Below are 57,671 nucleotides of genomic sequence, written 5' to 3' on the forward strand. Positions count from 1 at the left end.
GTGAATCAATGAATAAATTTATAAAAGCTAAAATACATTGCCCCAAAACAAAATAGTACAGTCCATATTTTAAACTAATAATAAGACACAATAATCCTAATGGAATCTTTATCAATTCAACTTTCAATGCAACATCAGAACGACCTGCGGCCAATGCACAATTCAAATTTATTATTCCATTACTTTGGAACAGTCTAATTAAACAGTATATTTGAATTATTGGAACACATGGTAACCACTTATCAGTTAATAATATAACTACCAAAGGTTTTGATAAAAGAGCTAATAAAAACATCATAGGTAAAGTTACGGTCATCACTAATTTTATAAAATTTCTTGCCTGTGATGTGAATTCAAACATATCATTTTTTCTCTCCGCTAAAAGGGGTAAAGATACATTTGAAAAAATAGAAGAAAGTGCTCCTTGAATAAAAGAAGGGAACTGCTGCCCTCGTGTATAATACCCTAAACTCGAAACCGACAGTTGTTTTGCTATAAAAATATTATTTATATTGCTAACAATCTGATTGACAAATGTACCCAAAAAGATCTTACTACTATAAGAATACAATTCCTTGAAAGATGACTTTGAAAAAACAATTTTTGGTACCCACCTAGTTGAAAACCAAACAACAAAAAATAAAATCAGACTTCTAAATAAATACTGGCAGACTAATGCCCAAACTCCCATTCGATTCAGAGCCAGTACAATAGCTAATACACCACTTAAAAAAGTAGAAAGGAAGTTAGCTTTTGCCAACGATCTAAAAGAAAAAGAAGCTATCAAATGGCTCATCTGAACAACAGAAAGTGCATTTAGTAATAGAGTGAACGATGAGACTCTTAACAATAAAACCAAATTCTGATTTTCATAAAAATCAGCAATAAACGGAGCTGTAACCCATAATATTGTCATGCAACACAAACTCACAACAATATTAAAAAAAAATACAGTTGAAGAATCAATATCTGTTCTATCAGTTTTCTGAATCAATCCTTTACCAAAACCACTATCAACAAAAATATCACAAAAGGTAAAAAAAACCATTATAATGCCAATAATACCATAATCATTAGGAGATAATAGCCTAGAAAGAACAATCCCTATTAAAAATTGAATACCTTGTACAGAAAAACGGTCAATAAATTGCCAAAATAAGCTTATAGTAGTCCTATTCATAAACTATATTTCCCATCCCCAATATTTGAGAATACGAGTTCTAACTCTTGTTTCAAAAGTTCTATAAAGTGGCTGTATCGTACATTCAGTTTTCACTTCTTTTTTGGACATTATTTCGTTTTTCGACACATAAGTCGACATCATAGCAAACAAATTATACTTATCTAATACATCTCTTTTAGCAGAAAGGATATGATTCTTTCTACTAGAAAAGAGGTCATTTCTTATTGCATCTTCTATTTTTACAGCCATTTTATCTACATCTTCCAAATTCAATACTTCAAAAGCATTCTTATCAAAATATGAATCAAGATTAGGGCATCCCGAATAAAAAGGAAATGTTAAACTGAGATATGCATCAGCTAATTTCTCAGTCCAATAATCCCAATATCTGCAATTTTCCATTACCAACGAATACTTATACATAGATAATATATCATATTTATCATCCACTTTATTAAAACCAGCTCCATAAACATCCATTAGTTCAGGAATCCGCTCTTTTAAACCAAGAACCAAATCTAACCTTTGTCTATGTCCTTTAGTCATAGCTTTATTAGAGGTAATAACTACAATCTTATCTTTCTTATCCAATGCATGTTCTTCACAGAAAAAACTATAATCCAAATAATTATTCATATCCCATTCTGCAGGTAAAGACTTTAACTTCGCACCCACCATCCAAGGTAACGCAGGATTCGAACAACATGCTTTTTCCCTCTTTAACAAATTCTTCTGACACGTCAAAACATGTGAAAATTGATCTACATATTTATGAGGATACAATTTTACATAGGGAGGTTCTCCAGTTATTAGAATAAGATTTTCCGAAGGACAAATAGTTTTCTCCGTATCATTTAGTTCATCAAGAACAAACCAATAATCACATTCTGCTACATCTGTATTTATATAAAAACAACAATCACCCCATTTTGCAGAAGAGTTGGGCGTTTGCCTAATAATAGGAGGAGCAGAGTCAGGTATTGAAACTTTAATATTAATCATAAACAATCAATATCACATCATTAATACTTTTTTTGCAATAAATCGAACGAATAACTTAAATGGAGAATAATAAAGAAATATCCTCATATATCTATAAAATGCCTTCCCTTTAATACTCTTGATTCCTTTGCTTGATAGTTCACCATATAAATTTTGTATTCTGAAATTTAAAACGATAGAATCTCTCCGTCTAAAATTGGAATGATTAATTAAAAACCGAATCTGATCGTTTTTTTGCCAATATTCCCAAACTGCACTATCCTGTCCAGAATGCTCATAATAATCCATTAATGGCTCCGATATCCAATAAACCGTACCCCAATTTAATAATTTTATAATAAAAGTAGAATCGCAATACTTTCCCCCTTCGCTTATTTCAAAACTGACTTTCTTAGCAATACAGCTTCTATACATATAAGATGGAAAAGGTAAAATATCATTTGTAATATACCTAACACACATATCATGCTCTGTTAATATACATACATCTCGTTTCAGTTTGTTGAAAATTCTCCTTTTTCCCTTACGTAAATTTATAATATATGCATTACTTGCCACCGCTACATAAGATTCACTTTCCCGTATTTTATTATAAAGAGATTCAATCATATTCATATGCATCACATCATCATCATGAAATATCATGAAGAAGTCCGATGTAACCTCAGATAAAATTAGATTTAAATGCTCAATTCCTCCCACTGGTGGTTCACGTTTTATATAAATAAAATCAGGAAATATATATGTTTTTCTTATTAATTCTTCCGTTAAACTATTTGTCGAATTATCCGAAACAATTAAAGTAAAATTAGTAAAAGATTGTTTCCGTACAGACTCTATTGCATTAATTACACAATCAGGTCTATTATAAGTCATTATATATATCTGCATTTCTTCCAGTAAACATTTAAAACATACTATACATTTCCAAAAATGGACATCTACTATCACGCTTCACTATAAGCAGAATATTTTTTACTATCATTCACAAATAATCTATTAAAATTCAATATAAAACACTCCATAAAATAAGCAAAATAAATATATCAAAAAAAATCCATTGAAGCCACTCTTAAGATTTTGTTAGGAAAATACTTTTTTTAAAAAAATGCTAATATTTTTTATATACAAATAAAGACAAAAATGAAATAAATCAAGATACTATTTTTTAATGTCTACTGTCATTACTCCAAATGCCTACATTGCCCTAACTCAATTTGATTGGATTATATTAATATCATACAACTCACAGATAAAGTATACAATCAAACCTCTGATAGCATATTCTCCTTATATTCTTCTTCTGGCAATAAAGGTAAAGGCTTGGAAATAGGCTTATCATATTCCAATTTCGGAGAAACACTAGTCAAGCCTTCTACCACACATTCAATAATACAGTTGTGGGCTGCCTGCATCTCTTCCCGCAAATCAGGATCATCCAACCGATCAACAGTCAATCTAAAATAAGGTAAGCCATAAGCCATAGAGAGAGATTTAATATCCGGCACTCTGTAGCCTCCATTCAAAGTAGTTCCACACATTCGATCATCAAAATACAAATGTTGAAATTGAGTAATCATACCTAAAGAAGTATTATTCAATATTATTACCTTAATAGGAAGATTATATTGAGAAATAAGCATCAAAGACTGGATAGCCATATGAAAACCTCCATCACCATTTATGGAAAAAACTTTTTTATTTGGATTGGCAAACGAACACCCGATGGCTACCGGTAATGAAAAGCCCATTGGGGCAAGTCCGCCACTTGTTACAAATTTTTGCCCGGATTTTAACCGTAAGGTTTGAGCCGCCCACATTTGATTCTGACCTATATCCGCACATATAACATCGTCGGTTTGAGTCAAAGAATCAAAATACTGCATGAAGCGATATGGAGATTTGTTTTCAACAAAACGCTCTATTTCTTCATCCTGACCATATCGTTGCTTGAGCCCATGCAGGAAAAAATTCCACTCTGAAATATCCCCTAAAGAAACCGGCATTTCTTTTTCCTTCTGTAGAAAGCAATCAATGGTACAATTCACTTTTTTACGATTCAACAAACGATGATATTCCAGTTCGTTATCATCAATATCAACATGAATGATGTGCCCATTTGATAAAAATTGATCCAACCGGGCACCAGTTTGTCGAGTATCCAATCTGGTTCCTAATGCAATCAGCAAATCGGCATTGGCAACGCCCATGTTAGCACAACGGTTGCCATAACTGCCTATCATCCCAATATAATTATCGTATGTTTCATCAATAGCCCCTCTACCCATTAAAGAAGTAATAACTGGGAAATGGTGCCGTCTTATGAAATCATTCAGCAAAAACATATCCGAATTGCAACATCCTGCCCCTAAAAGCAACATGGGACGATGGGACGACTCCATTAATAACCTGATTTCCTCCCAGGCTATCAAAGGATTATTTAAAATACTCTCACCGAAATATCCGATCAATGTTTCCGGATTAATTTCCTCCCGTTGGATATCCATTGGCAGATCCAGCAGTACAGGCCCTTTTCTACCCGACAAAGCAATATATAAGGCTTTATCCAGTTCATATTTAATATCTTCAGCCTTATCTATCAATTTGGCATATTTAGTGACCGGCTTAACCATACTTACAATATCCGTCTCCTGAAAACCTTGCTGACGGACAGGCTTATCATATTTGTATTCATATGTATTCACCTGCCCCGTTATATAAAGAACCGGAATAGAGTCAAAATATGCGTCAGCAATACCCGTCATCATATTAGTAGCTCCAGGACCACTGGTCGAAATAGCAACTCCAAAAAGTCCGGATTCTTTTGCAAAGCCTTCTGCAGCGATAGCAGCGGTCTGTTCGTGGTAAGTTTGAATAAATTGCATATTCGGATTCTGAGAAACAGAATCGACCAGATGGGTGATCATTCCACCTATATATCCGAATATGACATGTACTCCCCGGGACTCGATATACGATATTATATAGTCAGATACTTTCATGTTGTTTTTTATAATAAGTGATAGTATACTCCAAACCGGTATTTAACGGTGTATTCTCAAATCCTCCAAACGACTTTACAAATTTCGACACATCACCTTGCACCAACATTGGTTGATCGGCACGATAGGGTAACGCACCAAAACGCAACTCAAAAGCCGGATTTAATCTATCTCTCAAATGTTCAAGAAGTACTCTTAATTCGATCGCAGTAGAAGATGATAAATTATAGACACCGCAGGGAGCTTTCCCTGAACATACTTTCATTACGGCATTGGCAAAGTCCTTCACATATAAATAAGCGTAGCGTTGTTGCCCTAAAGTCAGATCCATACCAGCCATATTGTCAAGCATATTAGTCAAAAGACCGGGGATCAGCCATTGGTTTGACTCCCGCTCTCCGTATACGGAAAAAACTCTTAACCAGTACCAATCAATTCCACGTAAATCACAGAAAGAACCAACCATCCAGGAAACCATGGACTTCACGTATCCATAGCTATTAACTGGAAACAAGCCGTCATCTTCAGTGACTATCCCATCAAAATCCCCATATTCGGCCTGACTACCCAAAGCTATAAATTTAGAAACATTACTTTTCTCTGCTATATAAAGCAAAGAATTCATAAAGTCAATGTTAGACAGTTGGACCGGCCAATCGTCTCTATTGCCAGACAGGACTCCCGTCCAGGCTGAATGAATAATAATATCAGGGCTAAAAGAGCAAGCTTGCGATATCCAGATAGGGTTATCCGAGTTTATGACTTGTACATGATCAATGAAAGAGACGCAATTGTTCAACGAAGACATTGACCGTTTGGTTATCATCAAGTTAACACCGTTTGCCAGCAAGGCTTCTGCAATATGCGATCCTAAAAAGCCAGTCGCCCCCGTCAATAATATCTTCATTTCAATAAATAATCTTTTATCTGGTCAACACAAACATCATACACCGCCTCTTCCCGGTATCTCTTATACCAGTCCACCGTCAATCCGACCGTCTGCCCGATATTCATCCTAGGCTCCCAGCCCAGACGAAACCGAGCCTTGGAGATATCCAACATCAAAAGACGGGCTTCATGCAATGCATCCGGAGTAGAGAGATCACGCAATTCACCCCGCCCATACTCGGACACAACCCGGGTGGCCACATCCCAAACTGTCGAGATGGACTCGGAACGGGGACCGAAGTTCCAGCCCTCACAATAGTCCGTAGGGGCGGCCCACATCTTTTGTGCGAGCAGCATATAACCGCTCAACGGTTCAAGCACATGTTGCCAGGGACGGACAGCCTTCGGGCTGCGGATATCGATCGTCCGTCCCGATTCCAATGCACGGATACAGTCCGGAATGATACGGTCCAAGGCCCAGTCGCCACCGCCGATCACATTACCAGCACGTACACTGGCTATGCTTTTGCCGTGTCGGGCATACTCCGAGGGGTTGAAGAAAGAACGCCGCCACGAAGCAATCGCGATCTCAGCCGCCCCCTTACTGCTGGAATAAGGATCGTAACCGCCCATAGCCTCGTTTTCACGGTAACCCCAGATTTGTTCCTTATTCTCGTAGCACTTGTCCGTGGTGATCATCACACCCACCTTCACACTGTCAGTAGAACGGATCGCCTCGAGCACACGGATCGTACCCATCACGTTCGTTTCGTATGTATCCACAGGGATATCGTAGCTCAGACGGACCAGGGGCTGGGCGGCAAGATGAAAAACAATCTCAGGTTGACATTCCTGAAAGATAGCCTTTATACGCTCACCATCGCGGATATCGGCACGAAGGTCGGCCTTAATTTTCTCGCCGATACCGGAAAGTACGAAATTGTCTCGAGCCGTAAAAAGGTCTTGGGCCACACCAATCACCTCGGCCCCCAATTCATGGAGCCAGATAGAGAGCCAGCTGCCTTTAAAACCGGTATGACCAGTGACAAGGACGCGTTTGCCCCGATAAAAATTATCAAATATATCAATTCCCATACGGCTTACCACACTTTCCAGGGAGCGACTCCCTGATCCCACATTTCATTCAATTCTGTATTGTCTCTCAGAGTATCCATCGGTTTCCAGAAACCCGTATGACGGAAAGCGTGCATCCGGCCCGCCTTGGCTATAGACTCGAGGGGCTGACGCTCAAAGATGGTGGAGTCACCCTCAGGGATATAATCAAACACTTCGGGTTCACACACAAAATAGCCCGCATTGATCCAATTACGGTCACCGTCGGGCTTCTCCTGGAAAGAGAGGACCTTGTCCGTATCGAGATCGAGCTGCAGGGCGCCGAACTTACCACCGGGTTTGTAGGCCGTAAGGGAAAGGAGGCAGCCCGAAGACTCGTGAGCCTTCAGGGTATCACCGATGTTCAGGTCGGTGACACCGTCACCATAGGTCAGCAGGAAACGTTCGTTCCCGAGATATTTCTGTACACGCCGGATACGTCCGCCCGTTTGGGTATTCAGCCCGGTATCGACCATCGTGACTTTCCAGTTCTCGGAATGGTTATCCAGAATGGTGGTCGTATTGTTGGAAAGGTCCACGGTCATATCGCTGTTATGACGGAAATAGTTGGCGAAATACTCCTTGATGATATATTGTTTATAACCGCAGCAGATCACGAAATCGTTGATGCCGTAATGGCTGTAGGTTTTCATGATATGCCAGAGGATGGGTTTACCACCGATCTCCACCATAGGTTTGGGGATCAGGTTAGTGGCTTCGCTCAGGCGGGTGCCGAAGCCACCGGCTAAAATGACGGCTTTCATTATGCTTGACAGATTACTGAAGGTTAATAACCGGAAATTACTTGCGGGAAGAGACAAAGTCACGGATCGTACCGATCATGTGGTCGAGCATGACACGGGTCATGCCCGGATAGACACCGATCCAGAGGGTATGATTCATAACGTAATCAGTACCTTCCAGATTGCCGATTACGCGGTAGCCCTCACCCGTGGAGCGCATTTCATCAAAGGCGGGATGCTTCAGAAGGTTGCCCGCAAACAGGTTGCGTGTCTGGATCTTCCTACTCTCCAGGTGTTGGGAAAGGTCGTTACGGGTGAAGCCCGCATCTTCCTTCACCGAAATAAGGAAACCGAACCAGCTCGGGTCGGAGTTCTTCTGCACTTCGGGAAGGATTAGGCCGGATGTACCCGCAAGGCCTTCTTTCAGGTAGGCGAAGTTCGACCGCCGGGCTTCGACAATGGAGTCCAGTTTCTCAAGCTGGGCACAGCCGATGGCAGCCTGCATATCGGTCACTTTCAGGTTATACCCGAAATGGGAATAGACATATTTATGGTCGTAACCTACCGGGAGGTCGCCAAACTGTTTGCTGAAACGGTATTTACACGTATTGTCAACGCCCCCGATACACCAGCAGTCACGGCCCCAATCGCGGAAAGAGTTGACCAGTTTGTGCAGCAGAGGATCATCGGTATAGACAGCGCCCCCCTCTCCCATCGTCATGTGGTGCGGAGGATAGAAACTGCTCGTGCCGATATGGCCGATCGTACCTGTTTTCTTTTCCACACCGTCGATTGTATAAGTAGAGCCAAGGGCATCGCAATTATCCTCTACCAACCAGAGGTTATGTTTATCACAGAAATCTTTGACAGCCTGCAAATCAAACGGGTTACCCAAAGAGTGGGCAATCATTACCGCTTTAGTTTTGGGAGATAATGCGGCTTCCAGTTGAGTCACGTCGATATTGTACTCGGGGATGGTGACATCCACAAAAACAGGGACCGCACCATACTGGATGCAGGGGGTCACCGTTGTGGGAAAGCCGCAGGCTACCGTGATCACTTCATCACCCCGCCTGATTCTGCGCTCACCCAACTGTGGTGAGGTCAGGGCCATAAAGGCGAGAAGGTTGGCCGAAGAGCCCGAATTAGTCAGGGAGCAATACTTCACACCCAGCCATTCGGCAAAACGGATTTCAAACTTCCGGGCCCAGGGACCGGCAGTCAGCCAGAAGTCAAGGGACGAGTCAACCAGGTTCACCAATTCGCGGTCATCGAAATAGCGGCCGCCGTAGTTGACAAAACTCTTACCAGGTTCGAAAGAGCGGGAGGAACCGTGAACCTCTTTGTAGTATTCCCGGGTTAAATCGAGAATTTGTTGCTTGAGTGTTTCTTTCTTACTCATTATAATATATCGTTTATATCAAATACTCCTCAACACTAATTAATCTAAGTATAGATATCAAGTAAAATATCATTAACAAAGCAAGGAAATAGTATATACCAATTCCTCATTCTAAAAATACACGTCTTTTCATTTTGAATAATAAAGAAGATATTTTTATATTAAAAAAATATTAATCAATATAATTATTTGGATACTGATTTTCCTCTATCATCTTCAGCATATCTACAGTCTCCTGTTCATCTATCGATAAAGTTTTATTATCCCAGTAATCTATAATTGCATGAGCTTCCTTTGCCAACTCTTCCTCAAAAACTTCTCCATAACAATATGTCAAAAGCTGACACTTGAGCAAAGAAGACGGGAGAGACTCTAACACAAGCAAGGAACGATCCAGAATAACCTGTTTCTTAGATTCCTTATCGCCATAATCATAGATTGTTGCATTGTAGCCCATCAAGAGAGCCAGGCAAAGTCGTGCTTCTTCTTCCGGATTTTCTCCTTTCAAAGCAAACAAAGCATCAGATTTTTGAAGCACTTCAGTGTTTAATTGACGGAAACTGTCGGCATAGATAGGAGAACCGTCAGCGCCCAAATACAATAATTCGTGAGCCACATGTTGCAGCTCATGAATCTGGGTCATAAGAGTATTCATTTTATATGATAAAATATTACTGATTACGGTGCGAGAATGCGAAGGTAGCTTTTAGGAACCTTGACACTGGCAGATAAAACGCCACGAATACGGATAGTGACATAAGTACGATTAGAAAGACTGGCCAGTTCACCTTCAACTCCACAAAAATCTCCCTTGATAACTTGTACTTTGGTGCCAACTGCGAAACAATCATCGTTGAGGATAACAGCAGCAGGGTCGAGATTCATGACAAACATAAAATCTTTCATCTGCTTATCGGGAACAATAAGCATACTCTTAGTGTCAAAATCACGCATATAGAAAAGACGAACCCCGTATTCGTTGGCAATAGCACAAGCAAACTCTTTGGTAGCATGTACAAATATAAGATTACGAATGACAGGAACTTCTACACGACGCCGGCGATATTTCAATTGACGAATGACAAATTGGGTCGGCAAAAAGTACTCGACACCTATTTTCTCTAATGCGTCACGAGTAGTAAGCTCCTGATCCTTACGGGTACGGGCAGCGAACCAATATTCTTGTTGTTGAGACATTTAGAAGGATATATTCCTGAGTGATTTACTTAAGTCCGGGTATGCTTCGCAGTTGGGTGAGACTCTTTTTCTCAGCCAAACTGCAAGATTTTTTATGACTTATTTTAGGTGGAAACGAACGGATTCGATCAATTGATGTTTCAAAAGACGTTCGTTTAATAGCACAAAGGTATAAACTAAATTTTGATGTACAAAATATTTTTAGATGAAAAAGTAAATATACTTCTTTATGTGCTGATTATCAGATAATAATCTGGTAATAAAAACAGCTTTTTACTTATTTTGCATGTGGTCTTTTATCTCCATAATTGATGTTTCAAAAGACGAACGTCTTTTGAAACACATTCACTACTGAATATCAGTTAATTACCAAAGAATTTACTCTTTTTGTTCTTTCTACGTTTACCACATAATATACTGATAATAAACAAATTACCCAACAAAATAAAATCTTCATTATTCTATCTATAAAGGTTTAGAAACTATATACTCCCAAAAGCATTCTGTCACATTGTATTTTGAGTAGTTTCAGGAATCCCTTATTTACGGACCACTGACTAAGTTGTTATAAAAAACACCGGGATTCTATTTTCACCAAAATCATATCTCCACCAAATAAATCAAATCACCAGTCAAAAGATCGACAAACATGCACTAATTTCAATCAGTAAGCAACGGAAAAGGCATCCTATACCTCCAAAATAACATTCAGGAATGATTCATATTGACCTATGCTACAGAAAAGAATTCTATAGTTTTTGTTCAATAAATGAAATCGTGAGGCAAAAAGTAGGAGGATTTTCAATGAAAATGAATTTCGTAACTATACGAAGTTAACTTCGTATTTTCTTATAACTAACTTCTTCTTCACAAGAAGTTAATGTTTTGCAAAGACGAAGTTAACTTCGTATGAAGAGTACACGTATGAAGAAACGAATTAAAGGCAAGTTAATGCTCCATCACTTGCTATTTCATCACTTTCTCAAGACAACAGAGTTTTTAAAACAAGAAAAAAGCAGACTTAAAGATATCAGAATCTCTATTTTACTATCAGAATAACAGAAGAGGCAAACTTAATGAGGAATAGAATAGGAAGTCGACAAGAGATAAAGTATTTACCTCCCGTCGACTAATAATGATTTTATGATCGTGATACTTGGAATCCCTTATCCGACAGCGTCATTTCAACGAAGCGTGCACGAGGATTCGGAGCGTTTTCTGTCAGTATCTTACGAATACGAACAGCAGCTTGCGGATCTTTCGCTACCATATATAGGTACCCGCCACCACCGGCTCCCGGCAATTTATATCCCAAAGTATAATCTTTTATCAGATCGATAATTGCCTCCACAGCCGGCGGATTCGTTCCGCTATCCAATGCTTTGTTTTGTTCCCAGGTTTTTCCTACCAAACGGCCAAACTCAACAAAACTTCCACGCTGTATAGCTTCATTCATATCCAATGCATGTGCCTTCATTTCCGAGAGCAAATTGAGATGCAACGATGAATTGAGGAACATGGAACTGACTATTTCTGCCAAGATTCCTTTTGCCGTACGAGTTATACCGGTATAATAAAGCAAGTGACAGTCTTTATATTCAGGATGCGTAAATAAATGATCGGGTAGCCAACGCACCAATGGGCTTTGAGCAAAACCCGCCTCGGTCTGAAGAAGCTTCACACCCTGCAACACACCTCCATACTGATCCTGCCATCCACCACCGGTAGTCAACAATTGTTCAAGAACAAGGGTGCGTTGACAAATCTCATTCTTATCCCAGGCTAAACCACAGAAATCGTTAATGGCACCAAGTACGGTAGAAGCTAAAATAGAACTTGTACCCAAGCCGGAACCTGCCGGAATAGCCGCCAATAAAGTCACTTCAATACCTGCACCGAAATCTTTAAGCTGTTCCTCCAATGAAGCATAAGATACAGCAGAAAACGCAGGTGCAAAGCCTGCCAACGATAGAGCGGCTTTCGGTATAGAAAATGGTGAACCGATCTTCTTATAATCCTGCAATTCATCAAACGTAGATACTATTTCCATGGCACCCATATCGATAGAACGCAGGACGATATGGAAGTCTTTGCACGGCTTCACATAAACCTGTAAGGGAGGTTGTCCGTTCAACTCAATGGCCAGATTCACAACGTTTCCTCCCGAATAAAGTGAATAAGGAGGAGTGTCGGTCCACCCTCCTGCCATATCGATACGTACAGGACTGCGTCCCCAAACAATCTGATCGGAATATACATCCAGTTTTGGTTCACTCTTGCGGTTGCTGATCTCGCCTAACAATCCATCGCGCAGCAGATCAAAAGCAGCCTGTTCTTCCGAACGATAGTCTTTCCCGTCTAATTTCAAAATACGCGCACGCAACATCCGGTTATGGATTCGTGACATCTGCAGAGCATCCTCAGGCAATAACTCAGGCATATCCAAACCAAGACGTACAAAATCTTCGGCCGCATCGGCCAGATCGAGTTGATAGAAAACACTTTTTTCATGATTAACGGCCAATGCTTTCCAGTTTCCTTTTCTGAACTCTTCACGCTGTGCATACAAACGTTTCAGATTGGCACCTGCCGAAATCTCGTCTGCAGAGAAACGTTCGGAACGTAACCAAATGCTCTTTCCCTCTTCCAACTCAGGTTCGGCCAACATCCACCTCAACACCAATCCCAATTCTTCAGCAGAGTTAACCAAAGGAAATACAGAAGCAGCCTGCAAGTCGTCCGTACGTCCTTTCAAATCTGTATATGAAAGACCACGTTTCGCCATCCATTCACCAAAAGGAATACCCGTCAAGGTTGTTTTAGAATCTCTCAAATCTCCTTTGAAAACATCGTCCAGACCGTATGGACGGGCAACAAAGCCCTTATCTCCCATCGGAACCACATCTACACACACTCCGGCAGGAACAGTCAATGTCCAGTCATTTTCCGGTACACCGGTTATGATATGTCGTGAAGCTATCTTCCACTGAGCCCCTATATGGCTGTTTTCAATCCATAAATCAGCATTCTCTGCACAGAGAGGTATCTGCACTACAGCATTTTGGACAAACATAGCCGGATTGGGTTTTACTTTACGATGCATGATACGACGCTGATCGTACACTTTATTCTGCACAGAAAGAGTGGAAGAAATCAGCTCTTTACTGGTACCATAATGATAAAACTCTCCCCCGGGCAAAGGTAAAATAGCAACCGACAAAGTATTCACCTCTTCATCTTCAATGCACGGGTGTGCGCCAAGAGCCAATCCAAAATCGGAATAAAGATCGTAATATCTCAGTTCCTCAGAATTCTCTTTATAGGAACGCTTCATCAACACCTCCACAGCACGGTCACTCAAAAGCCAGATGCCAATATCCATCAGAAAAAGATGAGTCTTTGACAATGACTCCAGTTCATCCAAAGAAGGTTTTTGGAGCATGAAGTCAAGTTTTTCAGGATGTTTCCGGTCGGAAGCAAATACACCATGATGAGTGGCCAATGAAGGATCAACCCATAGTCCATAGCAAACTACATCTGCAGACGGAATGGTTTGTAAAGGCTTCTCCGAACGAATATATACGTCACCGCTCGCAATCAATGTATGCAGATTTTCCGGAGCTAAAGACATGATCTTTTCATACAGAGGCAACTGTAAGGAAAGCAAGTTCTGCCCAAGGTGTTGTCCCCTCTCCCATCGGAACACAGGAACCGGTGTCAGTATCTTGCCCGATGGTGCGTAACCGGGCAGACGACGGCTTTGTCCGCCTGCATGCAACAGAATTCTTTTCTCTTTTCCCAGCCACCCGGAAAAAGAGGTCCCGTCAGCAAATTCGTTATAACATTCTTTCAGTAACCAAGCTGTTCCACCTCCGGAACCAAGTTTTTTGCCTACCGGATCGGAAGTACAAAACCAATCGGTACGGTTTACCCGCTCTAATTCATGAAAGGACTGAACCAGATTAGGAGGCAAAGATAGTAGTTTTTGCATATCGTCAGAGTTTAAATATACGTTCCATCATTTTCCATTTCTCGTGTGATGCTTGTCCTGGCAACGAACGCTGGAAGCGGGACATATAAGCTTCCCATTCAGCCTGCCGAGGCAGTTTAGCCAGACGTTCGTTATCTTTTATCCAATCGAATTCATCTACCGTATCGACAATCATAAAGAGAGTATGTTCGTGGATATAAATCTGCATATCGAGTATCCCGACTTCACGGATACCTGCTTTAATTTCCGGCCACACATGCTGATGTTCTGCAACATAAGCACGAATCAATTCCGAATCGTCGTACAATTCGAGTGTTTGGCAATATCTTTTCATGGTATTATAAATTAAATAAATATCTTATTTCTAAAAAGGCAAAGGTCCGTCATTGCTTCCTCCGAACGGATTACCTCCCTGAGGGGCAAATTCAGCTGGAGGCGGAGGTACACTCCCGGTATTATTCATGCGCGACCCCAACATAGCTCCTGCATCAGGCAATGGAATCACCATATCGTCATCCGGATTCTGGAAACGGGTATATTCACCTTTGAATCGCAACAGAACATCGCCAACTGCACCATTACGATGTTTAGCGATAATAATTTCGGCCATTCCACGGAGATCGTTTCCTTTATCATCCTGAAATATCTTGTAATATTCGGGACGGTGAATGAAGCACACCATATCGGCATCCTGCTCAATGGCACCGGATTCACGAAGGTCACTCAACTGAGGACGCTTTCCTTCAAGTCCTTCACGACTCTCGACACCACGGTTCAACTGTGACAGAGCAATAATCGGGATATTCAACTCCTTGGCAAGTCCCTTCAATGAACGTGAAATGGTACTGACCTCTTCCTGGCGGCTGCCGAATGCCATACCGCTGGCGTTCATCAACTGCAAGTAGTCAATGATGATAATTCTCACTCCATGCTCACGTACTAACCGACGCGCCTTGGTACGAAGTTCAAATACGGAAAGTGAAGGTGTATCGTCCACATAAAGCGGTGCATCCAGCAAATCCTTTAGTTTATAATCGAGCTGTTGCCATTCATAAGCTGCCAATTGTCCGCTCTTGATTTTTTCACTCGGAATTTCACAAACGTTCGAGATCAGACGATTGACCAACTGAACGTTACTCATTTCAAGAGAAAACAAGGCTACCGGATTCCTAAAATTCACGGCAATATTCTTAGCCATTGAAAGTACAAAAGCCGTTTTACCCATGGCCGGACGGGCTGCAATAATTATCAAGTCGGATTTCTGCCATCCGGAAGTCATCTTATCCAGTTTGGTATATCCACTCTCCAATCCGCTCAGACCATCGGTACGTGCGGCGGCTTTCTGAATCTGTTCGTAAGCTTCCGCTATGATCGGATTGATCTGCGTATAGTCTTTCTTCATGTTCCGCTGCGAAATCTCAAAGAGTTTTCCTTCAGCTTCTTGCATAAGATCATCTACATCAAGAGTCTCGTCAAACGCCTTACTCTGAATATTACTTGTAAAAGTTATAAGTTCTCTTGCCAGATATTTTTGTGCTATGATACGAGCATGATATTCAATGTGAGCAGAAGATGCCACTTTACTGCTCAATTGAGTAATATAAAATGGTCCTCCGACTTCTTCCAACTCGCCACGCTTACTGAGTTGCTCTTTTACTGTCAGAATATCTACCGGTTTTTGATTAACGGCAAGGTCGGTAATAGCAGCATAAATCAACTGATGCCGATGTTCATAAAACGATTCCGGACGGAGAATCTCACTCACCAGCGAATAAGCATCTTTTTCAATCATCAAGGCCCCGAGCACAGCTTCTTCCAGTTCCGGCGCTTGCGGCTGGATACGCCCATAATCATTTACGGGTTGAACCTTGGACTTAGTGGTACTACGGGTATTTCTTCTTTGTTCGGCCATCTGTATTTTTATTGAAATATAGAAAATGAATAGTGGATTAAGTTGTATACATCCACAAAATGTAGGCAAAGATAATTCTCTATTATCAATTTTCCATTATCAAATCTGAATTATTTATTTAACTTTGCGTCCATTAGATAGCATTAATCATTAACCACGAATCATTAATAGTCCAAAGACATGATTACATTTCCGAATGCCAAAATAAACCTGGGGCTGAACATTACTGAAAAACGTCCGGACGGATACCATAACCTGGAAACAGTGTTCTATCCTGTACCTCTGGAAGATGCTCTGGAAATTACAATATTGAATGACTCTAAACAGAAATTTGCTTTGCATCAATCCGGTCTTGAAATCAGTGGAGAACCCGAAAACAATCTGGTAGTAAAAGCTTATCTTTTACTTGATCGGGAATTTCAATTACCCCCGATAGATATATACTTGTACAAACATATTCCTTCGGGTGCCGGATTAGGAGGTGGCTCTGCAGATGCTGCTTTCATGCTGAAGCTGCTAAATGAAAAATTTTACCTGCATCTGACAGACGAGAAACTGGAAGAATATGCTGCCATGTTAGGAGCAGACTGCGCTTTTTTTATAAAAAACAAACCAACTTTCGCAGAAGGTATCGGAAATGTCTTTTCCCCTGTCGATTTATCACTGAAAGGGTATCAGTTAGTACTTGTAAAACCCGATATCTTTGTCTCGACGCGGGAAGCTTTTTCATTCATTAGGCCCCGCCATCCCGAACATTCATTAAAAGAAATCATCAAACGTCCGGTAAACGAATGGAAAGACAACATGCTGAATGATTTTGAAGAAAGTGTCTTCCCACAGTACCCTGTAATCGAAGATATCAAAAAAGAACTTTACCGCAAAGGAGCCGTATATGCTGCCATGTCTGGTTCCGGTTCATCTGTCTTCGGTTTATTCAACCCTGAAGAAGAAATAGCAGATTTAGATTTCGGCCAGGCATTCTGTTTTCAAACGAAATTGAAATAGCCCCATCATAAATTATAATACAATGAAAAACTACTTATTGGCATACGGATGTGCTATGCTTTTATTAGCCTCTTGTACCTCTCCATCAGGAGAAACGAAAGCGCCCGGACAGATAGATATTGTTGGAAAAATTAAAAATCCAACGGAACTTAAAGCTTCCGATTTTCTAAAGGAAATCAATTATATAGCATTAGAAACCACAGACAGTTGTCTGATCAATAACAATCCGGATATACAAGTTTATAAAAACAACATTATCGTTAGCACAAACAAGCAATGCTTAGTCTTCGATAAAACCAACGGCAAATTCATACGTTCTATCGGACATGTAGGTAACGATCCGGGAGGATATAGTGAAGCGACTTTCTGGATCGATGATGTGGCAGAAGAACTATATTTTGTCGGGTGGAACGGTAGTTTAATGCGCTACGATCTGAAAGGTAATTATTTAGGCGAAGTTAAGGTTTCCAAAAGCTTAGGCCCAAGAAATCCTGCTTGCTTTGTTTTCACAGATTCATTAATCATCAGTTACCAATCCGACCTTTTCCCGATAAAAGGAACGGAAAAGAAGCCCCCTTTTCTCCTCCTTGACAAAAAGGGGGAAATATTAGACAGTATCCCATCTCTACTGCCAGTTATACCCGTAGCCATAAATACAATACGAATAAACATATTAAAGAATGAAAAAGCACGAGAGTTCTACGGCAACATGGGGATCTATGGCATGATAATAGCATACTTTAACAGTGATGAGGTCATTGAATCTCCACGGATGCTTTCTACATTATGGAAACATGATGGAAAAGTACGTTTTAAAGAAGCTTATCTGGACACAATCTACACCTTATCCGGAAATAAGTCACATCCTTATCTGGTTTTCAATACAGGAAAATATCATTATCCGGTAGAAGAAAGATACCAGAAAAAGAAAAATGATGAAAGAATTAAAATCGATCATGTGATGGAAAGTGCTTCAATCATCATATTCCAGTTCAGGCAGAGAGATGAGGTATACACCGGCATATACAATAAAAACACTCAAACGACTCAAGTAAGCAAAGGACAGAGTTTTATGAACGATATTGATAACTTCATGCCTCTGAATCCCCGTAGATGTAATGCTGATAATGAATATGTAGATCTTATTCAGGCAAGTAGTGTTTTAGAATGGATGGAAGAGCATCCGGAAATTAAACCAAATGGCAAGTTTGCTTTTGCAAAAGAGATCAACGAGGAATCTAATCCGGTAGTCATCCTTATGAAATAGATTTTTCAAGAATCAAAAAACTAAATATTTTGGTTATTTAACTACAACAAATAGTTTAATCACTAAAATATTTAGTTTATTTGTCCTTCATAACGAACAACAGGTATTTTATAACCTAAAATAAATGATAAAAACATGAAGAGACAAATTGTACCATGTGGCATTTTCGCCCTATTATTATTATTGCCTTCTTGCAATAGAACACAGCAAACCTCGGAAATCAATCAGATAGATATTGCCGAAGGAATAGAAAAACTGGCAGAGCTCAAAGTATCTGATCTTGGAAAAACAATCCAATACATCCCTTTAGAAACAACAGACTCTTGTTTAATCGGAGATTTTCCGGAAGTTAAACTTTTGGATGATAAGATTATGATCCATAATGGGAAACAATGTTTGTTGTTTGATAAGCAAACCGGAAAGTTTATTTGCTCCGTAGGGCATAGAGGAGATGATCCGGAGGCTTATAATAGTACTAATGGATATCTGAATCTACAAAACCAGTTGTTATATTTTAACCGTGAACCTAATCAACTGGTAAAATATGACCAAAAAGGTAAATTTGCGGGAATCATCACCATTCCCACTCCGGAAACCTCAACCGGCAGTATTCAAATAAATCGTCCCGGACTCAACGGATTTATATTTTGTGATTCTATTATCGTAGGACATTATGTAGGTGGTTTGGGGCAGAAATGTCCCAGTTCGGTATTATACTTTTCTGAAAAAGGCAATTTCATAGATACAATCCCTAATATTATACCTGAATTAGGTACCGGACAGGTAGACGATATTAGCAGTATTTCCGTACGCAAAGGATTCGGACTGTTAGGTGGTATCATCCACATACAATACAGTAATGGAAAGCAGAGCATTTGTGTGCCTAATCATACGGCACTTTGGAAAAATAATAATGAAATCCGTTTCAAGGAATTGTTTACTGACACCATTTATACATTGAAAGATTATCAATTGGAAAAACACATGATATTCAATACCGGCAAATATCATTGGCCGGCAGAAGAACGAACACTTTCGGAAAACAATAGTGACCGTATCCTGGTCAGCTATGCAATAGAGAATAACAAATTACTCTATTTCCAATTTATCAGAGGACTATACACGGAAAAGCCTGTTTTATACAATGGAATTTATGATAAAAAGACGAAGGTAACCCATATAGCTTTAGCTGATAATAAATTCATCGATGACTTAACTCAGCTTATGCCTTTCAACCCTACTTTCTTTAATGAAAAAGGAGAATATGCCTCTTTAGTCCAGGCAGACGACATTCTTAGCTGGCTGGAGGAACATCCTGAAATAAAAATAGAGAAAGAACTAAGTGTCTTAAAAGAATTGAATGAAGAATCGAATCCGGTAGTAGTATTGGTAAAGTGATTTAAAAGTGTAATCACATTTTGTTCTCAGACAATAATCTGACAAAGCGGAAGAAGATAAATCAAATAAAGTTCATAATAAAAAAACAGTACCACGACTCACGTCGTAGTACTGTCACAACACAAACACAAAATAAAACACGACAAAACTACTATGCAATCTTACCTGTCTATGCCGGGGAGGCATAAGTACCAATTATGGATATTCACATACACATAAACAGCATCAGGCCGATTTGCATCCTATAAACAAATGTATAAAAACATTTGTTCATTTCTTATATGTTAATTAAAACAATATTCTAATTTATTGGATACCTCTTTCACGAAGTTTCAACTGCCAAGCCCATGCAGAGCGCAGTGTATCTTCAAGAGTTTCCTGTGCCTTCCATCCTAATTCATTGTTTGCATAATCAGGATTAGCCCACACTTTTTCTATATCACCGGCACGGCGCCCTACAATCTGATAGTTCAGTTTTACGCCTGTAGCTTTCTCAAATCCGTTGATCAGTTCAAGAACCGAAACTCCACGACCTGTACCGATATTGAAAGTCTCAACTTTATCTTTTTGTTTCTTTTCAAGAATACGTGCGATAGCAATCACATGTGCTTTGGCAAGATCTACAACATTAATAAAATCACGGATACATGAACCATCGGGTGTATCATAATCATCACCAAACACGCTCAGTTTTTCACGAATTCCGATAGCTGTCTGGGTTAAATAGGGAACAAGATTTTGTGGTACGCCATTAGGAAGTTCTCCCAATAATGCTGTTGGATGAGCACCGATCGGATTAAAGTAGCGCAACAAAATAGCATTTATCGGAGCACCTGAAGTTACAGTATCCCTGACAATCTCTTCGTTAATCTGTTTTGTATTTCCATAGGGAGAAGTAGCTTTCTTAATCGGAGCATTCTCTGTTACAGGTAATTCATCCGGTTCACCATATACAGTACATGAAGAAGAAAATACAATACCTTCTACACCATGTTTTGGCATCAGCTCAAGCAGATTGATTAAAGAAACCAGATTATTGCGGTAGTACAGCAATGGTTTTTCTACAGATTCACCTACTGCCTTGCTGGCTGCAAAGTGAATAATTGCCTTAATACCTTTATACTTATTGAACACGGCATCCAAACCGTTAAAATCCAAACAGTCCAGTTTCTCAAAAACAGGACGAATACCTGATACTTTCTCGATGTTATCTACTACATCAGCATTTGAATTAGATAAGTTATCAATGATGATTACTTCGTATCCACTGTTTTGCAGCTCTACCACAGTATGAGAGCCGATATATCCGGTTCCGCCTGTTACTAAAATTCTTTCTTTCATAACGTGTATAATGGTTAGTTTTTTCGGTTTTCTTGTAAAGTGTTTGCAAATGTAACAAAATAAATTTAGATAAATGCACAAAAAACGAATATTATTTCATGATGGAAATGTGCATTAAGACAAAATAACAGAAAAAGCGACGGAAGAACTACCTTAACGATAGCCTGTCCGCCGCTCATCCTTCAGTTGTTTGTCGTCAGGATTTATACCACTCCGGAGAATCCCATAAATGCCATAGCCAGCAATCCGGCTGTAATTAAAGCAATCGGAGTTCCTTTCATACCTTCGGGAATTTTCACAAGGCTCATTTGCTCACGGAGTCCGGCAAAAAGCACCAAGGCCAAGCCAAAACCGATAGCAGTAGAGAATGCATAGACAACTCCCGTCAATAAATCATAATCTTTCTGGATAACAAGAATAGCTACACCCAAAATACAACAGTTTGTCGTAATTAAGGGAAGGAATACGCCCAGTGCCTGATAAAGTGCAGGGGAAACCTTTTTTAGAATAATTTCCACCATCTGGACCAGTGCCGCAATGACCAATATAAACGTAATAGTCTGCAAGTACTGCAATCCGAAAGCATCGAGCACAAACTTCTGGATCAGGAACGTTACGATTGTGGCAATGGTAAGCACAAAAGCCACCGCTGCACTCATACCCAACGCTGTATCCACTTTCTTGGAAACACCCAGAAACGGACAGATTCCCAGAAATTGCGACAACACAATGTTATTAACAAAGATTGCCGAGATAAATATCAATATATATTCCATAATCGTTTATTTTAATTTGCTTTCTTAAGGCTGTTAATCAGCGCAATCAGATATCCTAATGCAATAAACGCACCCGGAGCAAGAACAAAGACAAGCATACCATATTCTTCGGGGATGATTGACAAGTTGAATATCTTACCTGTACCCAGAAACTCGCGGACAGCTCCCAACAATGTAAGAGCAATCGTAAAGCCCAGTCCCATACCAATTCCGTCGAACATGGACGAAAGAGCATTATTCTTAGCTGCAAATGCTTCTGCACGTCCCAATACAATACAGTTCACAACAATCAACGGAATAAAAAGCCCTAATGTAGCATACAATCCAGGGACATAAGCCTGCATCACCATCTGAAGCAAAGTCACAAAAGACGCGATTACCACAATAAATGACGGGATGCGTACCATGTCCGGAATCAAGTTCTTTATCAACGAGATCACCACATTAGAGCAAATCAAAACAAACATAGTGGCAAGTCCCATGCCCATACCGTTAATGGCCGAAGAAGTCGTACCCAATGTAGGACACATACCAAGCAGGAGCACAAATGTCGGATTCTCTTTAACAATCCCATTCATCAATACTTTAAAGTTGTTCATATCTTTATACTCCTTTCTTATTTAATAACTACTGAATCGACAATCGCAGTTTCAGACCCCTGTACCGAAGCGGCTTTCTGAGAAGCACCGGTCGTCCCGTTAGTATCGCCATTGCCTTTATAAGCACCATACGCAGCGTTCACGGCATTCAAGAAAGCGCGTGAAGTGATTGTAGAAGCGGTAATAGCATCTACCTGTCCACCATCCTTACTTACCGTTAACGGTTGCTCACCCGGATTCATTCCTTTAATACTACCTTTATTGCCTTCCTTAAACCAATCGGCCGCTTTTGAACCAAGCCCGGGAGTCTCGGCATGTGACAACAATGAATAGTTATAGATTTTGCCTTCGGCATCAAAACCAACCAGTACTTTCAGCTCTCCGCCAAATCCCATCGATTTAGCTTCAACCGCCGTCCCAACCCATTGTTCTCCGTTTTTAGCCGGATAAATAATAAAGTCAACAATCTTCTTACCGTCTTTCTCACTAAACATAGTATCACACTCTGCAACCGGATTATTCGTGAATTCAGGTAAGACTTCTTTTAAAGCCTCATTCAGTGTTTTTGCATTTGCTTCTGCAATAGGCCCTTTGGTCAACTCATTCACATAAGCCAGCAGAGCTACCGAAATAGCTGTTACTCCCGTGAGTACCAGCAACATATTTTTCAATGATGATTCTAACTTTTTCATTTCTTCTTCGCTACCTCCCCAAAGCGTTTTGGTTTACAATATGTATTGATTAGCGGAGTGAATGCATTCATAATCAGAATAGCAAATGACATACCTTCCGGATATGCACCGAATAAACGGATAACAACTGTCAGCAAACCGATGCAAACACCATAAATCAGCATACCTTTTTTACTCATCGGAGAAGTCACATAATCAGTCGCCATAAAAATGGCACCCAGCATCAGACCTCCCGAAAGCAACTGGATTACCGGAGAAGCATAAGCTTCCGGATTGGCCAGGTACATAATGCCTGAGAATACAAATACAGTGGCCAGAATAGATACCGGAATATGCCATGTAATGATTCTCTTCCATAACATATAGAGGAGGCCCAGAATCAAAGCGACTGCACTCACCTCGCCCAAACATCCGCCATTATTACCAATGAACAAATTCCAAGCATCAGGAAGTTGGCTAAAAGCTGAAGCATCACCATGAACGGCTTGTTTCATCAAAGCTAACGGAGTAGCAGCGGTAGTAGCATCAGTATAGGCAGTCAACTGACCAACCACCGGCCACGAAGTCATTTGCACAGGGAATGATAACAACAGAAACACACGTCCTGCCAATGCCGGATTAAACGGATTATTTCCCAATCCGCCAAATGACATCTTACCGACACCAATAGCGAATAAAGCACCTAAAATAATGATCCAAATAGGCAGGTTCGACGGAAGATTGAATGCCAGCAACACCCCCGTGATGATAGCAGACCCATCACAAATAGTAGTGGTTTCTTTCTTCAGCAAGAACTTACCGATTGCCCATTCAAAAAACAGACAGGCTATCACAGAAGTCGCTGTGACAATCAACGCACCCAGTCCGAAATATACGAGCGAAACGATGAAGGCAGGAATCAGTGCGATCAACACACCGTACATGTTTTTCTGTACACTGTCTCCACCATGAACGTGAGGCGATAATGATACGATTAATTTATTTTCCATACTTATTATTTTTTAGCTTGACGTGCACGAATCATAGCACCAACTTTCCCTTTACCCAAACGACAATAGTCGAGTAACGGACGATTGGCAGGACAAGTGAACTGGCAAGAACCGCACTCGATACAATCCATGATTCTTTCTGATTCCATTCTTTCAAATTCTGTGTTCTCGGCCAAAGCGGAAAGCAGATACGGTTCCAGTCCCATCGGACAAGCACTTACACACTTCGCACAACGGATGCAATTTTGTATTTCTCCGCGTTTAGCCTCTTTCCGGCTCATAATCAAAATTCCGGAACTTCCCTTAGCAGTAGGAACATCGGTATTAACCAATGCTTTACCCATCATCGGGCCGCCTCCAATTACCTTTCCGGTGTCTTCGGGCAAACCGCCACAGGCATCAATCAGTTGTTGCATCGGAGTTCCGATACGTGCCAGGAAGTTGGAAGGTTTAGCAACCGATTTACCGGTCACCGTAATCACACGTTCAAACAAAGGCTTATTTTTCTGCACAGCCTGATATACTGCAAATGCTGTACCTACATTCTGAACAACCGCTCCTGTAGAGATGGGTAGTGCACCACTCGCAACCTGACGTTTGGTTATAGCATCGATCAGCTGCTTCTCACCTCCTTGCGGATATTTCACCTTCAAAGGTACAACCTCGATACCAGCATAACTGGATGCAACTTTTGTCATCAACTCAATAGCATCGGGTTTATTGTTTTCAATACCGATAAATGCTTTATTTACCTTTACGGCTTTCATCAGAATGGAAACTCCTACCATTACCTCTTCGGCATGCTCCAACATCAACTGATGGTCTGCGGTTAAATAAGGCTCACACTCTACAGCGTTTATAATAACACATTCTGCTTTAAATGAAGGAGGCGGACAGAGTTTAACCTGAGTGGGAAAACAAGCTCCTCCCAAACCAACAATACCGGCATCGGCTATCTTCTTCACAATCTCTTCCGAAGTCAATTCGCACTCTTTCACCAGTTCAGGGCTGCGATCGATAGATTCTTCCCATTCGTCCCCGTCTACATCTATAAAAATAGCAGGTTTGGCATAACCACTCGCATCGACGATTGAATCAACCTTAGTGACTTTGCCACTGACAGAAGAGTGAATGGCAGCCGAAACAAAGCCATTGGCTTCGGCTATTTTAGTGCCCACCTTCACCACATCACCTTTTGCCACAATAGGCTTAGCAGGTGCACCGATATGCTGCCCCAAAAGTATTACAGCTTTTGCCGGAACTTCCGCCGTAATAATGGGTTGATGTGCTGACAGTTTATTTTCGTGTGGATGAACACCACCAATTGAAAATGTCTTCAACATACAATTCTGTATTTTATCTGTTTATTACTCGTTTTCTTAAGCTTCAGCTGTTTTAGCAGCTTCGGCAACAGGTGCTTCCTCTTTGGGTTTGCGCGGAGGGAAATTCAACTCGATGATAGTGTTCTGGGGACAAACTTCAACACACTTACGACAAGACTTACATTTGTTGTAGTCAATGTAAGCAAGATTGTTCTCAAGTGTGATTGCTTCAAACGGACAAGTCTTGACACACTTACCACAACCGATGCAACTTACCGTACAAGCTTTACGCGCAACAGCCCCCTTGTCTTTATTGACACAAGATACATATACGCGGCGGGATTTTTTGCCCTTAGCACGAAGTTCGATTATCGCTTTCGGACAAGCTTTGACGCAAGCGCCACAGGCTGTACACTTTTCTTCATCCACTTCAGGAAGTCCTGTTTCGGGATTCATGTGAATAGCATCAAACTGGCAAGCAGCCACACAATCGCCACATCCCAGACACCCATAGCTACAACCGGTTTCTCCACCATAAAGCGAAGCGGCAATAGCACAACTCTTTGCACCGTCATACATATTTGTACGCGGACGGTTCGTGCAGGTTCCGTTACATCTAACCACTGCCACCATCGGTTCTGCAGTTCCGGCGTCCAGCCCGAGGATAGAAGCAACCTGCGACATCACAGGTTGTCCGCCTACCGGACAAAACTTACCTTCCAGCGAACCGGCTTTGACGCAAGCATCAGCAAATCCGCTGCAACCCGGATAACCACATCCACCGCAGTTAGCCTGAGGCAACACTTCGGATACCTGGGCAATTCGTGGGTCTTCGTACACGGCAAATTTCTTGGAAGCAACATACAATATCGCAGCCAGTACAAGCGCAATAGCTCCCAAAGAAATCACTGCAATCAGAATCAAATTCATAATTTTTAGTTATTTATTGGTTTTATAGTAAAAGAAAATTTTTGTTTCAACCGAGTTCTGTTCAGCCATATTATATAATAATAAGGAACAAGCACCGCTAAAGCAGCAAGCGCTCCATATAGTTCACTATGAAGAACTGTCTTGAAAACGAAAAGGCCGAGAATTAAAAGAAAGAGAGGAATAACAAAGGCCAGAAATACAGCCTGCATACCCATGGAAGTAGCACCAATAATTGTCACCTCGTCACCTACCTTCCATACAGATGAAGTGTCGGTAATCTCAATTACCTTCTCTTTGCTATCTGCCGAAGAGCAATGTCCCTTGACACTGCAAGTTGAGCAGGCCGATGTTTGGATGATCCTCACAGAAACCTGAGAACCACTTATGTTTTCCACAATACCTTGATGAGTTATTATATTAGTCATTTTGCAAACTGCACATTACAAATTGCGGCAAATTTAAGCATAAGTTTGAGAACTACGAAGTATTTGAATGTTTTTTATAGCGCAATAAGAGTTCTTTTTGAAGTATTTTTTTACTCCATTAATCAGGAGTAGAAACAGAAAAAGCAGGCTTTTCGCCTGCTTTACTGCTAAATTGTTATCATCCTCCGATATTTTAAAATAAATTAGAAACAGAAACCGATTCTTTTATCACTTTCTGTTCATTTCCTTATTTTACATCTTCAAACATTCATTTATCTCAATCATCCGAATCAAATCTGTCCGTTGAATGGAAAAAGTACTGCTTTCTTTCTGAACATACTTCAGTAAAGTGAGCCCATCCTGGCGCAGTTTAGACTTTTGCAAAATATTAGACTCCATCTCATCCGAAATCTTCAGCAGGGTCATGGCAGCCAGTTCTATCTTTCCCATCCGGTTAGGATCTCCTTCATAATGGTCAATCAGTTCATCCGGATTCATACTCTGCAACTGCTCCTGAGGAAGTCCTAAAATCTGTCGTGTAAGACAGTCGTACTCTGTCCATTCATCCTTACGAAACTTCTTTTTATTCAAAATCATATTAACAATTAATGAAATGATTTCCTGAATCATTCGTATCAGATAATCTTGTTTAATCATAAGGCGCTTTCTTTAAGTATAACATTTTAATTACAGCGATGAAATTTGCACTACCGGAAACAACAGAGCCGACTGAAAACTCCAGCCGGCCCCATATTTATCTTTCTGTCAACTATTCCTTTACCATTTATAGTTCAGACCAAAACTGAGCAACTCTTTCAACTGGAAATAACTGCTACCGGTGGTCGGCTTTGCACTGTCATCAAAGCGTGCATGCACAAAAAGCTTAGTAGAAAGATAACGGTTCAATACAAAATTGAAAGTATTTTCCCACTCAATGCGTACCCATTTATAGTTAGTCAGATAGTTCAGACGGGAATCGACTACAATGGACGGAATAATGGTCCATGAAATGGTAGGTTGTACCTGTGCACCAAAGTCATTCTTTGAACATTTACCTTTATCCAGTCCGAACTTGGTTTCGTCCACATTTTTGTTACCAATATAACGAAGGTTATAGGTCAATGGAGACATGAATACGGAAAGGTTGAATTTTTTCTTTTTCAGCTTATAATCCATACCGACACTGACAATCACATCAGCAGGAGCAAGGAAAGCAGCAACCAGTTCTTCACTGTTAGCCTTATAACCTTTGGCAAACTGAGTCTTAAACTCACCGGTGATAGTATAATACCAATTATGTGCAGCCTGGATACCTAATTTGGAATACAAGCGCAACTGGTCAGTATTGACCAAATACTTATGATATTCATCTGATGGAGAAGAGTTGAATCCCAATTTAGCCTCCAACAGATTCTCAAACTGTACTTTCTCACGGTCATTGTAATTGGCAAACAACTGTAAATTAGCCATTACAGCATTGTTACTCTCACCACCTTTATACCAGTTGTCCGATATATAGTTCTGAGTAATTTGAAGCGAACCGTTACCTCCCGTCACCCACCAGTTAGGTTTCGAAATTACCATTTCTGCTTCACCTACATTCTCTTCTACCTTATCTGCACGGAACAGGCTTTTCACTTCCGTCTTCGGAATTTCAATCTTTTTATTGCCATGATACAATTTACGGCTCATTATATGATCTTCGGTAGTAACAACCAAATTGGGATGGTTCAGGTATAAATCCATCAAAGCAGCATCTACCAGCCGGGCCGATCTCTTGATTTTGGTAAACTGCAAAGTGTCACACGGTGATAACTGCTCATTAAGAGAAGGTGCAGTAAAAGGCTCTTTAAATTTCCAGCGCATAGTAGAATATTCCGCAATAGGCGAATAATAATAAGTTAGCGGAACAAACAGGCGGTAGTAATCCGGATCTGTTTTCACATAACGCATAGGTACTGAAGGATCATTGAGGTATTCCAACTCTCCTATATAATTATTATATAAGATGGACACTGTATCCATCTTGGGCTTCGGACCATCCAGATTCAGTTTCAGGAGAAGGTACTGCTGAAGCACCTCGGAAAGTGTATCAGCTTTCACTTCATTTTGCACTGTCTCGGAAACCGGTTTTATCGTCTTCTGCGCCATCACTGACGAAGAAAACAGGATTGCAAATGCTAATGTTGAGATGTGACTAGTCTTCATTTTTATAACAAATTTGAGGGCAAATTTACATTAAATAGTTTAGATTACATAAAATTCGCTCATTTTTAATAGGAATAACCGATCAAACGGATCGATGAAACAACCGATCTGTTTTACCGGAATTTGTATGGCATGCATGAGCTACACGGATTTATCCTGTAGACAGGTTTATGCTACTTATGCTACCAGACGGATAAAGCCCCATTCATCCGTTAGAGGCATACAACTTTTTGTCGTCCAAACATTTCGGAACCCGGAATTGCATTTTTTAATAAATTTGTTTTGTAGAAAGCATCCGTTCTTCCCCATTTTTTTGTAATTTTGCGGTTTTTAAGATTCAAATCAAACGATTTAGAAACAAATTATTAAAACAGTTATAGCTGTGGGAGAAACAAAGTATATTTTCGTAACCGGTGGTGTTGCCTCTTCTTTAGGAAAAGGTATCATTTCATCTTCCATCGGTAAATTGCTGCAAGCAAGAGGTTATAAAGTAACTATCCAAAAGTTTGACCCGTACATCAACATTGACCCGGGAACATTGAACCCTTATGAACACGGAGAATGCTACGTGACTGTAGACGGCCATGAAGCCGACCTTGACTTAGGACACTACGAACGTTTCCTGGGCATCCAGACTACAAAGGCCAACAATATCACGACAGGCCGTATCTATAAGAGCGTCATTGATAAAGAACGCCGTGGAGACTATCTGGGAAAAACCATTCAAGTCATTCCCCACATCACGGATGAAATCAAGCGTAACGTCAAGTTGCTGGGCAACAAGTATAAGTTCGACTTTGTAATTACAGAAATCGGAGGCACGGTAGGTGACATCGAGTCCTTGCCTTATCTGGAAAGTATCCGTCAGTTGAAATGGGAGTTGGGACAGAATGCGTTGTGCGTGCATTTAACTTATGTGCCTTTCCTGTCTGCCGCTCAAGAACTGAAAACCAAACCGACCCAACACTCTGTAAAAGAATTGCAGTCACTCGGAGTGCAACCGGATATTCTGGTGCTTCGTACCGAACATGACCTGAACGCCAACCTGCGTAAGAAAGTGGCATTGTTCTGTAATGTTGCCGAGAATGCGGTCGTTCAGTCAATCGATGCTTCAACTATATATGAAGTACCCCTGTTGATGCAGGAACAAGGCTTGGACGAAACCATACTTCAGAAAATGGGCTTACCTGTGGGCGAACGTCCGCCGTTGGGACCTTGGAAAGACTTCCTGAACCGTCGTGCCAATGCTACCGAAACGGTGACTATTGCAATGGTAGGTAAATACGTTGAACTGCAGGATGCGTATAAGTCTATCCTGGAATCATTATCACAGGCTGCCACTTATAATGACCGTAAAGTTAAAATAGAATATGTATCATCCGAACACCTCACTCCGGACAACGTGGACGAACAGTTGGGACATGTAGACGGAGTAGTTATCTGTCCGGGATTCGGTTCACGTGGTATCGAAGGTAAGTTCGTAGCTGCCAAGTACACCCGCGAACACAACATTCCGACTTTTGGTATCTGCCTGGGTATGCAATGCATGGCCATCGAATTTGCCCGCAACGTACTGGGTTATGCCGATGCCAATTCTATTGAAATGGACGAAAAGACCAAACATAACGTTATCGACATCATGGAAGAGCAGAAGGCCATCACCAATATGGGAGGTACAATGCGTCTGGGTGCTTACGAATGCGTCTTGAAAAAAGACTCTAAAGTATACGAAGCTTATAAACAAGAACATATTCAGGAGCGTCATCGCCACCGTTACGAATTCAACAACGACTATCGCAAGCAATTCGAAGAGGCCGGCATGAAATGTGTAGGTATCAATCCGGAATCGGACCTGGTAGAGATTGTAGAGATCCCTACATTGAAATGGTACATCGGAACGCAGTTCCATCCGGAATACAGCAGTACGGTGCTACACCCGCATCCGTTGTTCGTATCGTTCATTAAGGCTGCAATCGATAAGTAAAATCACTATCGTATAGATTATTAATCATTAATCACTAAAACAAGAGAATGGATAAAAACACCATCACAGGCCTCGTTTTAATAGGTATATTACTGGTAGGATTCAGTTTTCTGAGCCGTCCCAGCGAGGAGCAAATAGCCGCCCAGAAGCGGTATTATGACTCTATAGCCGTGGTACAGCAGCAAGAAGAAGCACTGAAAGCCAAAACCGAAGCTGCACTGGCTAATGAAAAAGAGGAAACAGCCGCCGATTCGGCATCTCTCTTCTTCAATGCCACCCAAGGTAAAGAGGCGTTTACTACTATCCAGAACAATTTGGTAGAAATCACTCTGGATAACAAAGGCGGCCGCGTTTACTCTGCCCTGTTGAAAAACTACATGGGACAAGATAAGAAACCGGTTGTGTTGTTCAACGGCAGCGATGCTTCCATGAACTTCAACTTCTACAATAAGAAGGGTGCCCTCCAGACAAAAGACTTCTATTTCGAAGCAGTCAATAAAACAGACAGCAGTGTTACGATGCGTCTGGCCGCCGACAGTGCCAGCTATATCGACTTTATTTATACACTGAAACCGGATAATTATCTGATGAGCTTTGTGATTAAAGCAACAGGTATGGAAGGCAAATTGGCTGCTACTACAAACTATGTGGACATCTCGTGGTCACAACGTGCCCGCCAGATCGAGAAAGGATATACTTACGAGAACCGTTTGGCAGACCTCACCTACAAATATACAGGTGATGATGTGGACAACCTTTCGGCAAGTAAAGACGATGAAAAGTCAGTACCGGAGCGTCTGGACTGGATTGCTTTCAAAAACCAGTTCTTCTCTTCTGTATTCATTGCAGAACAGGATTTCGAAAAGACTACGGTCAGATCGAAAATGGAGAAACAGGGAAGTGGCTACATCAAAGACTACTCGGCTGAAATGAGTACGTTCTTCGATCCTACCGGTAAGCAACCGACCGACATGTATTTCTACTTCGGCCCGAACCACTATAAAACACTGACCGCATTGGACAAGGGACGTGAAGAGAAATGGGAACTCAACAACCTGGTATATTTGGGTTGGCCGTTGATTCGATGGATCAACAAATGGATCACCATCAACGTGTTCGACTGGTTGTCAGGTTGGGGATTAGGTATGGGTATCGTACTGTTGCTATTGACAATTATGGTGAAAGTTGTGGTTTTTCCGGCAACCTGGAAAACTTATATGTCATCGGCCAAGATGCGTGTACTGAAACCGAAAATAGACGAGATCAATAAGAAATATCCCAAGCAGGAAGATGCGATGAAGAAACAGCAGGAGGTAATGGGACTATACAGTCAATACGGTGTAAGCCCGATGGGCGGCTGTTTGCCGATGCTTGTTCAATTCCCTATCCTGATGGCATTGTTCATGTTTGTGCCGAGCGCTATCGAACTCCGCCAGCAGAGTTTCCTTTGGGCGGACGACTTATCGACCTATGACGCATTCATCACTTTCCCGTTCCATATTCCGTTCTTGGGTAATCACCTCAGCTTGTTCTGCCTGCTGATGACCATTACCAATATCCTGAACACGAAGTACACGATGCAGCAGCAGGATACAGGTGCCCAGCCGCAAATGGCAGCAATGAAGTGGATGATGTATCTGATGCCGATTATGTTCCTCTTCGTCTTGAACGACTATCCTTCGGGATTGAACTATTACTACTTCATTTCGACTTTGATCAGTGTGGTAACCATGATCATACTGCGCCGGACAACTGACGAAGACAAGTTGCTCGCCGATCTGGAAGCAAAGAAAAAAGATCCGAAGCAAATGAAGAAGACCGGATTTGCCGCACGTCTGGAAGCCATGCAGAAACAGCAGGAACAGATGGCAAAAGAACGGGCTAATAAGCAGAATAAGCGATAAGAAATAAAAATTAGCTTAAAGACCGAAGAGCCGGGCAAGCAGTATATGTTTGTCCGGCTTTTTTTCCCCTTTATAGAATATATAAAAACATGACTACCAAATACACATACAAAGAGATATGGCTCATAGCCTACCCTATCCTGATCAGCCTGATCATGGAACAATTAATAGGTATGACAGACACTGCCTTCCTGGGACGGGTAGGCGAAATCGAACTGGGAGCCTCGGCCATCGCAGGCGTATATTATCTGGCCATTTTCATGATGGCGTTCGGATTCAGCATCGGAGCACAAATCCTGATAGCCCGGCGAAACGGCGAGCAACAATACCGCACCATCGGACCGATATTCTATCAGGGGGTCTATTTTTTGCTGGCATTGGCAATAGTGGCATTTACCCTTTCTTTATGCTTCTCTCCTCATTTGCTGAAACTGGTTATCAGTTCGCAGCACATTTATGACGCGTCCATCAGCTATATCAACTGGAGAGTTTTTGGTTTCTTTTTCTCTTTCGTCGGCGTGATGTTCCGGGCATTTTTTGTAGGTACCACACAGACCAAGACCCTGACATTGAATTCAATCGTAATGGTATTGTCCAACATAGTATTCAACTATATCCTGATATTCGGTAAGTTTGGCTTCCCCGCATTAGGTATTGCCGGAGCTGCTATCGGGTCGTCACTGGCCGAAATGGTATCGGTCATCTTCTTCATCGTCTATACTTGGAAGCGGATAGACTGTAAGAAGTATGCACTGAACCAGCTTCCCAGTTTCCAACCGGAAACATTAAAACGAATATTAAACGTATCTTTTTGGACTATGATCCAAAATTTCTTCTCACTATCCACCTGGTTCATGTTCTTCCTTTTTGTGGAACATCTGGGCGAACGCGCACTGGCCATTACGAACATTATCCGCAACGTATCGGGTATTCCGTTTATGGTTGCGATGGCATTTGCCACCACATGCGGTTCACTGGTGAGCAACCTGATAGGCGCAGGAGAGATTAAAAGCGTACCCGGAACTATCCGGCAGCATGTACGCATCGGCTATGTTTTTGTATTACCTCTGGTACTGTTCTTCGCCCTCTTCCCTGATCTGGTGTTAAGTATCTATACAGATATACCGGATCTGAAAGAGGCTTCCATCCCCTCGTTATGGGTATTATGTTCCGCCTATCTGATATTGGTCCCGGCCAATGTTTATTTCCAGGCGGTATCCGGAACGGGCAATACACGTACAGCACTGGGATTGGAACTCTGCGTGCTGGCTGTCTATCTGGCTTATATCACGTATGTCATCCTCTATCTGAGAGTAGACGTAGCCTTCTGCTGGACTACAGAGCATTTATACGGAATCTGTATCCTGACTCTGTCGTACATCTATATAAAGAAAGGAAACTGGCAAAAAAAGCAGATTTGACCTGATTTTTGCTTATCTTCGCAACTCAAATAATCAATTATTAAAAACTTATGAGACAAGTAAACCTATTTATTATGTCGGCAACAATGATGTTAGCATCCTGTGGCGGAACCAAGGATGCAGGCAAAACGGACCAGGCGCTGATCGGAAAATCCGATATCAAAATCGAGGGGAAGCGGATGACTCCCGAAGCACTCTGGGCAATGGGACGTATCGGCGGACTCTCCGTATCGCCCGATGGAAAGCAGATAGCCTATACAGTGGCTTACTACAGTGTACCCGAAAACAAAAGCAACCGGGAAGTTTTTGTGATGAACGCAGACGGAACCGACAACCGGCAAATCACTCACACTCCTTTTCAAGAAAATGAAGTGACTTGGGCAACGGACGGAAGCAAACTGCTTTTCCTGAGCAACGACAACGGCAGCAGCCAACTGTACGAAATGAACCCCGACGGTAGCGGACGCAAACAGATTTCCAATTATGACGGAGATATCGAAGGATATTCCATCTCGCCGGACGGCAAGAAGATACTGTTCATCGCCCAAGTAAAGACTGTTAAAAGCACGGCTGACAAATATCCTGACCTGGACAAAGCAACCGGCATCATCATCACCGACCTGATGTACAAACATTGGGATGAATGGGTGACAACTGCCCCCCACCCCTTTATCGCCGATTTCGATGGCAAGTCGGTAACCAACATCGTAGACGTGCTGGAAGGTGAGCCTTACGAAAGTCCGATGAAACCATGGGGAGGTATCGAACAACTGGCATGGAACACGACCTCGGATAAAGTGGCTTATACCTGTCGAAAGAAAACGGGACTGGCTTATGCCATTTCTACCAACTCGGATATCTATGTATACGACCTCAATACCAAGAAAACAATAAATATCACCGAAGGTATGATGGGTTATGATACTAATCCGCAATATTCTCCGGATGGAAAGAGCATCGCCTGGCAAAGTATGGAACGTGATGGTTACGAAGCAGACCAGAACCGTCTCTTCATCATGAATCTGGAAACCGGAGAAAAACGTTTTGCCAGCAAAGCGTTCGATTCGAATGTAGATGCATTCGTATGGAGCCAGGATGCCAAGACGATCTATTTCACCGGTGTATGGCACGGTGAAACTCAAATCTACTCACTCGATCTGGCCAATGATTCTGTACGTCCTGTCACTTCGGGTATGTACGACTACGAAGGCGTTGCCCTCTTCGGTGATAAACTGATTGCCAAACGTCACTCTATGAGCATGGGAGATGAAATTTATGCCGTTTCCCTGGATGGGCAGACGACACAACTGACTCAAGAGAACAAGCAGATCTACGATCAGATAGAGATGGGCAAAGTTGAAGGACGCTGGATGAAAACGACAGATGGTAAAGAAATGCTGACATGGGTCATCTATCCGCCCCAGTTCGATCCGAATAAGAAATATCCGACACTGCTCTTCTGCGAAGGCGGTCCACAGAGCCCGGTAAGCCAATTCTGGAGTTATCGCTGGAACATGCAGATTATGGCTGCCAACGGCTATATCGTTGTAGCACCGAACCGCCGCGGACTTCCTGGTTTCGGAGTGGAATGGAACGAAGCTATCAGCGGAGATTACGGTGGCCAATGCATGAAGGATTATTTCACGGCAATCGACGAAATGGCAAAAGAACCTTTCGTTGACAAAGACCACCTGGGCTGTGTGGGTGCCAGCTTCGGAGGATTCTCCGTCTACTGGCTGGCAGGACATCACGACAAACGTTTCAAAGCCTTCATTGCCCACGATGGTATCTTCAACATGGAGATGCAATATCTGGAGACAGAAGAGAAATGGTTTGCCAATTGGGATATGGGAGGCGCATACTGGGAAAAGCAGAATCCGGTTGCCCAGCGCACTTTTGCGAACTCTCCGCACTTGTTCGTCGAAAAATGGGATACCCCGATTCTTTGCATCCACGGTGAGAAAGATTACCGTATCCTTGCCAATCAGGCCATGGCTGCGTTCGACGCTGCCGTAATGCGTGGCGTACCGGCTGAACTGCTTATTTATCCGGACGAGAACCACTGGGTATTGAAACCGCAAAACGGTGTGTTGTGGCAACGCACTTTCTTCGAATGGCTGGACAAATGGTTGAAACCAAACACTACAGATTCCAAATAAAGGCTCTGTTCTGCTAAAATAAAGGCTCTGTTCCGACGGAACAGAGCCTTTATTTTAGCAGAACAGAGTGTCCGTTTACTCCTTCGGAAAGCTTACATCCGCTTCAACTTGACAATCTCTCCAAGTACCGGAATATACACGTCTATCCTACGTTTCTTTGCTTCGGCAGCAAAAACCTGCGGAGGGTCATGCAGAGGTTCGTCCGACAAGTCGAACGTACCATAATGCATCGGGATGGTAAGAGCTGCTTTCATATCGGTGGACGCTGTCAGTGCATCGTAAGGTGAAATGTGATTGGGCTGCATAAACCAACGCGGCTTATAAGCACCGATACCCACCAAAGCATAATCGGGTGTCCCGAATAGCTCGGGTATCTCACGGAAATGCCTGGAATATCCGGTATCGCCGCTGTAATAGATGGAGATGCCGTCACCCTGTACCATAAACGCTCCCCACAGCCTTCGTCCTCCGTCACGCACCGAACGCTTGCTCCAATGCTGGGCAGGAAGAAAAGTAATCTTCAACCTGTCATCTTCTATCTGTTGGTACCATCCGGCCTCCGTTACCTCAAGCTCCGGAAACCAACTCTTTATCAATTCACCCGTCCCCAACCCACAGAAAAGTTTCATCCGGGGATTGTTCTTCACCAGCCGGGCTACACTTTGCTTATCCAAATGGTCGAAATGGTCGTGACTGATAAGCAGGTAATCTATATCGGTAAAAATATCGGGGTTTGCCGGAAAATCACTCTGACGTTTGACAAAAGGGATATCTCCAAAAACAGGATCGAACATGACACGTTTTCCTACCAATTGAAGGAAGAAGGAGTTATGCCCCAGCCATATCAGCGAATTACCGACCACCCCTTCCAATGAACGCAGATAACTCATCCGGGGATTCCACTTCACACTCTTCTTCTCTTTCCGCTGCGGATTGGGAGAAAGGCGCCATTTCAAGACACTTCCCATCCCGGGACGAAAACGATGCTGGCGATTGACAAACTTTCCTCTCACCACAGGATTACCCCGCCAATGCGGGTTTACCGTTGCCAGTCTTTCATTTCTTCTGAAACATATATGCTCGCCCATACACTTATATACTTTTTTCGTTGTGTAACAAACAAAAATAACAAAAGATTTGTGTATAGTCGCAGAATAAGACATTTTTTTAACTTAAAAAGATCACCCTCACGTCAAACAGGATTGTAACGTGAGGGGTAATCTTCGCAAGCGTCATCCGTATGCAGTATGGCAAGTACGACCAGCATCGCTCTCTACAAGCCAATGCTACCGATAAATAAATACGTTATCATTGTTTTTGGTTCCAGATAGTCAGTACCCTAACTTATCGACCCACTCACGAATGGATTTTTCATTGGCACGATTAAGTAATCTTCCTTCTTTCCATTTCAAATTGTGATAGTCTTTTTTCAATGCTGTCTCACTACCTGTAATACTGCTTCCCCCCGAAGTGGCAAAAGGTATGATGATCTTATTTTTAAGATCATGACTTTCAATGAAAGTGTTCACAACCCGAGGTGCAAGATTCCACCAGATGGGATAGCCGATAAAGATCACTTCATAATCGGCTATGTTTTCTTTTTTATTCTTAAGGACCGGACGTGATTTCAGATCGTTCATCTCCACCGAGCTGCGCGATTGTTTGTTATGCCAGTCAAGATCGGCATTCGTATAAGGTTTTGCAGGAGTGATGGCATACAATTCACCACCCGTAACCCGAGCCAGTTTCTTTGCAGCTTCCGCCGTAGTACCGGTTGCCGAAAAGTAGGCAACTAAAATTCGTTTACCATTGTGCCACTGCTTTATGGGATCTTGTGCCGCTGCGTGTAAATTCATAAATAAGGTTGCTAAAAGCGTTAGTAAAACAGATTTCATTCTCATATTATTCAACATTTTAATAAGTTATTTTGATAGCCGATATATTTAATTGCAAAATTACCGGAACAAAAAAGAGCGGTTGTATATGATTTACGGATACTCATACCCGAATCCCCGATTTTGAAATAAAACGCATATTATCTACAAAAAAAATACCTTCCGGACACACAACGGAAGGTATTTCTACACATGTCAATCTATTCATGGACAGGTCATCCGACCAAAAGGAAAGGATAAGACCATCCCAAATAAGACAGGTTGATAACAAAGATTACGGCTGCCAGCACCCACAGTATCAATAAAGACCATTTCAGTCCGGACGCCATAGCCGGCCAATCAAATATCTGTCGGAGAATAGCATAAATGATCCCCGCCAAAGGTATGCCCACCAATGCTACTCCTGCAATACTTCCTACAATGGTCATCATCGGCGAAGTGGAGATCAGCGGTGACCAATCGACTGCTGGCAGCATATGATAGAGAGCAGCTCCGCCACCAATGGCTACTGCAATGGCAGCAATCACCAGAGCAACAAAAACAATGGCAAGCACAAAAAGCACCGGACTGCATATAATGGCGAGCACCACCAGACAGGCTTTCAGAAAGAAACCCGCTATTGATACCAACGCATCGCCCACCTTCTGCAGAAAACTGCGGGGCTTACCTGAATTTACATAATTGTTCACCCCGTTGGCTACCCTTTCAAACCCATCAGTCACCGTCTTACCGATATTCTCTATGGTGATATCCTCGCCGCGCATACTCAACTTCTCGGCTGCCGTACGGGCCTCGGGAATAATCAGCCAACAGAGGATGTATATAGGAATCAACACTCCATATCCACAGATCAGCACAACGAACATAATCAGTCGCAACAGCGTTACATCCCAGTTCAGATATGCAGCCAGCCCGCTAATCACCCCTCCCAATATTTTATCATCCGGATTACGGTAAAAACGGCGATGAATGGTTGTGCCGGATTGTGCCCCTGTATGTCCGGCTGTCTTTTGAGGTTCGTCTTCCTCACTCTCCTCACCAAAATCTTCGGGTTTTCCCATCCGGGCAATCACTTCTTCTACGTCGGTAATCGTAATCACTTGCGATCCGGCAGCCAACTTCTCGGCAAATAGTTCGGAGATGCGATTCTCTATATCGTTCACAATCTCCTCTGCTCCTTCTTGTTTGCGAAAGTGAAGTTTTAGGTTGCACAAATAATTATCGAGCAACCGGTAGGCATCCTCGTCGATATGAAAAACGGTTCCACCTAAATTTACGGTTAATGTTTTTTTCATCTTTATTTCTTTTTAAATGGATTCTCTATTAGCAATATGATTCACAGTTTCGTTCAGCTCCCTCCACGAAAGTTCCAGTTCGCCAAGGAACAACTCGCCTTTCTCTGTCAGCTTATAATACTTCCGTGGCGGTCCCTGTGTAGATTCCACCCATTCGTAACTAAGTAAATCATCGTTTTTCAATCGGGTCAACAATGGATACAATGTGCCCTCCACCACAATCAGCTTTGCCTCTTTCAACTTCTGGATGATATCCGAAGCGTAAGCCGGCTCTTTATGCAACAGCAGCATGATGCAATATTCCAGCATGCCTTTTCGCATTTGCGACTTTACATTATCTACATTCATAAGCTTTACCTTTTTGATGCGACAAATATATGCATAACTTTAGTACTATGCAATGCAAAGTACCTTAAATTCACACTAATTAACTTATTAAGATACCTCCACCTTATTATAAAAGCAAATTATCACTATATTTGCGACATAAACCGAAAAATACAACAAACATGTTTACTATCCGAAAAGCCACTTCAGATGATTGCATACTGATTAACAAACTGGCGAAACAGGTATTTCCGGCTACCTACAAAGAAATACTTTCGCCCGATCAACTTGACTACATGATGGAATGGATGTACGCGCCCCTGAATATCCGCAAACAAATGGAAGAAGAAGGACACGTATACTTCATCGCTTACCAGGAAGATGAACCTTGCGGCTATGTATCAGTACAGCCTCAAGGAGATGATGTGTTTCATCTCCAGAAAATATATGTCCTTCCCTCTTTTCAGGGAGCACACCTGGGAAGCAAACTATTTGACCACGCAGTACAATACATCAAAGAGATTCATCCGTCTCCCTGTCTGATGGAATTAAATGTCAACCGGAATAACAAGGCATTGCACTTTTATGAACATAAAGGGATGAAAAAATTACGTGAAGGTGATTTTCACATCGGAAACGGATATTATATGAATGACTATATCATGGGATTGGAACTCTGATGCGCATGTAAAGAAAATGCCAATATAAGAAACGCCCCGTTACATATATTGTTATCGTAATAACAAATAATGTAACGGGGCGTTTGGTGTATAGATACAACCCGAAGGTTATGCTACTTTTTCAAGTTTCTTCATGATAGAGAAGATGAACAGAGCGGCCAGCAGACAGCATACGATAAGTACACTCCATACCATCCACAACTGCATGCCACCCCACAGATAACCAATGATGGCAACGAGGTAGTTACCAATGGCAGTTGCGGCAAACCATCCACCCATCATCATACCTTTGTATTTGGGAGGAGCTACTTTCGAAACAAACGAAATACCCATCGGAGAGAGGAACAACTCGGCGAAAGTAAGCACCAGATAAGTAGAGATCAACCAGTTTGGAGAAACCAGTGCGTCTTTCTCGATGCCACTGGCTGCCAGAGCATCCGGAGTAGGCAACCCGATAGACCCAATGGCCATTATCAAGAAACCGCATACGGCAATCATCATACCGATACCGATTTTACGCGGAGCAGAAGGTTCTTTCCCTTTTCTGGCAAGATATCCAAATACCGCCAATGAAACCGGAGTCAAGGCAATCACGAAGAACGGATTGAATTGCTGGAAGATCTGAGGCAGAATATTAACAGTAGGATCCATAGAGCTATAGCTCCATCCCAGACAGAGAAGTGCGGCAGCAACTACTATACCGGCAATCATTTTTGATTTGCCGGTCTTTCCCTGGAACAGTGAAAAAAGTCCGTAAATAACAATCAACAAGAAGGTGAGGTTCACGATATTGAAGCCCAAACGGTCGAGTCCGGTCACCTCTTGTGCAGTATAATCACGTGCAAAGAATGTCAGTGTCAGTCCGTTCTGGTGGAAAGCCATCCAGAAGAAAATAACTACGGCAAATACAAGCAACAAAGCCACGATGCGCTGTTTGGTTTGTTCCGGAGTCAACTTCTCCTCAACTACGTTAGCCGGTTTAGCTTGTTTAGAGTTGTAGTCGGCATGTTTAAATGTAGAGCGGAAAGCGACGTAAATCAACATCGAAATAATCAATGATACACATGCCACACCAAATCCATAGTTATATGCTTCAGAAAGCTTATCGATATAAGTAGTACAGAATGTGGCAATGTCGCCGGTAAAGTTCTGTGCAGCCTGCAATGATTCCAAAGTAGCCTGGTTAGCAGGAGTGATTGTACCGTCAAGATATTGATGTGCCAATGAAGGAATCTGAGGAACATACGAAAGCCCTGCCTTGCCCAACATATAGTTGGTTACCTTTGTAGCAGCTGTCGGAGCGTACATCGCACCGATATTGATAGCCATATAGAATATACTGAACGCCGTGTCACGTTTGGAGCTATATTCAGGGGCATCATACAAATTACCCACCATTACCTGCAAATTACCTTTAAAAAGTCCGGTACCGCAAGCAATCAGAGCCAGTGCACCAAACATCATTACTTTGCCGGAATCGTTGGAAGTCGGAATGGCAAGCAGTGCGTAGCCGATAAACATGACTACAATACCCATTGTCACCATTTTGCCATAACCAAACTTATCGGCAAGAATACCACCAAAGAACGGAATAAAATAAACAGCAGCCAAAAAGCATCCGAAAATGGTAGAAGTTTCAGCAGCAGTGTAACCAAACTTTGCTTGTAGAAACAAAGTAAAAATCGCAAGCATGGTATAGTAACCGAATCGCTCGCCTGTGTTGGCAAGTGCCAGAGCATACAAACCCTTAGGTTGTCCTTCAAACATAAAATTAGAATATTAGATTATTAAATAGATATTTTCTGCAAATATATACTTTTTACTGAAATTAAACAGTATATAATACACAAACTTCCGCCCGAACCTCGTTTATTAGCTCTTTAGGATCAATTTTTATCTGTAATCCGCGTTGCCCCGCACTTACATAAATATACGGAAACTCCAGACAGGTTTCATGGATATAGGTGGAAAAATGTTTTTTCATTCCGACAGGCGAACAGGCACCGCGGATATATCCGGTGACGGAAAGAAGCTCTTTCATAGGAATCATATCACAACTCTTATTACCGGACACCTTTGCGGCAAGCTTCAGATTTACCTCTTTGTCTCCGGGAATCACGCAAACGAAGTATCCCGTTTTATCGCCATGAAGCACAAGAGTTTTAAAAACCTGATCAATATTCTCTCCCAAACTGGCCGCTACATGCACAGCGCTCAAATCATTTTCGTCTACCTCGTAAGGGATAAGTTCATAGGAGATTTTGGCCTTATCCAACAGACGGGCAGCATTGGTCTTATTGATTTTCATAGATATATGTATATTGGAGCAGCCATAGAAAAAAACTGCTATTAGTAAGTTAATAACGTAACTCTACAAAGTAAACTTCGTAGTTGCAGGAAGTTAACTTTGTATAAATACGATATTAACTCTTTGTTATTTAACAAGTTAATATCGTGTATATAAATTCTCAATCGATTCTCAGTTCTTCGCGAAGAAACTTCGGGGTATATCCTTTTGTACTCTTCGCAACCTCTTCCGGTGTCCCGAAACTGAGAAGTTCCCCTCCCCCTTTACCGCCTTCGGGGCCCATGTCGATAATGTAATCCGCCATCTTTATCACATCCAGATTATGCTCAATGACGATCACAGTATTACCTTTATCCACCAATTTATTTAATACTCCCATCAGCACACGGATATCTTCAAAATGCAGACCGGTAGTCGGTTCATCAAGAATATACAAAGTTTTTCCCGTATCTCGTTTCGAAAGCTCCGTTGCCAATTTTACGCGCTGGCTTTCACCTCCCGAAAGGGTGGTTGATGATTGCCCTAATTTAATGTATCCCAATCCAACATCTTGGATAGTCTTAATTTTATTCAGAATCTGAGGAACATTTTCAAAGAACTCTACCGCACGGTTAATGGTCATATCGAGCACATCGGCAATGGATTTTCCCTTGAAACGCACTTCCAGGGTTTCGCGGTTATAACGTTTGCCATGACAAACTTCACATGGAACATATACATCGGGCAGGAAATTCATTTCGATTGTCTTGTAGCCATTCCCGGAACATGCCTCACAACGTCCGCCGGAGACATTAAAAGAAAAACGACCGGGTTTATAACCACGAATCTTAGCTTCCGGCAATCCGACAAAAAGACTGCGGATATCTGAAAAGACACCGGTATAAGTGGCAGGATTGGAACGCGGAGTACGCCCCAACGGAGACTGGTCCACATTGACAACCTTATCTATGTTCTCCAATCCTTCAATAGAATCGTATTCCAAAGGATCCTGCAAAGAACGATAGAACTTCTGCGAAAGTATCGGTTGCAAAGTTTCATTTATCAACGTAGACTTACCACTACCGGATACTCCCGTAACACAAATCAGTTTGCCTAACGGAAATTCGACATCTACATTCTTCAGATTATTCCCTTTAGCGCCATGCAACCATAAAGATTTTCCATTACCGGGACGCCGCTTGGAAGGCACTTCGATGGCAGTTTGTCCGTTGAGATACTGTGAAGTAAGTGTACCGGTCTTCAACATCTTTTGCGGAGTTCCGGCAAAAACAACTTCTCCCCCCAGTCGTCCGGCTTTAGGCCCCATGTCAATCACATAGTCGGCAGCCAGCATCATATCTTTATCATGCTCTACCACGATCACAGAGTTACCCATATCACGCAATTCTTTCAAGGAGTTGATTAACCGCAGGTTATCACGTTGGTGCAGCCCGATGCTCGGCTCGTCAAGAATATAAAGCACATTGACCAGTTGAGAACCAATTTGTGTGGCCAGACGGATACGCTGACTCTCCCCACCCGACAGACTGACGGAACTACGGTTCAAAGACAGATAATCCAATCCTACATCCAACAGGAATTTTAAGCGGGTACGTATCTCCTTCAAAATCTCTGCGGCAATCATTTTCTGCTTATCCGTCAGAAATTCGTCCACTTTCATCAACCAGTCATACAACTCATTGATGTCCATATTTGAAAGTTCATTGATGTTTTTATCATGGATACGGAAGTGGAGTGCTTCCTTATTCAGTTTCGCTCCCTTACATTCAGGGCAAACTGTGGTTTTGGCAAATTGTTCCGCCCATTTCTGTGCAGTGGCCGAAGCATCTTTCTCCTGCAACATCTGGATATACTTGACAACACCTTCATACGTCACAAAATAATCGGAAGAAGTACCTATCAAAGAGCTTTTTATCTTGATACGTTCGTCCGAGCCATACAGAATCTCGTCGATTGCATCATTTGGCAAATCTTTTACGGGAGTCTTCAATGACGCATCATATTTCTCCAGCAAAGCACCGATCTGCCAGAAAATCATTGCATTCTTATATTTACCTAAAGGAGCTATCGCCCCTTCATATATAGACAACTCTTTATCAGGAATCACCTTATCTACATCAATCTGACTGACTACTCCCAATCCCTTACAACGCGGACAAGCTCCCTGCGGAGAATTGAACGAAAAGTTGTGCGGAGCCGGTTCACGATACGACAGTCCCGTGACAGGGCACATCAGGCGTTTACTGTAGTGCCGGATACTCTCTGTCTGTGCATCGAGAATCATCAATAATCCGTCGCCCTGCCGCATAGCAGTAGCGACACTCTGTTTCAACCGCTTGTCATCCTTATCTTCCACGATAAGCTTATCCACAACGACTTCGATGTCGTGGTTTTTATAACGATCCAGTTTCAGTCCGTGAGTGATTTCGCGTACTTCTCCGTCTATACGGACATACAAATATCCCTTTTTGCGAATCTGCTCGAAGAGTTCTTTGTAATGTCCCTTACGTGAACGCACCAAAGGTGCCAGCATATAAATTTTCTTTCCTTTATAATCTTTCAGGATCAGTTCCAGTATCTGTTCCTCAGTGTATTTCACCATCTTTTCTCCCGAGAGATAAGAATAGGCTATTCCGGCACGGGCATAAAGCAGACGGAGATAATCGTAAATCTCTGTAGTAGTGCCGACCGTGGAACGGGGATTTTTATTCGTAGTCTTTTGTTCTATGGAAATAACCGGACTCAACCCTGTAATCTTATCTACATCCGGACGCTCCAGATTGCCCAGAAAGTTGCGGGCATAAGCCGAAAAGGTTTCAATATAGCGACGCTGGCCCTCTGCAAATATTGTATCGAAAGCAAGAGATGATTTCCCGCTTCCACTCAGTCCGGTAATCACAGTCAGGCTGTCACGTGGTATTTCCGCATCAATGTCTTTCAGATTGTGTACGCGCGCACCGTACACATTTATATATTCTGTTTCCTGCATACTCTAACTTTTATTGAGTTGCAAAATTAATGTTTCCGCCCGAAATATAGTTTTAAAAAACACAATATTATTTTCTTAACTCAATATATTATGTGAATCTATGACATTATTCGTACCTTTGCCGTAATCAATTGAGAATTGAATAGTAAAAATTACAAATTAAGATTAATAAATTGATGAAATCAATCAAACGAATCTTCTTTCTCCTGTCTTTTATAAGTGTTTCCTATTTAAGCACATTGGCACAAGAGAACCAATCCTACTTCCTTCACACTATTGAAAAGGGGCAAAGCTTATATTCCATCTCAAGTATGTATGGAGTCAGCAAAGCAGATATTATTCGCCTGAACCCCGGTTGTGAGGACAAAATCTATGCAGGACAAGCCATCAAAATCCCACAGAACAAAACCACCCAGAAAAGTGAAACTTTCCATACCATTCAACCGGGAGAAACCCTTTATCGGTTGACAACCACCTATAAAGTTTCTGCAAAAGCCATTTGTGACGCCAATCCGGGATTAAGTGCAGAGAACTTCCGTATCGGACAGGTTATCCGTATCCCTTCCGCTGCAGAAGCCATCGACTCTACAGTAGAAGCAGTAGTCACAACTCCCGAACAACCCATTATCCAACCGGCTGTAAAGCCCCGTTGCAGAGACATGCACAAAGTGAAACGCAGAGAGACCATTTTCAGCGTCAGCCGTGAATATGGCATTTCTGAACAGGAACTGATTGCAGCCAATCCGGAGTTGAAGAACGGTATGAAGAAGGGACAATTCCTTTGTATCCCCTATCCGTCAGAGAAATCGGCAGTCACTACTCCCCAGACAGACACCAATATCACACCGCCAAGCAACAGCGAATTGTTCCGTGAAAACAAAGAAACACCCAAAAGCATTTCTACCATCAAAGCGGCTCTCTTGTTACCCTTTGACGACAAAAGAATGGTAGAATATTATGAAGGCTTCCTGATGGCAGTTGACAGTCTGAAACGTACCGGCACTTCAATCGATCTATACGTCTACGATTGCAATAAAGAAAGTTCATCATTGAACAACATTCTGGCAAAAAGTGAGATGAAGAATATGAATGTCATTTTTGGTCCGGCACAGCAACAGCATATTAAACCGTTAGCAGCTTTCGCGAAGAAAAACGATATTCGCTTGGTTGTCCCTTTCTCTTCAAAAGAAGGCGAAGTATTCAGCAACCCGTTTATTTATCAAATCAATACTCCACAGTCTTATCTGTACTCCGAAGTCTACGAGCACTTCACACGTCAATTCCCGAATGCTAACGTGATTCTTTTGGAATCTTCGGTTGTGGATAAAGATAAAGTTGAATTTATCAAAGGCTTAAAACAGGAATTGGGAAGCAAAGGGATTCCGGTGAAGACATTAAAGGAAAACGCCCCGGTGGAAACGCTGAAAGCAGCTTTGCGTAACGACAAAGAGAACTTCTTCATCCCCACCTCCGGTAACGATTTGACGCTTTTGAAAATCATTCCCCAATTGACATTACTTGTAAGAGATAACCCGGAAGCGCGTATTCATCTATTCGGTTATCCTGAATGGCAAACTTATACAAAGGATCATCTGGAAAGTTTCTTTGAGCTGGACACCTATTTCTATTCGTCATTCTACACGAATAATCTGCTACCTGCTGCAATCAACTTCACTCATGCTTATCGCAAATGGTACAGCAAAGAGATGGAAGAACGGTACCCGAAATACGGTATGCTGGGTTTTGACACAGGATACTTCTTCCTCAAAGGACTGTCCAAATACGGTTCCGAACTGGAAAAAAATCTCCCTCTGATGGATTTAACTCCTATCCAAACCGGATTTAAATTCCAACGTGTCAATAACTGGGGAGGATTTGTAAACAAGAAAGTATTCTTTGTCCATTTCACAAAGAACTTTGAATTGATTAAACTTGACTTCGAATGAAAAAGAATCAACTGAAATCAATCCTACTGGGAACTGCTTTGCTGGCAGGAATTGTACTGCCAGCAAATGCCCAGATAGGCGAACAACGACATAATTTTGCCATCGGAATTAATGGAGGTGCAAATTACAGTACCGTTTCTTTCCAACCGACCATTAAGCAAAACGGATTATTAGGAATTACCGGAGGAGTAACAGCACGTTATATTTCCGAAAAATACTTCGCTATGATTTGTGGAGCACAATTGGAACTTAACTTCTCGCAACGGGGATGGGACGAAAAATTCGACCCCGAGCAAGGCTTTTCTTCAGAAGACTCTTATGTCCGTACCCTGAACTACCTTGAAATACCTTTTCTTGCCCATTTGGCTTTCGGCAAAGACAGAGGAGCACAGTTCTTCATCAACCTGGGACCACAAATAGGTTTCTTGTTAAGCGAAAACGAAAAAAGAGAAGGTAGTTGGAAAACAGCCAATCGGGCACCCAACGAACAATATGGAAAACGGATAGAAAATAAATTCGACTATGGAATTGCAGGTGGCGGCGGAATCGAAGTCAGGACTAAGGCCGGAAATTTTCTTTTAGAAGGAAGATATTATTTTGGACTGGCCGATTTTTATAACAGTACCAAAAAAGACTATTTTGCACGTTCGGCCAATAGTACCATTACAGCAAAAATCACTTATTTATTTGACATAAAGAAGTAAAAGCATATAAATGAATTCACCACAAAGGATACAGGATGTCTCTATGGACACCATATCCTTTGTGGTGAGTCTTTTTTATCGGAGACGGTCGGCAGCCTTTACCATCACTTCATCCCGTCCTATCGCACGAATAGCCAAATAGTTGAGAATAATCGAAATCAACGGCAGGCACAACGCCCATGAAATCTGAAAAGCAGCATTCAGATCTTTCTTCAGGACAAACATAAAAGCAAGAAAGGTAAGATAATAACCAATCAACAAAATGCTATTGAATATCGACATGCGAATCTGCAACATACGGTTCTTGAAAAGAAAGATTGTGGCAAATGCGATGATTGCACTAAGCAACAATATACCAAATACTCCCCAAGTAGAATAAAACATTCCGTTCTGTTCCACCCCCAATGGTTTGAAAGTATACATGGCAGCATCAGCACCTATAAAACTGCCGACAGGCAGACACATACTTGTTATCAGTAATGCAGTAACAAGCAAAAGATAAATCGTTTGAATTCGTTGAATCATAGTTTTTAAAGTTGTGTTTAATCCGGAATAAAAAAGTCAAGCAATAAGAGATAGAAGAATAGACTCCTACTTACTACTTGACTATTAACTCTTCAACCGGCGAAGAAAATTACTGTAATTTTTCTTTTTCCTTTGCCGGGTTTCTATAATAGATCTTTCCTTCTACATACTCTTGCGCAGCAATCAAATCGGGTTTCGGCAATTTCTCATAGTAACGTGAAATTTCGATCTGCTCTCTATTTTCAAATACCTCCTCCAAATTATCGTTGTAGGAAGCAAACTCCGCAAGTTTTTTGGAAAGGTCGTTCTTTATTTCCACACTGATCTGATTGGCACGCTTACCAATGATAGCTACTGTTTCATAAACATTACCGGTATCGGCACATAAGTCCATCATATCACGGGTAATGGTATTCGTCGGAGCATTTGTTTTCTTGTAATCCATAAATCTATTTATAATTTAGTCTTTAATTACTTTTTGAGAATCTTTGAATATCCTTTCGGCTTCCTTCAGATATTTACTTTCCGGAAATTCATTCTTGAAAGCATAATATTCGTCTACCGTTTCACGGTAACGATCCATCTTCTTGTCTTCCACACTATTCACCGCCATTTCATACTTGGCCCGGAGAATCAATATAGATAGTTCTTCACGATAATCAGTATAAGGATAGTCCTTTAAAGCATTCTGGGCAGTGATCACACAAGACATGAAGTTATTGCCCAGATAATTACCAAGATTATAATATAATCTGGCAGACAGAAGTTCTTTCAAAACCAACTTGTCCTGCAAAGCAAAAATCATATTTTGTGCCTCCTGTTTTCTGCTGCTCTGGGGATAATATTCCAGAAACATCTGCAACTGCTGGATAGCCTGATAAGTACTTGATTGATCCAAACGGGGTTCAGGAGTATCCAAATACAGAGCTTTACCGGCATGGAAGCGGGCCAACTCTGAGAACTGACCGCGCGGATATGTATTGAAGTAAGTGATAAATGACTGGGCCGCAGTAGAATAATCTTTCTGATTATAATAACTCATAGCCAGCATGTATAATGATTCTTCTGCTTTATCCGTACCTTTCAAGATAGTTATCAACTCGTTCAGCAATGTAGCCGATCGATTATACTGACCTTTAGCGAAGTAGTTCTTAGCGGCCTCATACTTGTATTCGTAATCGGTGCTTTTCAGCAACTTATTGTACTCTCCACACGAGGATAAAACAGTAGCTGCAAGCAGCGTTATAATGATGTTCTTCTTCATTCTGTATTTAAATAATGCGCAAAGTTAAAGATTCGCGCTGAATAAACCAATTAATCAATGTTTTTTAAGATAAAAAAGAATGGAAGAATAGAGTTTAGTTACGAATAGTGAATAAGCGATGATGGATGGTTAATTTATAAACAATGCAACAGTCATTCACTAACCACCCATCACTACTCACAGGTTTTACAGTTTATACAGGTCGCTTGCCGCCAGCAAGTCAACTTTCTTCTCTGTTAACACCCGGATACAATTTTCCATATCGTTGGGACGGATAATCACATTTGCAGAATTATTATTGGCAAATGAATACATATATTCAATGAAAACCCCTTCATTGGAAAGATATTGTAATACTTTAGCCAACGCACCGGGCACGTTAGGGCAGTTAATACCTACCACCTCCGTCACATTGACTGCGAAATGGTTATCTTTTAAAGCTTTGTAAGCCTTATCCGGATCGGATACAATTCCGCGGAGAATACCAAAATCGGCGTTCTCGGCAATGCAAAGAGCCGAAAGATTAATACCTTCCTTTGCCAATACTTCAGTCACCTCTGTCAGTCGGCCTGATTTATTTTCCAAAAAAATGGAAAGTTGTTTTGCTACCATAATAAATGACTTTATATTTATATTCGTTATAGTTTTCTATTATCAATTACACGCTTCGCTTTACCCACACTACGCTCAATGCTGCGAGGTTCCACCAACTTCACATCTACTCCCAAACCTAACACACTCTGCAAACGTGCTGTCAGCTTTTTCTTTAAAGCCAGCATCTTATTTATTTCATCCGAATAATAGTCCGGACGAACTTCAACTTTCAGTTCCATAGTATCCGTATTATTCTTACGGTCGATAGTCAGCAGGTAATGCGGCTCAAACTCTACCATTTCCAAAATAACAGATTCAATCTGTGTGGGGAATACATTGACTCCACGGATAATAAGCATATCATCGCTGCGTCCCAGAATACGATCCATACGTACCAAAGTACGTCCACAAGAGCATTTTTCATAATGCAATGCGGTCAGATCTTTCGTCCTGTAACGCAATAGAGGCATACCCTCTTTAGTCAGATGGGTGAAAACCAATTCACCGGTTTGCCCGGGCTCTACAGGCTGTAATGTATGCGGATCTATTATTTCAGGGAAGAAATGATCTTCATTCAAGTGGGTACCGTTTTGACACTCACATTCATATCCGACGCCGGGACCTGCAATTTCACTTAATCCATATATATCATAAGCCTTAATCCCTAATTTTGCCTCGATGTCTTTACGCATGCTTTCTGTCCAGGGTTCCGCACCGAAGGCGCCTGCTTTCAGCTTAAACTCTTCACGCGGGAAACCGGAATCATTAATCGCATCAGCCAGATAAAGGGCATAAGACGGTGTACAACATAGGACGGTTGATCCGAAATCATGCATCAAAGTAATCTGTTTCTCCGTATTACCACTCGACATGGGAATAACTGAAGCCCCGATATTTTCGGCACCGGCATGTGCTCCCAGCCCACCTGTAAACAGACCGTAGCCATATGACACCTGAAATATATCCGAACGGCTTGCTCCATAGGCCGTAAAGGCACGGGACAAACACTCTGCCCAGGACGATAAGTCTTTACGGGTATACCCTACTACAGTCGGTTTGCCGGTAGTACCCGATGATGCATGGATACGTACAATCTGACTCATGGGCACGGCACACAGTCCGAATGGATAATTGTCGCGTAAATCTAATTTAGTGGTAAATGGTAGTTTGGAGATGTCTTCTATTCCGTTGATATCATCAGGAGTAATACCTAATTCTTGCATTTTCCTACGATAGAACGGCGTATTGTGATAAACGTATTCTACTATTTTCTTTAGTCTAATGCTCTGGATTTTACGCAAATTATCGCGTTCCATGCATTCGATGCTCTCATTCCAAATCATGTCTTTCGTTGTATTTTGTTAGTTATGTTGTGCAAAGTAAAGGATTTATTTTAAAAATCTATTTGTTTATCAAGAAAATTAATCATTAAAATCATAAACCACCAAACTTCAGAGCAGGAAAAGAGTAAGAGCATAATGAGAGAAGTCAATTAGAATCTTACTTTATCACCGAAAAAAACTCCGGTCCCTAAGAACCGGAGCTACCATAATAAAGGTCAAATAGAAATCCCTAATCCAATTACCTTATTCTTTCACTATTTCGCCTTTCTCATTCAAAAGAACAGTAACATCCTCTGTAGATTGATCTTCTTTAGTTACAGTCAATACAACTTTATAAACCTTGCCAGTTTCTTTTTCAGCTACAAAAGCGTTTTTTAATGCAGCACCTTCATAATCTTTGGCCAAGGCATTGATAACTACGGCAGGAACATCCTTAACATCAATTTTTGTAAATTCATCTTGGGGCGTCTGCATGGTCTGCTCTACTGCTAAAGTATCACCCGATACACCAGCGAATGCCACTGAAGTCCCCAATCCCATAATCATTGCTAACGCTACTAATACCTTTTTCATAATTGTAATCTTTTAGTGTGAATAATTAAAACTAACTCTTATGCCAAATAAAAAAACAAAAGGCATGCCAGAATACGGACAGGACACAAAACATCTATCAAACAGCAAGTTAAGCACAAAGTAATATAAGGAAGACTGGGGAACAAATGGAGAATAGCCACACATCTTGGGGAATAAATACACAAAAGCTCCTAATCTTTCACCCCGGAGCATTACACATTATTATAATAACAAAGTTCACACCCAACTGATAAAGATAGTATCTCTACTTAGAATAGCAACTGCCAACCCTATAAATAAACACTTTTGGATTAACAGAATACCTATACAAAGCAGACTTTCACAAAGAGTTCAAAAGTAAATTGATTAATAGTCGTGAAAACAAACTCAAATAAAACCGACAACTCTCTTCAAGAGTAGAATTTGCACAAATCCTTATCAGTTTATTAAATATGAGAATTAATTTGTTTTTTATATAAGCATAAACAGAAAAAAATCATCCATATTTGCACGCAAAAATATATCTGCCGGTTTTATAACTGCCTGGTAGTTGAACCTTAACAAAGATAGAACAGTTCGACAAAGTAAGGCAGAACTTCAGGCAAGCCAGCCATCCAATCGCGACAGGAAAGCAATGGAATGAAACTATAACCATTATATTTTCATGAAGAAAAATAAAAACACTCAAACATTTTATGATCACATAAGCATTTATTTTTGCACGCATTGTTGACTAAGTCAACTATTCTATTTACATTTGCACCATGAAACAAGAGCATATAGATTATATCAGAGCTTTTAATAGGTTTTATACCAAAAATTTAGGTATCCTGAACAAAACCTATTTAGGGAGCGAATTGGGGCTTCCTGAAATCCGTGTTATCCAAGATGTTTATTTATATCCTAATCGGAATGCAAAAGCCATATCCATAGCACTTAATATGGATAAAGGATTATTATCCCGTATATTGAAAAAACTGGAAATGAAAGGTTATATATATCGGGAAAGAACAATAAAAGACAGCCGTTCAGAGTTAATAAGTCTTACAAACAATGGAATAAAAGTTTATCACACCTTAGATATAGCAGCAAACCAATCCGTCAAAGAGATATTTGCAGGATTGGAAGAAAATCAGTTGCTGGAAATTGTAAAAAGTATGAAAACAATATCTTTCATTATGGCACGCAATTAATTGGATATTGCAACTATGGCAAATGCAGGTAGTGCTTAGCTCGGCCATCTGTGACAATGAAAAAGGTTTATATTATCTTTTAGGTATAATTTATATATCTCATTTATGGATTATTTTCCAAGTAACACCACTTGTTATAAATGTACAATAGTGACAGAATGCCTGCTACATCAATAAAATATTTGAATCGAAAAGAAGTTATTCTAAATTAAATACAAAAATAAAATGATAGAAATTGAAAAATATTCAGAGCGTGATAAAGATGAAATTATTGCTATAGTACTGCATTGTCAAAATGACGGAACTCGTCCATTGGTTAGCGTTGAAGATCAGCCGGAACTACTTTGCATACGCGAAAAATACATCGACAATGGAGGATGTTTTTGGGTAGCAAAAGAAAACGGAAAAGTTGTAGGAACTATCGGCTTGATGAACAAAGGAAATGGATTGTGTATACTGAAAAAATTTTTTGTGTATAAGCCTTATAGAGGAAATCCACATCATCTTGGACAGCAATTATACACAGTTTTCTTAGACTTTGCAAAAGTTCACGGCTTCTCAAAAATCATCCTCGACACTCCCAAAAACACTGATAGGGCACACTCATTTTATGAAAAATCTGGATTTAAGAAAATCGAGAAAGAAGAACTTCCGATCAAATACGATTATCCGTATGATGATTCTCTTTTCTTCTATTTGGACTTATAGTAACGTGGAAACCTCCGGTAGAATAACACTGGAAGTTTTCACGGCACTAATTACAAAAAACAATCTATCATGATTGTTTTTTGTAATTAGTGCCGTACGTATGTATATGAAAAGGAATTATTTGCCAGCACAGCACTACAAATCACTGAAATTCATACAATTCTAAATCGTTACCACTACTTCTCAAAAACTCCGCTAAAAGTTTATTTTTCAATAGGTCGTGTCAAACCGATAAAAACTTAAAATATACATAGCATGGAAACTCAAAATCTTGACGATACATAATCCCTGATTATTTTCCAAGAGTTTATTTGAGTAGCATAATACAATCTGAAGAGCAACTGTTTATAAGATAATTTGAGAAAAACTATTTGTTTATCTCAACTATTTTGCCGAATATTGTCTTCTGAAAGAAAAAAGAAGCATGAATTTTGAATTAACATCCGCATACAAGCCAACCGGAGATCAGCCGGAAGCAATCGCACAACTGACCGAAGGAGTTCTTGAAGGTATACCGGCACAAACGTTACTGGGTGTAACCGGTTCCGGAAAGACATTCACCATTGCCAATGTTATTGCCAATATCAATAAACCTACGTTGATTCTGAGCCATAACAAAACGCTGGCAGCTCAGCTATATGGTGAATTTAAAGGATTTTTCCCCAATAACGCTGTCGAATATTACGTCTCTTATTATGATTATTACCAGCCGGAAGCCTACCTTCCGAGTTCGGATACATATATAGAAAAGGACCTCGCTATCAATGATGAAATTGACAAGCTCAGATTGGCTGCAACTTCAGCTCTCCTTTCCGGAAGAAAAGATGTGGTGGTGGTATCTTCCGTATCTTGCATCTATGGCATGGGAAATCCGTCGGATTTCTATAATAATGTTATTGAAATAGAGAGAGGACGAACCATCAACCGCAATGTGTTTCTCCGACGATTGGTAGATAGCCTGTATATGCGTAACGACATTGAACTCAATCGTGGAAATTTCCGGGTAAAAGGAGACACGGTAGACATTTATCTGGCCTACTCGGACAATTTACTGCGGGTTACCTTTTGGGGTGATGAAATTGACGGTATCGAAGAAGTAGACCCAGTGTCCGGAGTAACCATCGCACCTTTTGAAGCTTATAAAATATATCCCGCCAACCTGTTTATGACTACCAAAGAAGCAACCTTACGCGCCATCCATGAAATAGAGGATGATCTCACTAAACAGGTTGCCTATTTAGAATCTATCGGCAAAGAATATGAAGCGAAACGCCTTTATGAGCGAGTAACATATGATATGGAAATGATACGGGAACTGGGTCATTGTTCCGGCATCGAAAACTATTCACGATACTTTGACGGTCGTGCAGCAGGTACACGCCCTTACTGTCTGTTAGATTTTTTTCCGGATGATTTCTTGATTGTAATAGATGAAAGTCATGTAAGTGTTCCGCAAATACGTGCTATGTACGGAGGAGACCGGGCCCGCAAAATTAACTTGGTGGAATATGGCTTCCGACTGCCTGCCGCAATGGACAATCGCCCGTTAAAGTTCGAAGAGTTCGAATCAATGGCTAAACAGGTTATCTATGTAAGTGCTACCCCCGCCGATTACGAACTGGTGCAATCAGAAGGCATCGTCGTTGAGCAAGTGATCCGCCCTACTGGTCTATTGGATCCTATTATCGAAGTACGCCCCAGTCTAAACCAAATAGACGATTTGATGGAAGAGATCCAACTCCGTATCGAACGGGAAGAGCGCGTACTCGTAACTACTCTGACTAAACGTATGGCTGAAGAATTAACGGAATATCTATTAAATAATAATGTACGTTGTAACTATATCCACAGCGATGTGGATACCTTAGAGCGCGTCAAGATCATGGATGATCTTCGCCAAGGTGTATATGACGTATTGATCGGGGTAAATTTATTACGTGAAGGACTTGATCTTCCGGAAGTATCACTGGTGGCCATCCTCGACGCAGATAAAGAAGGTTTTCTCCGTTCACACCGCTCATTAACCCAAACAGCCGGACGAGCTGCCCGAAACGTAAACGGAATGGTAATCATGTATGCCGACAAGGTCACGGACAGCATGCGACTGACCATTGACGAAACTAACCGCCGCCGCGAAAAGCAACTCGCATACAATGAAGAGCATGGAATCACTCCACAGCAGATTAAGAAAGCACGCAACTTGGCTGTATTCGGCAATGGTAACGAAATGGAGGAAACGCAAAAAGCAACCCGTGCATACGTGGAACCCTCTTCGCCCAATATTGCCGCAGATCCGGTCGTACAGTATATGAGTAAAGCTCAGCTGGAGAAAAGTATGGAACGCACCCGTAAACTGATGCAAGAAGCAGCTAAGAAGCTGGAATTCATTGAAGCTGCCCAATACAGGGACGAATTGCTCAAGATGGAAGACTTAATGAAAGAGAAGTGGCCGGGATAAAAAACACCTTGGTTTT

Annotated in this window: 49 protein-coding genes (1 of these 49 only partly in view); 13 read left to right on the plus strand and 36 right to left on the minus strand. The window is 41.4% G+C overall.

The window, feature by feature from the left end:
* From JZY04_RS10135 to dnaB, 13 genes are all read right to left on the minus strand, one after another.
* Positions 1-1,180 carry the 5' portion of a lipopolysaccharide biosynthesis protein gene (locus JZY04_RS10135; protein WP_014299012.1) on the minus strand. The gene continues 239 nt to the left of window position 1, outside the view, so the window shows 1,180 of its 1,419 coding nt (coding positions 1-1,180); the start codon lies at positions 1,178-1,180; its stop codon lies beyond the left edge, outside the window.
* 3 nt (positions 1,181-1,183) lie between these two features.
* The gene (locus JZY04_RS10140) at positions 1,184-2,185 is read right to left on the minus strand and encodes a glycosyltransferase family 10 domain-containing protein (RefSeq protein WP_122143143.1); all 1,002 of its coding nucleotides are present in this window, start codon (positions 2,183-2,185) and stop codon (positions 1,184-1,186) included.
* 12 nt (positions 2,186-2,197) lie between these two features.
* On the minus strand, positions 2,198-3,061 hold the full coding sequence (locus tag JZY04_RS10145; protein WP_181996475.1) for a glycosyltransferase family 2 protein: 864 nt from the start codon (positions 3,059-3,061) through the stop codon (positions 2,198-2,200).
* A 389-nt stretch (positions 3,062-3,450) separates the two neighbouring features.
* Positions 3,451-5,187, minus strand: a complete 1,737-nt coding sequence (locus tag JZY04_RS10150; protein WP_220575417.1) for a thiamine pyrophosphate-binding protein — start codon at positions 5,185-5,187, stop codon at positions 3,451-3,453.
* Complete coding sequence (locus JZY04_RS10155; protein ID WP_122143146.1) at positions 5,174-6,094, minus strand: NAD(P)-dependent oxidoreductase; 921 nt, start codon at positions 6,092-6,094, stop codon at positions 5,174-5,176. Before JZY04_RS10155 ends, JZY04_RS10150 begins: the two co-directional genes overlap by 14 nt.
* Positions 6,091-7,170: a CDP-glucose 4,6-dehydratase gene (gene rfbG / locus JZY04_RS10160; RefSeq protein ID WP_122143147.1), complete on the minus strand. Its 1,080-nt coding sequence runs from the start codon at positions 7,168-7,170 to the stop codon at positions 6,091-6,093. Before rfbG ends, JZY04_RS10155 begins: the two co-directional genes overlap by 4 nt.
* A 5-nt stretch (positions 7,171-7,175) precedes the next feature.
* Entirely contained in the window at positions 7,176-7,952 is a 777-nt protein-coding gene (gene rfbF / locus JZY04_RS10165; RefSeq protein WP_005781149.1) for a glucose-1-phosphate cytidylyltransferase, read from the minus strand.
* Positions 7,953-7,989: 37 nt separating this feature from the next.
* The gene (rfbH, locus tag JZY04_RS10170) at positions 7,990-9,333 is read right to left on the minus strand and encodes a lipopolysaccharide biosynthesis protein RfbH (protein ID WP_122143148.1); all 1,344 of its coding nucleotides are present in this window, start codon (positions 9,331-9,333) and stop codon (positions 7,990-7,992) included.
* Between the two features lie 172 nt (positions 9,334-9,505).
* Positions 9,506-9,976, minus strand: a complete 471-nt coding sequence (locus JZY04_RS10175; protein ID WP_181996477.1) for a UpxZ family transcription anti-terminator antagonist — start codon at positions 9,974-9,976, stop codon at positions 9,506-9,508.
* Between the two features lie 35 nt (positions 9,977-10,011).
* Positions 10,012-10,530 (minus strand): capsular polysaccharide transcription antiterminator UpeY, encoded by a 519-nt coding sequence (gene upeY, locus JZY04_RS10180; protein WP_005778177.1) that lies wholly within the window; start codon positions 10,528-10,530, stop codon positions 10,012-10,014.
* A 1,141-nt stretch (positions 10,531-11,671) separates the two neighbouring features.
* Entirely contained in the window at positions 11,672-14,521 is a 2,850-nt protein-coding gene (locus JZY04_RS10185) for a bifunctional fucokinase/fucose-1-phosphate guanylyltransferase (protein WP_122143150.1), read from the minus strand.
* A gap of 4 nt (positions 14,522-14,525) precedes the next feature.
* A complete protein-coding gene (locus JZY04_RS10190; RefSeq protein WP_005778184.1) occupies positions 14,526-14,855 on the minus strand; it encodes an L-rhamnose mutarotase in 330 nt (109 codons plus the stop codon).
* A gap of 30 nt (positions 14,856-14,885) precedes the next feature.
* Positions 14,886-16,433: a replicative DNA helicase gene (gene dnaB, locus JZY04_RS10195; protein ID WP_032530667.1), complete on the minus strand. Its 1,548-nt coding sequence runs from the start codon at positions 16,431-16,433 to the stop codon at positions 14,886-14,888.
* Between the two features lie 180 nt (positions 16,434-16,613).
* Here dnaB and ispE point away from each other — a divergent pair, with 180 nt between their 5' ends.
* The 3 genes from ispE (at position 16,614) to JZY04_RS10210 (ending at position 20,103) form a co-directional block, all read left to right on the plus strand.
* Positions 16,614-17,438 (plus strand): 4-(cytidine 5'-diphospho)-2-C-methyl-D-erythritol kinase, encoded by an 825-nt coding sequence (gene ispE / locus JZY04_RS10200; protein ID WP_032542580.1) that lies wholly within the window; start codon positions 16,614-16,616, stop codon positions 17,436-17,438.
* Positions 17,439-17,460: 22 nt separating this feature from the next.
* On the plus strand, positions 17,461-18,705 hold the full coding sequence (locus JZY04_RS10205) for a DUF4934 domain-containing protein (RefSeq protein WP_005806525.1): 1,245 nt from the start codon (positions 17,461-17,463) through the stop codon (positions 18,703-18,705).
* A 135-nt stretch (positions 18,706-18,840) separates the two neighbouring features.
* On the plus strand, positions 18,841-20,103 hold the full coding sequence (locus JZY04_RS10210) for a DUF4934 domain-containing protein (protein WP_122143151.1): 1,263 nt from the start codon (positions 18,841-18,843) through the stop codon (positions 20,101-20,103).
* Positions 20,104-20,409: 306 nt separating this feature from the next.
* On the opposite strand, the gene galE is transcribed toward JZY04_RS10210, so the two are convergent.
* From galE to JZY04_RS10260, 10 genes are all read right to left on the minus strand, one after another.
* Positions 20,410-21,444: a UDP-glucose 4-epimerase GalE gene (gene galE, locus JZY04_RS10215; RefSeq protein ID WP_005778195.1), complete on the minus strand. Its 1,035-nt coding sequence runs from the start codon at positions 21,442-21,444 to the stop codon at positions 20,410-20,412.
* A 203-nt stretch (positions 21,445-21,647) separates the two neighbouring features.
* Complete coding sequence (gene rsxA / locus JZY04_RS10220) at positions 21,648-22,220, minus strand: electron transport complex subunit RsxA (protein ID WP_005778198.1); 573 nt, start codon at positions 22,218-22,220, stop codon at positions 21,648-21,650.
* Between the two features lie 11 nt (positions 22,221-22,231).
* Positions 22,232-22,819, minus strand: coding sequence for an RnfABCDGE type electron transport complex subunit E (gene rsxE / locus JZY04_RS10225; RefSeq protein WP_005778200.1), 588 nt, complete (start codon positions 22,817-22,819; stop codon positions 22,232-22,234).
* A gap of 17 nt (positions 22,820-22,836) precedes the next feature.
* Positions 22,837-23,511, minus strand: a complete 675-nt coding sequence (locus JZY04_RS10230) for an RnfABCDGE type electron transport complex subunit G (protein ID WP_122143152.1) — start codon at positions 23,509-23,511, stop codon at positions 22,837-22,839.
* Positions 23,508-24,500: an RnfABCDGE type electron transport complex subunit D gene (locus JZY04_RS10235; RefSeq protein ID WP_122143153.1), complete on the minus strand. Its 993-nt coding sequence runs from the start codon at positions 24,498-24,500 to the stop codon at positions 23,508-23,510. Before JZY04_RS10235 ends, JZY04_RS10230 begins: the two co-directional genes overlap by 4 nt.
* A gap of 5 nt (positions 24,501-24,505) precedes the next feature.
* The gene (gene rsxC / locus JZY04_RS10240) at positions 24,506-25,843 is read right to left on the minus strand and encodes an electron transport complex subunit RsxC (RefSeq protein WP_122143154.1); all 1,338 of its coding nucleotides are present in this window, start codon (positions 25,841-25,843) and stop codon (positions 24,506-24,508) included.
* 36 nt (positions 25,844-25,879) lie between these two features.
* A complete protein-coding gene (locus tag JZY04_RS10245) occupies positions 25,880-26,752 on the minus strand; it encodes a Fe-S cluster domain-containing protein (RefSeq protein WP_005778209.1) in 873 nt (290 codons plus the stop codon).
* A gap of 5 nt (positions 26,753-26,757) precedes the next feature.
* The gene (locus JZY04_RS10250) at positions 26,758-27,177 is read right to left on the minus strand and encodes a SoxR reducing system RseC family protein (RefSeq protein WP_005778211.1); all 420 of its coding nucleotides are present in this window, start codon (positions 27,175-27,177) and stop codon (positions 26,758-26,760) included.
* A 252-nt stretch (positions 27,178-27,429) separates the two neighbouring features.
* The gene (locus JZY04_RS10255; RefSeq protein ID WP_005778212.1) at positions 27,430-27,834 is read right to left on the minus strand and encodes a hypothetical protein; all 405 of its coding nucleotides are present in this window, start codon (positions 27,832-27,834) and stop codon (positions 27,430-27,432) included.
* 120 nt (positions 27,835-27,954) lie between these two features.
* Positions 27,955-29,385: a DUF3078 domain-containing protein gene (locus JZY04_RS10260; protein ID WP_032530673.1), complete on the minus strand. Its 1,431-nt coding sequence runs from the start codon at positions 29,383-29,385 to the stop codon at positions 27,955-27,957.
* A gap of 382 nt (positions 29,386-29,767) precedes the next feature.
* On the opposite strand from JZY04_RS10260, the gene JZY04_RS10265 reads away from it, so the two are divergent.
* The 4 genes from JZY04_RS10265 (at position 29,768) to JZY04_RS10280 (ending at position 36,853) form a co-directional block, all read left to right on the plus strand.
* Positions 29,768-31,369 carry a CTP synthase gene (locus JZY04_RS10265; RefSeq protein ID WP_005806541.1) on the plus strand — a complete coding sequence of 534 codons (1,602 nt, stop codon included), beginning with the start codon at positions 29,768-29,770 and terminating at the stop codon, positions 31,367-31,369.
* 47 nt (positions 31,370-31,416) lie between these two features.
* Entirely contained in the window at positions 31,417-33,273 is a 1,857-nt protein-coding gene (gene yidC, locus JZY04_RS10270) for a membrane protein insertase YidC (protein WP_122143155.1), read from the plus strand.
* An 89-nt stretch (positions 33,274-33,362) separates the two neighbouring features.
* Entirely contained in the window at positions 33,363-34,694 is a 1,332-nt protein-coding gene (locus JZY04_RS10275; protein WP_005820523.1) for an MATE family efflux transporter, read from the plus strand.
* A gap of 50 nt (positions 34,695-34,744) precedes the next feature.
* Positions 34,745-36,853, plus strand: coding sequence for a S9 family peptidase (locus JZY04_RS10280; protein WP_122143156.1), 2,109 nt, complete (start codon positions 34,745-34,747; stop codon positions 36,851-36,853).
* Between the two features lie 92 nt (positions 36,854-36,945).
* Here JZY04_RS10280 and JZY04_RS10285 read toward each other — a convergent pair whose 3' ends face one another.
* From JZY04_RS10285 to JZY04_RS10300, 4 genes are all read right to left on the minus strand, one after another.
* On the minus strand, positions 36,946-37,941 hold the full coding sequence (locus JZY04_RS10285) for an MBL fold metallo-hydrolase (RefSeq protein WP_122143157.1): 996 nt from the start codon (positions 37,939-37,941) through the stop codon (positions 36,946-36,948).
* Positions 37,942-38,184: 243 nt separating this feature from the next.
* Positions 38,185-38,709 carry a flavodoxin gene (locus tag JZY04_RS10290; protein ID WP_250706934.1) on the minus strand — a complete coding sequence of 175 codons (525 nt, stop codon included), beginning with the start codon at positions 38,707-38,709 and terminating at the stop codon, positions 38,185-38,187.
* A gap of 254 nt (positions 38,710-38,963) precedes the next feature.
* The gene (locus JZY04_RS10295) at positions 38,964-40,043 is read right to left on the minus strand and encodes a PspC domain-containing protein (RefSeq protein ID WP_122143158.1); all 1,080 of its coding nucleotides are present in this window, start codon (positions 40,041-40,043) and stop codon (positions 38,964-38,966) included.
* Positions 40,044-40,055: 12 nt separating this feature from the next.
* Complete coding sequence (locus JZY04_RS10300; RefSeq protein ID WP_005820533.1) at positions 40,056-40,391, minus strand: PadR family transcriptional regulator; 336 nt, start codon at positions 40,389-40,391, stop codon at positions 40,056-40,058.
* Positions 40,392-40,552: 161 nt separating this feature from the next.
* On the opposite strand from JZY04_RS10300, the gene JZY04_RS10305 reads away from it, so the two are divergent.
* Positions 40,553-41,050 carry a GNAT family N-acetyltransferase gene (locus JZY04_RS10305; protein WP_005806558.1) on the plus strand — a complete coding sequence of 166 codons (498 nt, stop codon included), beginning with the start codon at positions 40,553-40,555 and terminating at the stop codon, positions 41,048-41,050.
* 108 nt (positions 41,051-41,158) lie between these two features.
* On the opposite strand, the gene JZY04_RS10310 is transcribed toward JZY04_RS10305, so the two are convergent.
* The 3 genes from JZY04_RS10310 to uvrA form a co-directional block, all read right to left on the minus strand.
* On the minus strand, positions 41,159-42,817 hold the full coding sequence (locus tag JZY04_RS10310; RefSeq protein ID WP_005778234.1) for a peptide MFS transporter: 1,659 nt from the start codon (positions 42,815-42,817) through the stop codon (positions 41,159-41,161).
* A gap of 61 nt (positions 42,818-42,878) precedes the next feature.
* Positions 42,879-43,358 carry a Cys-tRNA(Pro) deacylase gene (gene ybaK, locus JZY04_RS10315; protein WP_044300239.1) on the minus strand — a complete coding sequence of 160 codons (480 nt, stop codon included), beginning with the start codon at positions 43,356-43,358 and terminating at the stop codon, positions 42,879-42,881.
* 160 nt (positions 43,359-43,518) lie between these two features.
* A complete protein-coding gene (gene uvrA / locus JZY04_RS10320) occupies positions 43,519-46,347 on the minus strand; it encodes an excinuclease ABC subunit UvrA (RefSeq protein WP_122143159.1) in 2,829 nt (942 codons plus the stop codon).
* A gap of 176 nt (positions 46,348-46,523) precedes the next feature.
* On the opposite strand from uvrA, the gene JZY04_RS10325 reads away from it, so the two are divergent.
* On the plus strand, positions 46,524-48,293 hold the full coding sequence (locus tag JZY04_RS10325; RefSeq protein WP_122143160.1) for a LysM peptidoglycan-binding domain-containing protein: 1,770 nt from the start codon (positions 46,524-46,526) through the stop codon (positions 48,291-48,293).
* Positions 48,290-48,997 carry a porin family protein gene (locus JZY04_RS10330; RefSeq protein WP_005806564.1) on the plus strand — a complete coding sequence of 236 codons (708 nt, stop codon included), beginning with the start codon at positions 48,290-48,292 and terminating at the stop codon, positions 48,995-48,997. The genes JZY04_RS10325 and JZY04_RS10330 overlap by 4 nt, the downstream gene beginning before the upstream one ends.
* A 75-nt stretch (positions 48,998-49,072) precedes the next feature.
* Here JZY04_RS10330 and JZY04_RS10335 read toward each other — a convergent pair whose 3' ends face one another.
* The 6 genes from JZY04_RS10335 to JZY04_RS10360 form a co-directional block, all read right to left on the minus strand.
* Positions 49,073-49,522 carry a DUF4293 domain-containing protein gene (locus tag JZY04_RS10335; protein ID WP_005778244.1) on the minus strand — a complete coding sequence of 150 codons (450 nt, stop codon included), beginning with the start codon at positions 49,520-49,522 and terminating at the stop codon, positions 49,073-49,075.
* 109 nt (positions 49,523-49,631) lie between these two features.
* Positions 49,632-49,967 carry a DNA-directed RNA polymerase subunit omega gene (locus JZY04_RS10340; RefSeq protein ID WP_005778246.1) on the minus strand — a complete coding sequence of 112 codons (336 nt, stop codon included), beginning with the start codon at positions 49,965-49,967 and terminating at the stop codon, positions 49,632-49,634.
* Between the two features lie 15 nt (positions 49,968-49,982).
* Positions 49,983-50,786 carry an outer membrane protein assembly factor BamD gene (locus JZY04_RS10345; RefSeq protein WP_005806568.1) on the minus strand — a complete coding sequence of 268 codons (804 nt, stop codon included), beginning with the start codon at positions 50,784-50,786 and terminating at the stop codon, positions 49,983-49,985.
* A gap of 186 nt (positions 50,787-50,972) precedes the next feature.
* Entirely contained in the window at positions 50,973-51,398 is a 426-nt protein-coding gene (locus JZY04_RS10350; RefSeq protein WP_005778250.1) for a hypothetical protein, read from the minus strand.
* 26 nt (positions 51,399-51,424) lie between these two features.
* Complete coding sequence (locus tag JZY04_RS10355; RefSeq protein WP_005778252.1) at positions 51,425-52,723, minus strand: phenylacetate--CoA ligase family protein; 1,299 nt, start codon at positions 52,721-52,723, stop codon at positions 51,425-51,427.
* A gap of 243 nt (positions 52,724-52,966) precedes the next feature.
* Entirely contained in the window at positions 52,967-53,296 is a 330-nt protein-coding gene (locus JZY04_RS10360; RefSeq protein ID WP_032540518.1) for a hypothetical protein, read from the minus strand.
* A 764-nt stretch (positions 53,297-54,060) separates the two neighbouring features.
* Between JZY04_RS10360 and JZY04_RS21300 the strand changes: the two genes are divergently transcribed.
* From JZY04_RS21300 to uvrB, 3 genes are all read left to right on the plus strand, one after another.
* Positions 54,061-54,489 carry a MarR family winged helix-turn-helix transcriptional regulator gene (locus tag JZY04_RS21300; RefSeq protein WP_122143161.1) on the plus strand — a complete coding sequence of 143 codons (429 nt, stop codon included), beginning with the start codon at positions 54,061-54,063 and terminating at the stop codon, positions 54,487-54,489.
* 225 nt (positions 54,490-54,714) lie between these two features.
* The gene (locus JZY04_RS10370; protein WP_122143162.1) at positions 54,715-55,197 is read left to right on the plus strand and encodes a GNAT family N-acetyltransferase; all 483 of its coding nucleotides are present in this window, start codon (positions 54,715-54,717) and stop codon (positions 55,195-55,197) included.
* Between the two features lie 424 nt (positions 55,198-55,621).
* The gene (uvrB, locus tag JZY04_RS10375) at positions 55,622-57,655 is read left to right on the plus strand and encodes an excinuclease ABC subunit UvrB (RefSeq protein WP_122143163.1); all 2,034 of its coding nucleotides are present in this window, start codon (positions 55,622-55,624) and stop codon (positions 57,653-57,655) included.
* Positions 57,656-57,671: the final 16 nt, after the last annotated feature.

Source organism: Bacteroides sp. 11BF (assembly GCF_019633765.1).
GTDB classification, from domain to species: Bacteria; Bacteroidota; Bacteroidia; order Bacteroidales; family Bacteroidaceae; genus Bacteroides; species Bacteroides hominis.

What these genes read in the sequence shown, in the direction of transcription:
- JZY04_RS10285 (WP_122143157.1), bottom strand. Translation starts at nt 37,941, where the DNA reads ATGGGCGAGCATATATGTTTCAGAAGAAATGAAAGACTGGCAACGGTA.
- JZY04_RS10370 (WP_122143162.1), top strand. Translation starts at nt 54,715, where the DNA reads ATGATAGAAATTGAAAAATATTCAGAGCGTGATAAAGATGAAATTATT.
- uvrB (WP_122143163.1), top strand. Translation starts at nt 55,622, where the DNA reads ATGAATTTTGAATTAACATCCGCATACAAGCCAACCGGAGATCAGCCG.
- ispE (WP_032542580.1), top strand. Translation starts at nt 16,614, where the DNA reads ATGATTACATTTCCGAATGCCAAAATAAACCTGGGGCTGAACATTACT.
- JZY04_RS10345 (WP_005806568.1), bottom strand. Translation starts at nt 50,786, where the DNA reads ATGAAGAAGAACATCATTATAACGCTGCTTGCAGCTACTGTTTTATCC.
- yidC (WP_122143155.1), top strand. Translation starts at nt 31,417, where the DNA reads ATGGATAAAAACACCATCACAGGCCTCGTTTTAATAGGTATATTACTG.
- JZY04_RS10250 (WP_005778211.1), bottom strand. Translation starts at nt 27,177, where the DNA reads ATGACTAATATAATAACTCATCAAGGTATTGTGGAAAACATAAGTGGT.
- galE (WP_005778195.1), bottom strand. Translation starts at nt 21,444, where the DNA reads ATGAAAGAAAGAATTTTAGTAACAGGCGGAACCGGATATATCGGCTCT.
- upeY (WP_005778177.1), bottom strand. Translation starts at nt 10,530, where the DNA reads ATGTCTCAACAACAAGAATATTGGTTCGCTGCCCGTACCCGTAAGGAT.
- ybaK (WP_044300239.1), bottom strand. Translation starts at nt 43,358, where the DNA reads ATGAAAATCAATAAGACCAATGCTGCCCGTCTGTTGGATAAGGCCAAA.
- rsxC (WP_122143154.1), bottom strand. Translation starts at nt 25,843, where the DNA reads ATGTTGAAGACATTTTCAATTGGTGGTGTTCATCCACACGAAAATAAA.
- rsxE (WP_005778200.1), bottom strand. Translation starts at nt 22,819, where the DNA reads ATGAACAACTTTAAAGTATTGATGAATGGGATTGTTAAAGAGAATCCG.
- uvrA (WP_122143159.1), bottom strand. Translation starts at nt 46,347, where the DNA reads ATGCAGGAAACAGAATATATAAATGTGTACGGTGCGCGCGTACACAAT.
- JZY04_RS10275 (WP_005820523.1), top strand. Translation starts at nt 33,363, where the DNA reads ATGACTACCAAATACACATACAAAGAGATATGGCTCATAGCCTACCCT.
- JZY04_RS10305 (WP_005806558.1), top strand. Translation starts at nt 40,553, where the DNA reads ATGTTTACTATCCGAAAAGCCACTTCAGATGATTGCATACTGATTAAC.
- JZY04_RS10190 (WP_005778184.1), bottom strand. Translation starts at nt 14,855, where the DNA reads ATGAAAAGATATTGCCAAACACTCGAATTGTACGACGATTCGGAATTG.
- JZY04_RS21300 (WP_122143161.1), top strand. Translation starts at nt 54,061, where the DNA reads ATGAAACAAGAGCATATAGATTATATCAGAGCTTTTAATAGGTTTTAT.
- JZY04_RS10245 (WP_005778209.1), bottom strand. Translation starts at nt 26,752, where the DNA reads ATGAATTTGATTCTGATTGCAGTGATTTCTTTGGGAGCTATTGCGCTT.
- JZY04_RS10355 (WP_005778252.1), bottom strand. Translation starts at nt 52,723, where the DNA reads ATGATTTGGAATGAGAGCATCGAATGCATGGAACGCGATAATTTGCGT.
- JZY04_RS10300 (WP_005820533.1), bottom strand. Translation starts at nt 40,391, where the DNA reads ATGAATGTAGATAATGTAAAGTCGCAAATGCGAAAAGGCATGCTGGAA.
- JZY04_RS10330 (WP_005806564.1), top strand. Translation starts at nt 48,290, where the DNA reads ATGAAAAAGAATCAACTGAAATCAATCCTACTGGGAACTGCTTTGCTG.
- JZY04_RS10325 (WP_122143160.1), top strand. Translation starts at nt 46,524, where the DNA reads ATGAAATCAATCAAACGAATCTTCTTTCTCCTGTCTTTTATAAGTGTT.
- JZY04_RS10230 (WP_122143152.1), bottom strand. Translation starts at nt 23,511, where the DNA reads ATGAAAAAGTTAGAATCATCATTGAAAAATATGTTGCTGGTACTCACG.
- JZY04_RS10150 (WP_220575417.1), bottom strand. Translation starts at nt 5,187, where the DNA reads ATGAAAGTATCTGACTATATAATATCGTATATCGAGTCCCGGGGAGTA.
- JZY04_RS10155 (WP_122143146.1), bottom strand. Translation starts at nt 6,094, where the DNA reads ATGAAGATATTATTGACGGGGGCGACTGGCTTTTTAGGATCGCATATT.
- rfbF (WP_005781149.1), bottom strand. Translation starts at nt 7,952, where the DNA reads ATGAAAGCCGTCATTTTAGCCGGTGGCTTCGGCACCCGCCTGAGCGAA.
- JZY04_RS10260 (WP_032530673.1), bottom strand. Translation starts at nt 29,385, where the DNA reads ATGAAGACTAGTCACATCTCAACATTAGCATTTGCAATCCTGTTTTCT.
- JZY04_RS10295 (WP_122143158.1), bottom strand. Translation starts at nt 40,043, where the DNA reads ATGAAAAAAACATTAACCGTAAATTTAGGTGGAACCGTTTTTCATATC.
- JZY04_RS10175 (WP_181996477.1), bottom strand. Translation starts at nt 9,976, where the DNA reads ATGACCCAGATTCATGAGCTGCAACATGTGGCTCACGAATTATTGTAT.
- JZY04_RS10185 (WP_122143150.1), bottom strand. Translation starts at nt 14,521, where the DNA reads ATGCAAAAACTACTATCTTTGCCTCCTAATCTGGTTCAGTCCTTTCAT.
- JZY04_RS10310 (WP_005778234.1), bottom strand. Translation starts at nt 42,817, where the DNA reads ATGTTTGAAGGACAACCTAAGGGTTTGTATGCTCTGGCACTTGCCAAC.
- JZY04_RS10145 (WP_181996475.1), bottom strand. Translation starts at nt 3,061, where the DNA reads ATGACTTATAATAGACCTGATTGTGTAATTAATGCAATAGAGTCTGTA.
- rfbH (WP_122143148.1), bottom strand. Translation starts at nt 9,333, where the DNA reads ATGAGTAAGAAAGAAACACTCAAGCAACAAATTCTCGATTTAACCCGG.
- JZY04_RS10340 (WP_005778246.1), bottom strand. Translation starts at nt 49,967, where the DNA reads ATGGATTACAAGAAAACAAATGCTCCGACGAATACCATTACCCGTGAT.
- rsxA (WP_005778198.1), bottom strand. Translation starts at nt 22,220, where the DNA reads ATGGAATATATATTGATATTTATCTCGGCAATCTTTGTTAATAACATT.
- dnaB (WP_032530667.1), bottom strand. Translation starts at nt 16,433, where the DNA reads ATGGCCGAACAAAGAAGAAATACCCGTAGTACCACTAAGTCCAAGGTT.
- JZY04_RS10140 (WP_122143143.1), bottom strand. Translation starts at nt 2,185, where the DNA reads ATGATTAATATTAAAGTTTCAATACCTGACTCTGCTCCTCCTATTATT.
- JZY04_RS10210 (WP_122143151.1), top strand. Translation starts at nt 18,841, where the DNA reads ATGAAGAGACAAATTGTACCATGTGGCATTTTCGCCCTATTATTATTA.
- rfbG (WP_122143147.1), bottom strand. Translation starts at nt 7,170, where the DNA reads ATGGGAATTGATATATTTGATAATTTTTATCGGGGCAAACGCGTCCTT.
- JZY04_RS10280 (WP_122143156.1), top strand. Translation starts at nt 34,745, where the DNA reads ATGAGACAAGTAAACCTATTTATTATGTCGGCAACAATGATGTTAGCA.
- JZY04_RS10255 (WP_005778212.1), bottom strand. Translation starts at nt 27,834, where the DNA reads ATGATTAAACAAGATTATCTGATACGAATGATTCAGGAAATCATTTCA.
- JZY04_RS10205 (WP_005806525.1), top strand. Translation starts at nt 17,461, where the DNA reads ATGAAAAACTACTTATTGGCATACGGATGTGCTATGCTTTTATTAGCC.
- JZY04_RS10335 (WP_005778244.1), bottom strand. Translation starts at nt 49,522, where the DNA reads ATGATTCAACGAATTCAAACGATTTATCTTTTGCTTGTTACTGCATTA.
- JZY04_RS10290 (WP_250706934.1), bottom strand. Translation starts at nt 38,709, where the DNA reads ATGAATTTACACGCAGCGGCACAAGATCCCATAAAGCAGTGGCACAAT.
- JZY04_RS10235 (WP_122143153.1), bottom strand. Translation starts at nt 24,500, where the DNA reads ATGGAAAATAAATTAATCGTATCATTATCGCCTCACGTTCATGGTGGA.
- JZY04_RS10350 (WP_005778250.1), bottom strand. Translation starts at nt 51,398, where the DNA reads ATGGTAGCAAAACAACTTTCCATTTTTTTGGAAAATAAATCAGGCCGA.
- JZY04_RS10360 (WP_032540518.1), bottom strand. Translation starts at nt 53,296, where the DNA reads ATGAAAAAGGTATTAGTAGCGTTAGCAATGATTATGGGATTGGGGACT.